Here is a 47,917-nt window from a genome sequence, read left to right as displayed (position 1 = left end):
CACGTTCGCGATGTCGACGCCCGTGTTGTCCGACTTCACGCGGACCTTCACGTTGTAATCGACCACTCTTTTCACTGCGACGATTATCTTCATGTATCTTCCGTTCAGTCTTTTCGTAGAATCCGACCAGCATTCAGTACGCCTGCCGGATCCAGCAGGTCCTTGATCGCCTGCATCAACGCAATCTCGTCAGCAGAACGGCTATGGTGCAGAAAGTCTCGCTTCACGACTCCGATGCCGTGCTCGGCAGAGATCGAGCCGCCCACGTCGGCGACTGCCCGGTAGACGAGATCTTCAACGCGATGCAGGTCGTCCGGGCTGTCGTGGGGACCCGAAAGCACGTGAAGATTTCCGTCGCCGATATGGCCGAAGAACAGGTGACGTTGGCGCGCAAACTGCTGCGTCAGCGCTTTGCGCGTCGAATCAACGAACCGCTCCATTGCTGCCATCGGAACGCCAACATCGAAAGCGGCATGCGGCTTGAGGTGCGCCAGCAGTTCGCCTATGGCTTCGCGATAGGCCCAAAGCCGCTGCGCGTCGTCGATCGATTGGGCTACGACGGCATCGGTCGCGAGACCGTGGTCGAACGCATTGGCCAGAAACTCCTCGAGTTGTCGCCGTTCGTCCGCTTCGTCGGTACCGAGCGTCTCCAGCAATGCGTACACCGGCGCGGGGGCATCGAAGGCTGGCCGCAACTCGTGGACTTCGCGAGCGGCGGCCATGAAGTCGTCCCACATGACCTCGAACGCGGAGAGGCCCGGCAGTGTGGCGCGAGCGTCGCGTATGAGCTGCGTTGCGGCGTCAAACGACGGAAGCGCACAGAGCGCAGTGCATGCGCTCGTTGGCAGCGGAGAAAGCTTGAGAACGAGTCTGGTAATCACGCCCAAAGTACCTTCGCTGCCGATGAACAGGTGCTTCAGATCTACGCCTGTTGTGTTTTTCGTGACGCGATTGAGCATGCTGAGCAGACGCCCGTCGGGCAACGCGACTTCGAGGCCAAGCACCATATCGCGCATTGTGCCGAACCGGATCACACGGTTACCACCAGCATTGACAGCGGCGTTGCCGCCGATCTGGCATGAACCGCGAGCGCCGAGATCGAGCGGAAAGTACCAGCCTTGTTCTTCGACGCGTTGCTGCAATTCTTCGAGAACGACGCCAGCCTGCACGGTGGCGGTGCCGCCTACGGTGTCGATTTCCTCGATTGCATCGAGCTTCGATAACGAAAGCGCGATTTCCCCTTCGCGCGGCGTCGCGCCACCGGCGAGACCCGTCAAGCCGCCTTGCACGACAGCACGGCGACGAAAGCGGCTGCAGATCTCAAGTGTCGCCGCCACCTGTTGCGGCGTGCGCGGGAACACGACGATGCCCGGCATGCAATGTGGTGCTTCACTCCAGTCGCCGGCGTGAGCCGATGCGACAGACGAGTCGAGCACGACCGAGCTGTCGCCGAGCGTGCTTTCGAGCGCTGCGACGAATAGGTCGACAGGCTGTTCGATGAACGGAGTCATTGAGTATGTCCGATGTTGAGTTGCCGATCCCGCCCGGCATTGCTCGGCATCGCAGCGACGATGCCGGCCGACAGCAGTAGAAACGCTGCGGTGACGTAAAGCGCGACGCTCGCGCTGCCCGTGCGGTCTACGATCCAACCGATCATGTAAGGGCTGACGAACCCGGCAAGGTTGCCGATCGAATTGACCAGTGCGATGCCAGCGGCCGCAGCAACCCCACCCAGCAACGAAGTTGGAATGCGCCAGAACACAGGCGCAAGGCACTGCAATCCCATGCAGGCAACCGTCAGCGCCACAAGCGAAACCACCTGCTGGCCGCTGTACAGCGCACTCGCGACGAGCCCGAGAGCCGCGGCAGCGCACGGTATGAGATAGTGCCAGCGATGCTCACCGCTTCGATCCGCGCTACGCCCGACCACCAGCATCGCGCCGATGCCGAACGCGTATGGAACTGCCGACAGCAGGCCCACATTCAGCGCAGACGCGACGCCCATGTGTTTGATGATCGACGGAAGCCAGAAACCGAAACCATACTGACCCATCGCGGCACCGAAGTACGCGAACGCCAGCAGCCATACTGCGGGCCGACGCAACGCTTCGGAAAGCGATACCGTTTGTTTGTTCTTCGACTCTGCTTCGATGTTTGCAATCAGCCGGACGCGCGCTTCGTCGTCCAGCCACTTCGCGTTGCGGATACTGTCGTCGAGATAGAACAATGCAGCGATGCCGACAATCAGCGACGGTACGCTCTCGAGCACAAACAGCCATTGCCACCCGGATAAACCAGCCGCGCCGTGAAACGTCGACAGAATCCATCCTGAGAGAATGCCGCCGCAGACGCCGGCGATCGGAATGGCGGTCATGAATGTTGCGATCACGCGGCTTCGGCGCTTCGCTGGATACCAATATGTCAGGTAGAGGATGATCCCAGGGAAGAAGCCCGCTTCGGCGGCGCCAATCAGGAAGCGGATCACATAGAAGGCCGTCGTCGTGTGCACGAATGCCATGAGGCCCGTCAGCACGGCCCAGGAAATCATGATTCGGGCGATCCAGCGGCGTGCGCCGACCCGATGCATGATCAGATTGCTCGGAACCTCGCATACGAAATACGCGAGAAAAAAGATTCCGGCGCCGAAACCGTAGATCTGTTCGCTCCAGCCCAGCTCCGACACCATCTGCAATTTCGCGAACGCGATGTTGACGCGATCGAGGAACGCGATGACGAAGCACAGACAGAGGAACGGCACAAGCCGCCAGGTAACGATCGAGTAAGCGCGTTCTTCGAGCTGTTCCTCCTGCTCGAGGTGCGCGGTGAATGATTGCGCCACAGTGTGTCTCCTGAGTTGGAATAGTCGGTCTTTGTGGCGAAAGTTTGCGTCGGGCTATTCAATAAGACAAACGATGATTTCTGACCTATTATCGAGAAAAACTGTTCAATGGAGGGGGCATGTCCGGGGCCAGATTCACGCCGAGGCAGCTTGCTGCTTTCCTTGCCGTGGCGGATGTTCGCAACTTTGCGCGAGCTGGCGAGCGCCTGAACTTGTCGCCGTCCGCCGTAAGTCTGCTGATTGCGGAACTCGAAAGCGGTGTGGGCTTTCGCCTGTTCGATCGCACCACGCGTAGCGTGGCACTGTCGCCGGCCGGCCGGGAGTTCGTCGTTCACGCGAAGAGCGTGATGAGGAATATCGAACTGGCTCAGGCCGCGGCGGACGATATACGGAATCGCGCCGCAGGGATCGTTCGGATTGCAGCTCCGCTTGTAATCGCGACGACGATGATGCCCACTGCGATTAAGAGATACGGGCAAACGCATCCCAAGGTGGTGATACGGATTCGGGATGCGGCAGTCGATAACCTTGTAGACATGGTTGCCAACGGAGACGTCGACCTCGGAGTCGGCCCCGATCAGACGGTCGGTGATGACGTGGCGCGTATCGAACTGTTCAAAAGCCCCTGGGTGCTCTGGTGCGCGCCGGACAATCCTCTCTCTAAACGTGGACGGATTACGTGGTCCGACCTGCGAAAGCAGCCGGTTGTCGCGGCGGGTCGAGACTATGAACGTAACGTTTCACTCATGCGCGCAGGCGTCGCTGACGACGAGCGTATCGCGCCTATGGACGTCGTCGACAACATCAGCACCGCTCTTGGGATGGCAGCGGTTGGACTTGCGTTGACGCTGGCGCCGGCGTATGTCGGCCTGCTGGCGCGACCGCTTGGTTTGGTTATGCGCCGGATTGTAGAGCCGGAAGTCATGCGCCAAGTATGTCTTTACCATTCGGCAAGCCGCGCGGTCTCGCCAGCCGCTGAGGGCTTCCGTCAATACCTTATAGACTCGTTGAGTGGTATGGAGTCGCTTGGAATAGCTCGGCGACGCGTCAAATGTTGATCCAGTGCTGTCGCACGGGTACGGCCGTCCAACGTGCCGATTCGAAATCGGAGCCACGATGTGAATTTGGGAAAATGTCGCGAGCTTCGGTTGTCCGGAATGTATCGATACAAGGTTGATCCGCGCTCGAATAGCCGCTCTTGGATATCACGCAGGCTGAGCTGAAACCTGTTGACCGAACGGCAACCCTCCATGCTGTCCCAAAGCAGGATCGGGAAACCGGGATAGGGCCGGCTGCTCATGAGGAGTCGCTGGTCGCGGAGTTCAGCCGCATTCAGGTTCTCCTGGCGATCAGCAAGGACGAAGGCTGTCGATTCGCGGTTGCATGCGCCCTACCTGAGAATCGAAGCTGCGGCCATCCAAGCGTTGCGTTCTCCGCCGTCGCATGTATCATTCGCCCTTCCTCAAGATATTCATCAGTCGCCTACCTCTAAGTGGCTGATAAATATGCATAATTCATAGCCTATGCAAAGTTCCTGAACAAACCGCGCCATGGAAACTTACGACATCGCCGTGATCGGCGCGGGCGCCGCCGGGATGATGAGCGCCGCGGTCGCCGGGCAACTCGGCCGCCGCGTGGTGCTGATCGACCATGCGCCGCGGCTCGCCGAGAAAATCCGCATCTCGGGCGGCGGCCGCTGCAACTTCACGAACCTCCATGCGGGCCCCGACAACTACCTGTCGTCGAATCCGCATTTCGCGCGCTCGGCGCTTGCGCGCTACACGCCGCGCGACTTCCTCGGGCTGCTCAAGCGCCACCACGTGACCTGGCACGAAAAGCACAAGGGGCAGCTCTTTTGCGATCACGGCAGCGACGCGGTCATCGACGTGCTGAAGCATGAATGCGACGCGGGCGGCATCGCCTGGCGCCGGCCGGTGGTGGTCGACGCGGTGCGCCACGCGCCGTCCGACGGCTTCACGCTCGACACGCAGCAGGCGGGGCCGATCCGCGCACGCGCGCTGATCGTCGCCACCGGCGGCCTGTCGATCCCGAAGATCGGTGCCACCGACTTCGGCTACCGGCTCGCGAAGCAGTTCGGCCACAAGCTCGTCGATACGCGGCCCGCGCTCGTGCCGCTCACCTTTGCGTCGCAGGACTGGGAGCCGTTCGCGGCGCTGTCCGGCGTGTCGCTCGAAGTGCGCGTGTCGACCGGCGACAAGAAGCGCGGCGGCGAATTCGTCGAGGACCTGCTGCTGACCCATCGCGGCCTGTCGGGCCCTGGCATCCTGCAGATCTCCAGCTACTGGCAGTCCGGCGACCCGATCCGTATCGACCTGCTGCCGCAGCGCGACGCGGTGGCCGACCTGCTCGACGCGAAGCGCACGTCGAAGCGGCAGATCGGCTCGCTGCTCGCGGACTGGGTGCCGTCGCGCCTCGCCCACGTCTGGCTCGACACGCACCGCGTCGCGGCCGACGCGCGGCTCGCGGACCTGCCCGACAAGACGCTGCGCCAGATCGGCGACGCGCTGTCCGGCTGGACGCTGACACCGAACGGCACCGAGGGCTACAAGAAGGCCGAGGTGACGAAAGGGGGCGTCGATACGCGCGAACTGTCGTCGGCGACGATGATGAGCGCGCGGGTGCCGGGGCTGTTCTTCATCGGCGAGGCGGTGGACGTGACGGGCTGGCTCGGCGGTTACAACTTCCAGTGGGCATGGGCGTCCGGCACGGCGGCCGGGCAGGCTGCGGCGGAGTTCTCGCGCGGCGCCTGACACGGCTGCGCGCCCTGCCGTTGACGGGACCCGGCCCTTATGTCTTTGCACGACCCTCTGCTATACTCGTAAGTCTTCCCTGCAAACCTTTATTCGTGTCGGATCATGACGATCATTCGCGTTAAAGAAAACGAGCCGTTCGAAGTCGCCATGCGTCGCTTCAAGCGCACGATCGAGAAGAACGGTCTGCTGACCGAGCTTCGTGCGCGGGAGTTCTACGAAAAGCCGACCGCCGAGCGCAAGCGCAAGAAGGCTGCTGCGGTGAAGCGTCATTACAAGCGGATTCGCAGCCAGACGCTGCCGAAGAAGCTGTACTGAACGATTGAGCGCCGCGCGGTTCGCTGAGCGGCGCACCGGCGACCTCCGCACGATCGGCCTCGTTCCGGGGCCGCGAGTCGCCGATGCCGGATTCGAGCAACCCGCTTGAGACTTAGTCCCAAGCGGGTTTTTGTGTTGACGCCCGTTCGCGGGCGTCGAAGTCACGTTTCCATCCCGGGTGCAAGATGAGTTTGAAAGAGCAGATCAGCGAAGACATGAAGGCCGCGATGCGCGCGAAGGAAAGCGAGCGTCTGGCGACGATTCGCCTGCTGATGGCCGCGATCAAGCAGCGCGAGGTCGATGATCGGGTGACCCTCGATGACGCGGGCATCACCGCGGTGATCGACAAGATGATCAAGCAGCGCAAGGACTCGATCAGCCAGTTCGAGGCCGCCGGCCGCGACGATCTCGTCGCGAAGGAGCAGGCCGAACTGACGGTGCTGGGCGCCTACATGCCCGCGCAGCTGTCGGACGCCGAAGTGGTCGCCGAAGTCCAGGCCGCGGTCGCGGCAACCGGCGCAGCCGGCCCGCAGGACATGGGCAAGGTGATGGGCGTGCTGAAGGGCAAGCTCGCCGGCCGCGCCGACATGACGGCCGTTTCCGCGCAGGTCAAGGCCGCGCTGTCGAAGTAAAACCCGCTTCCCGGCGCGTTGCATGCGCGTGCGCCGGGGCGTCGTATTGTCTTTTTTCGCTCGATCCCACGGTGATTCCGCATTCGTTCCTGCAGGATTTGCTGAACCGCGTCGATATCGTCGACGTGGTGGGCCGGTACGTGCAGCTCAAGAAGGGCGGCGCCAACTTCATGGGGTTGTGCCCGTTCCATAACGAGAAGAGCCCGTCGTTTACCGTCAGCCCGACCAAGCAGTTCTATCACTGCTTCGGCTGCGGCGCGCACGGCACGGCGATCGGCTTCCTGATGGAGCATGCGGGGCTCACGTTCCCGGAAGCCGTGCAGGAGCTCGCGCAGTCGGTCGGGCTGACCGTGCCGCACGAGCCGTCGATGCGCGGCGGCGGCGGCGGTGGAGGCGGCGGCGACTATCCGGCGCCCGTGTCGAAATCGGTCGCGACTGCGCTGTCCGACGTGATGTCCGCCGCGTGCGACTACTACCGCAAGCAACTGCGTGGCGCGACCGTCGCGATCCAGTACCTGAAGAACCGGGGCCTGACCGGCGAGATCGCCGCGCGCTTCGGGCTCGGCTATGCGCCGGACGGCTGGCAGAACCTCGAAACGGCGTTCCCGGACTATCGCGACGACTCGCTCGTCGAATCGGGGCTCGTGATCGTCAGCGAGAAAACCGACGCGCAGGGTGTGGCGCGACGCTACGACCGGTTCCGCGAGCGGATCATGTTCCCGATCCGCAACGTGAAGGGGCAGGTGATCGGGTTCGGCGGACGCGTGCTCGGCAGCGGCGAGCCGAAGTACCTGAATTCGCCGGAAACGCCGCTGTTCAACAAGGGCAGCGAACTGTACGGGCTGTTCGAGGCGCGCCTCGCGATCCGCGAGCGCAAGTACGTGCTGGTCGTCGAAGGCTACATGGACGTCGTCGCGCTCGCCCAGCTCGGCTTCCCGAACGCGGTCGCGACGCTCGGCACGGCATGCACGCCGATCCACGTACAGAAGTTGCTGCGCCAGACCGACACGGTCATTTTCAGCTTCGACGGCGACTCGGCCGGCCGGCGCGCGGCGCGCCGCGCGCTCGAAGCGTGCCTGCCGCATGCGGCGGACAATCGGACGATCCGATTCCTTTTCCTGCCGGCCGAGCACGATCCGGACAGCTATGTACGCGAATTCGGTGCGGACGCGTTCTCCGAGCAGGTCGAGCGCGCGATGCCGCTGTCGCAATTTCTGTTGAACGAAGCAATTGCGGGCAAGGCGCTCGATCAGCCGGAAGGTCGCGCGAAGGCGCTGTTCGACGCGAAGCCGCTGTTGCAGGCGCTGCCGGCGAACGCGTTGCGCGCGCAGATCATGCACATGTTCGCCGACCGTCTCGATATCCCGTTCGAGGAAGTCGCGGGATTGTCGGACGTCGATGCGCGCATCGCGGCGCCGCCGCGCCAGGCGCCCGCGCGCAGCGAGCGGCGGCGCGTGACGGACAGCGAAAAGCGCGCGTTGCGCACGCTCGTGATGCATCCGCGGGTCGCGTCGCAGCTCGACGACGAACAGCTTGCGACCCTGCGCGCGCTGCCGCGGATCGGCGAGCTGTTCGCCGAAGTCGTCGAGCATGCGCGTGCGCTGGGTGACGGCGCGGAGTTCCGGCTGCTGTCCGATGTCCTGCGGACCTCCTCGAACGGCGCGACTTACGAGGAAATCTTCCGCGAAATTCTGGACTATGATGAAAACGTCCGCGATTTGCTGTTACAGAATCCGGAAGACGAGACGGTGCCCGAGCGGCAGCGTGAACAGGAACGGATCGCGGGGGAGGAACTGCAGGCCGCGGTGCTCAAGATGCGCTATGACGCCTGCTGCGACCGGCTCGATCGGCTGGCGCGGCAATCGACCTTCACACCCGAGGAACTGGCCGAATTGACGGAATTGAACCAGCAGCGAACCGATATGAAACGTCGGCTCGGGCTGTAGGCGGCCGGGGCGCTGAGAGAGGGCGCCCCAGCGTGCTATAATATAAGGTTTCCAGCGGTTTGTTTTCTAAGCAGAGGCGAGATTCGCGATGGCAAAGACGACAGGCGGAAAGAAAGCAACAGGCAAGGGCTCGACGGAGCCGACCACCAAGGTCACAGCGGCCAAGTCTGCTTCTTCCACCAGGACAACGTCTTCAGCCACGTCAGCCCCTGCAGGAAAGAAAACCGCGGCCGGCACTGCTCAGGCTGCGCCGGCGCCGGCAGCCAGAACACGGGCTGCCGCCAGACCCGACTCCGGGCCGGCCCAGCCGGCGGCGAAGCGGGCAAGTGCGAAAAGCGCAAGGGACACGACTGCCGCCGCGGACGAAACGGCAGTACGTACTACTCATGCACCTACGGTTCAACCGGCTGTCGTCCAGCAGCCGCGAGTCGATATAGCCGGTACGGCGAACTCCATGACCAAAAAGCTGAACGAAGTATCCGTCGATGACGACGCAAATCAGAGCGACGAGCAGCCCGCAGCCGCGGCTGCCCCGGGCAAATCCAAGGTGCGCGATCGTCGCGCCAAGGAAAAGGCGCTGCTGAAGGAAGCGTTCGCGACGAGCACGCCCGGCACGGCCGAGGAGCTCGAAGAGCGCCGCGTGAAACTGCGCGCGCTGATCAAGCTCGGCAAGGAGCGCGGCTTCCTCACGTATGCCGAAATCAACGACCATCTGCCGGACAACTTCACCGAGACCGAAGCCCTCGAAGGCATCATCGGCACGTTCAACGACATGGGCGTGGCGGTTTACGAGCAGGCTCCGGACGCGGAAACGCTGCTCCTGAACGACAACGCGCCGGCCGCGTCGTCGGACGATGAAGTCGAGGAAGAAGCGGAAGTCGCGCTGTCGACCGTCGATTCGGAATTCGGCCGCACGACCGATCCGGTCCGGATGTACATGCGCGAGATGGGCACGGTCGAGCTGCTCACGCGCGAAGGCGAAATCGAGATCGCGAAGCGGATCGAGGACGGCCTGCGCCACATGGTGATGGCGATTTCCGCGTGCCCGACGACGATCGCCGACATCCTCGCGATGGCCGAGCGCGTCGCGAACGAAGAGATCCGCGTCGACGAGCTCGTCGACGGCCTGCTCGATCCGAATGCTTCGGACTCCGCCGATACGGACGGTTTCTCCGCGAAGGAAGCGGAAGCGATCGAGAACGAGGACGAGGAAGCCGAAGAGGAAGAGGAAGAAGAGGAAGAAGAGGAAGACGACGGTGCCGCTCAGGCGTCGGCCAATGCCGCCCAGCTCGAAGCCCTCAAGCGTGCCTCGCTCGACAAGTTCTCGCAGATCAGCGAGTGGTTCGACAAGATGCGCCGCGCGTTCGAGAAGGAAGGCTACAAGTCGAAGTCCTACCTGAAGGCGCAGGAAACGATTCAGACCGAACTGATGACGATCCGCTTCACCGCGCGTACCGTCGAGCGTCTGTGCGACACGCTGCGTGCGCAAGTGGACGAAGTGCGTCAGGTCGAGCGTCAGATCCTGCACATCGTCGTCGACAAGTGCGGCATGCCGCGTTCGGAATTCATCGCGCGCTTCCCCGGCAGCGAGACGGATCTCGACTGGGCCGAGAAGATCGCGGCCGAAGGCCATGCGTACAGCGCGGTCCTGTCGCGTAACGTTCCGGCGATCCGCGAGCAGCAGCAGCGTCTGATCGACCTGCAGGCGCGCGTCGTGCTGCCGCTGAAGGACCTGAAGGAAACCAACCGCCAGATGGCGGCCGGCGAACTGAAGGCGCGTCAGGCGAAGCGTGAAATGACCGAGGCGAACCTGCGTCTCGTGATCTCGATCGCGAAGAAGTATACGAACCGCGGCCTGCAGTTCCTCGACCTGATCCAGGAAGGTAACATCGGCCTGATGAAGGCGGTGGACAAGTTCGAATACCGTCGCGGCTACAAGTTCTCGACCTATGCGACGTGGTGGATCCGCCAGGCCATTACGCGTTCGATCGCGGACCAGGCGCGCACGATCCGTATTCCGGTTCACATGATCGAAACGATCAACAAGATGAACCGCATCTCGCGGCAGATCCTGCAGGAAACCGGTCTCGAGCCGGATCCGGCAACGCTCGCCGAGAAGATGGAGATGCCGGAAGACAAGATCCGCAAGATCATGAAGATCGCGAAGGAGCCGATCTCGATGGAAACGCCGATCGGTGACGACGACGATTCCCATCTCGGCGACTTCATCGAGGACAACAACACGGTCGCGCCGGCGGATGCCGCGCTGCATGCAAGCATGCGCGACGTCGTGAAGGACGTGCTCGATTCGCTGACGCCGCGTGAGGCGAAGGTGCTGCGGATGCGCTTCGGTATCGAGATGAGCACCGATCACACGCTCGAGGAAGTCGGCAAGCAGTTCGACGTTACCCGCGAGCGGATCCGTCAGATCGAGGCCAAGGCGCTGCGCAAGCTGCGTCACCCGAGCCGTTCCGACAAGCTGAAGTCGTTCCTCGAAGGGAACTGATTTCCAGCGTCTCACTTGCGAACGCCGCCGGTATCCGCGTGATGCCGGTGGCGTTTGTCCTCTTTAGCGGCTTTGTTGTTACAATGCCGGCCCGGCTTCGTTGCCGGGGTGGCGTGTAGCACAGGTTGCTTCCCGTCTGGGCCCCTAGCTCATGCTTGGTTAGAGCAGCGAACTCATAATTCGTTGGTGCCGGGTTCGACTCCCGGGGGGCCCACCAGATTCGCTTTGTTCGAGAGTTTCCACGCGGTGCAACCGACCGCGATTGGACGCGAAAAGCCGGCCCGGTGGGCCGGCTTTTTCGTTTCTGGGCTTCAACGCATCGGATCCGGGCAATCCATGGCTCCGGACTACCCGAACGGGTAGGGACCGTTCGTGTTCCCCATCCCTAAACTGCCTTCCCGAAGATTTCGCGGCGAGCGATCGCTTGTCTGCGTATTCGACGACAGACCGGTGCGCATCGAAGCCGACCATCGGCATACGCAGGCGAGCTCGACGCACTCGCTACCACCTATAATCCGAGCAAGCGCGCCTTCTTGTACGGCACGGTCGCTCACGTGGACAACAGCAAGAACGGTAAATTCCCGGTGTTTGCGACGGCTCGCGATTCCAGCTTCCAGCTCGCCGAGCCGTCCGAACATGGACGAAGGGCAAACCGGCGCGTACGTCGGGATGATGCACGTCTTCTAAAGCAACAGGCCGTTTCGCGGAGCGTTTTCCGCACAGCCGGCCACTGCGGGCACAGCGCAGTGGCTGGACGACTCGCCGGTGTTCGCGCGGGCGAGCTTCGCCACAGGCATCGCGTGACAAGCGATGCTGGCGCCGTCCTCAAAAGAAGGTTGAGATCATCATGACCAGATCAAGCGAATCATCATCGCCCGGGTTCATCGGCGTCGTAACGCTCCTGTTTATCGCGCTTACATCGCTCTTTCTGCTGATAGGCGGCGCGTACCTGCTCTCGCTCGGTGGCTCGGCGTATTACGTCGTGACCGGCGTCGTGCTGCTGGCAGTGACGTGGCTGCTGTATCGCCGCAGTCCCACTGCGCTCGTGCTCTACGCGCTCGTGCTCGGGGGCACTGCCATCTGGTCGCTGTGGGAGTCGGGTCCCGACTTCTGGGCGCTCGCGCCGCGCTCGGGGGTGCTCGTCGTGTTCGGCGTGTGGTTGCTGCTGCTCGTGAGCTGGCGTCTCGACGCGCCACGCAAGTTCGGCGTGCAGTCGCTCGTCGGCGCGCTCGTGATCTGGGCGGGCGTGCTCGTGTACGCCTGCTTCAACGATCCGCAGACGGTCAATGGCACGATGGCTTCGTCTGTCGGTTCGCCCGCCGCAAACGCCAACGGCATCGACGCCTCGGACTGGCCCGCGTACGGCCGCACTCAGGAAGGCACGCGCTACGCGCCGCTGCAGCAGATCACGCGGGACAACGTGAAGAACCTGCAGGTGGCCTGGACGTTCCGCACGAACGACATGAAAGGCCCGAACGATCCGGGTGAAATCACCGACGAAGTCACGCCAATCAAGATCGGCAATCTGCTCTACCTGTGCTCGCCGCACCAGAAGCTCTTCGCGCTCGACGCACAGAGCGGCGCGCTCAAGTGGACCTTCGATCCGAAGCTCAAGACCGATCCGTCGTTCCAGCACGTGACTTGCCGCGGCGTGTCGTATGTCGATCTGACGGCGAGCGCCGATGTATCGGCAACGGCTGTTCCGGCTAGCGACGCTGCTGCTTCGGCGCCGCAGGCCGCCGCACCGGCAAGCGACGCAGCCGTATCGGCTACGGGGGCGTGCTCGCGCCGTATCTACCTGCCGGTCAACGACGGCCACCTGTACGCGCTCGACGCACTGACAGGCGAGCGCTGCGCGGGCTTCGGCAGCAATGGCGACCTCGATCTCCAGCATGCCATGCCGGTCACCACGCCGGGTATGTACGAGCCCACTTCGCCGCCGGTCGTCACCAGCAAGGTGATCGTCGTAGCGGGCGCGGTGGAAGACAACTTCTCGAATCGGGAACCGTCGGGCGTGATCCGTGGTTACGACGTGCGCACGGGCCAGCTCATGTGGGCGTTCGATCCGGGCGCGAGTGATCCGAACCATATCCCGGGCCCGGACGAGCACTACACCTGGAACTCGCCGAACTCATGGGCGCCCGCCGCCTACGACGCGAAGCTCGACATCGTCTATCTGCCGATGGGCGTGCGTACGCCGGACATTTGGGGCGGCGACCGTACGCCGGAGATGGAGCGATACGCAAGCGGCCTGCTCGCGCTGCACGCGTCGACGGGCAAGCTGGCCTGGTTCTACCAGACCGCTCACCATGATCTGTGGGACATGGACATGCCGTCGCAGCCGACGCTCGCCGACATCACGACCAAGGACGGCAAGACCGTGCCGGTCGTGTACGGGCCGGCCAAGACCGGCAACCTGTTCGTGCTCGACCGCCGCACCGGCGAAACCGTCGTGCCGGCTCCGGAACTGCCGGTGCCGCAAGGCGCCGCGCCTGGCGACCGTACCTCGCCGACGCAACCGTTCTCCGAACTCACGTTCCGTCCGAAGAACCTGCTCACGGACAAGGACATGTGGGGCGCGACGATGTACGACCAATTGGTCTGCCGCGTGATGTTCCACAAGCTGCGGTATGAAGGCACCTTCACGCCGCCGTCGCTGCAAGGCACGCTGGTGTTCCCGGGCAACCTGGGCATGTTCGAGTGGGGCGGCATTGCGCTCGACACCGATCGTCAGATCGCCATCGCCAACCCGATTGCGCTGCCGTTCGTGTCGCGTCTGATCCCACGCGGTCCGGGCAACCCGATCGAACCGGCATCGGGTGCCAAGGGGAGCGGTACGGAATCGGGTATCCAGCCGCAGTACGGCGTGCCGTTTGGCGTGACGCTGAACCCGTTCCTCTCGCCGCTTGGCCTGCCCTGCAAGCAACCGGCATGGGGCTACATCGCCGGTATCGATCTGAAGACCAACGAGATCGTCTGGAAGAAGCGTATCGGCACGGTGCGTGACAGCTCGCCGATCCCGCTGCCGTTCAAGATGGGGATGCCGATGCTGGGCGGCCCGATGATCACGGCCGGTGGTGTGGCGTTCATCGGCGCAACGGCGGACAACTACATCCGCGCGTTCGACGTGAACAACGGCAAGCAACTCTGGGAAGCCCGCCTGCCGGCAGGCGGCCAGGCCACGCCGATGAGCTACTCGATCAACGGCAAGCAGTACGTCGTGATCGCCGCAGGCGGCCACGGCTCCTTCGGCACGAAGCTCGGCGATTACGTGATCGCTTACGCGCTGCCGAACTAACACGCGTTGCTGTTCGCACGGAGCGCCGGACAGAGGTATCGCTGCGCACGGTCCGATCCCCGAAACGGCATGCGTGGCATGCCGCTTTTTTTCCCGCTTTCTGGCGACTCTTTGGCCTTCGGCAAAATCTCGAAACCCGCGACGCCGCAAGGCCTCGCGGGTTTTTCTTTTGCGCGCCGCCTGAACCTGGCGAACGTGTCGAACGTGTTCACGTCCGCGTCGCATGTCGTATCGCCGCCACCGGGAAACACGGAGCGCGTGCCGTCCCGATGTCAATCGAAGTATGCTGTGGCGCGACCGGCGCGCGCGCTCGGGATTCGTCCAGCGCGCGGACCGGTGATCCGCGCCGCGCCCCGTCCGGCAGCCAGAACAAACACAAACAGACTTCGCCCGACCGTGGGGTGGCCATCATGATCATGTTGCGTTCGTGGAGTGCGATTCTTGCGTTGCTGATGCTTGCCGCGTGCGCCAGCCTGCCGCCGCAGGCTGATCGTGCGCCGACGCATGCGTTCTCCGATACCGAGAACACGCGCCTCGGCGCGGCGTTCCGCCAGCAGGCCGCCACCCATCCTGGGCAGGATGCGTTTCATCTGCTGCGCGACCCGGTCGATGCGCTCGACGCGCGCGTGCTGCTCGCCGATCGCGCGGACCGCTCGCTGGACCTTCAGTACTACATCTGGCACGACGACCTGACCGGACACGAGCTCGCGGATGCGATCATCCGCGCGGCCGATCGCGGGGTCCGCGTGCGCGCGCTGCTCGACGATCTCGGGACGAACGCGGACGACCGCAAGCTGCTCGAGATCAGCTCGCATCCGAACATCGAGATCCGGCTCTTCAATCCGGTCGCCACGCGCCACTTCAAGAAGATCGGCACGGTGCTCGAGTTCTCGCGGGTCAACCGGCGCATGCACAACAAGGCGATGATCGCGGACAACCAGGCGGCGATCGTCGGCGGCCGCAATATCGGCGACGAGTACTTCGGCGCGTCGTCGATGCTGGAGTTCGGCGATCTCGACGTGGTCGTGCACGGCCCGGTCGTGAACGACATCTCGACCGAATTCGATACGTTCTGGAATTCGCCGTACGCATATCCGGTCGATGTGCTGGTCGGGCACGACGCGGCGCCCGGCGGCCTCGACCGGGAGCGCGAACGGCTGCGCGATTACCTGCGCGCGATGGAGGACAATCCGTACGTGCTCGAAGCGCGGCAACGGCTCGACCAGATCGTGCACGGGCAGGGGACCGAGCTGTCGTGGGGGCAGGCGACGGTCCTGTATGACGATCCGGCGAAGATCGCACGCTCGCCGAAGGACAGCGACGGGCACCTGATGCCGCAACTGCGCGCACTCGCGCTGCGGCCCGAGCAGGAGCTGCTGATCGTGTCGCCGTACTTCGTGCCGGGCAAGGACATGGTCGAACGGCTGCGTGCGCTCACGGCGCGCGGCGTCCGAGTGACGATCCTGACAAACTCGCTCGCATCGACCGACGTCGCGGCCGTGCATGCCGGCTACCGGCGCTATCGGCGCGATCTCGTCGAAGCCGGCGTGCGGCTTTACGAGCGACGCCCGTTCGGCGACAAGAGCATCTCGAAGCAGGTCATCATCGGCTCGTCGCGCGCATCGCTGCATGCGAAGACGTATGTGTTCGATCGCAAGAGCATCTTCATCGGGTCGATGAATCTCGACCCGCGCTCGCTGAACCTCAATACCGAGATCGGCGTTTACTGCGAGAGCCCGGTGATTGCATCCGAAGTCGCGATGGATCTGGAGCCGCGGCTCGATCGAATCGCGTGGCGCGTCGAGTTGCGGACCGATCCGGCCGGGAAAGGGCGCCTCAAGTGGATTCAGACCGACGCGGACGGGAAGGTGACCGAACTCGATCACGAACCGGAAGTGTCGGCGGCGCGGCGCATGGAAGTGTGGTTTCTCGGCTTGTTTCCGATCGAATCGCAGCTGTGATTTCGTCTACGCGCGACAGCCGCGGGCGACGTGTGCCGACGGTCGTCGTCGATCGGGACGCGCCGCATGCACAGCCGCCGACACGGTTCCGGGCGCGCGCAACGACATGCACCCGGAACCGCACCTCATCGCACGATCAGCGCGCGAAATCCGCCGTGCTCTGGATGAACGCGTTCAGCTTCGAGATGTTCACGCTGCCGAAGCCCGTCGTCGCATCCCAGCCGGCCTTCGCCTTGTAGCCGTACGTGCCGCTGCCGTTGTTGCCGGACGTCACGTCGTGCAGCAGCGCCGCATTGCTCGGAAAGTACTTGTAGATGCTCGACGCCGGGAACCCGAGCGCGTTGTTGTTCGCCGATTGCAGCCGCGCCCAGATGCCGGTGAAGATCGGCGCGGCGAGGCTCGTGCCGCCTTCGTTGTTCAGGTAGCCCGAGCCCCACAGCGTGTCGGACGTCTGGCCGTTCACCACGAGGATCGCGCCGGTGCGCAGGTCGGCGTCGAAGCCGACGTCCGGTAGCGCGCGCTTGGTCGACCCGGTGAGGCTCGACGATTGCCACGCCGGCGCAGCTTCGTACTTGCTGTAGCCGCCGCCCGTCGACCACACGGTGCCCGGCTGCCAGCTCGGATCGTTCCAGACGATTTCGCTGTTGTACGCATTGGTCGACGTGTTGGTGAACAGCGTCGTGCCGCCCACCGCGATTACGTACGGCGACGTCGCGGGCTCGCTCACGGTGTAGGTCGAGCGCGACGGCGTGCCGCTCGCGCATTCGTACGCGCCGTGGTCACCGGCCGACACGGAGAAGGTTTGCCCCTGCGCGACGGCCTGCTTGAAGATCGTGTCGTCGGTCGCCTGCGAGCCGGTGCTGTACGAGGACGATTCGCACACGCCGAGCGACACGTTGATGACTTTCGCGACATTGTCGCTCACCGCCTTGTTGTACGCGGCGGTGATCGCCGTGAGCGTCATCGAGGGTGCCACGTAGAACACGACCTGCTTCACGCTGCCGCCGGCGGCGCCGACGATCGACTGGCTGTCGAGGTTCCATTCGACGGTGCCGGATGTATCGGTGTACGAACTGCCTGACGGACCCGTCGGCACGACGCTGCTGCTGATCGTGCCGAGACCGTTGTTCGCGGCGAACGTGTTGAGGTCGCTGACGGTCTGCGACAGGTCGCCTTCGGCGATGATGCCGACCGTGGTCTGCGAGGCCGTCGGCGTGCCGTCGCCGCCGTAGAGCGACGAGAATTCCGTCGGGTTGTGCGGCACCGCGGATGCGCCCGCGGGGATCGTCAGGTTGCTGGTGTTGCCTTGCGGCTTGCTGCCCGCGCCGGTGTGCATGAGTTCGACGTTCTGCAGGCCCAGCACCGCGCCGACGATGCCGCCGATCGCGTTCGGCACCTGCGCGGCATCGGTGTTCGCGTAGACGCTGCGGCCGTTGCGCGTGAAGCGCTTGAGCGTCGTGCGGAACGCCGACTTGATCGTTGCCGCGGTGCCGGAGGCGGACACGAGCAGGCGGTTCGGCGCAACCACGATGTTGACGAAGCCGGCCTGGCGCAGGTGCGCGACGACGGAGGCGACCTGCCGGTCGGTCGGCGCGTACTGCGCGGCGAACTGCGCCGGCGTGAGGAACTGCTTGTAGTGCGGCGAGCCGGGCGTATGCAGGTCGTGCAGGTACTGGTCGAGTTGCGCTTCGTTGCGCAGGTTCAGCCCGAGCACGATGTCGACCGATTCGCCGGGCGCCATCTCGGTGGCAGCCGCGGCAGCGGCGGCGGTGCTGGCCGCCGGCGCGCCGGCGGTACTGCTGCTTTCACCTTGCTGGACGAGCGGCAGGAAGCCCTTGGTGCGCGTTTCCGTCCAGCCGGCGGCCGGTGCGGCATGGACGCTCGCCATGCCGAACGAAGCGGCTGCCGCGGCGGCGAAGGCGAGCTTGACGATGCGGATGTGCTTTTGTTTCTTGTCTGCAACCTGATTCATGTTGAATTACCCCTCCGGTTGAACATCGAACGGCACGAACAACGACGGTCGACAGCGGCGCGGATCGTGCGCCGCCGATATCCGCCGCGCTCGCGCGGATGGCGCGGACGCGACGGGGCCTTTCGCCCGGTCCGCAAGGGTCGTGATCCTCGGGGGGCGAAATGCTGGAATGCTCGGCAGTGGAGGCGCTGCGCCGCGAAGCAGGCGGCCGCGCCAGCGGGTTTGATGCAGGCGGGATGACTAGAGCAACAGTTTCGGTGTCCTGCTCATTCGGTTCGGTCCTTCGGCCTGCTGCCGGACGGCAGCTGCCCAATCAATTGCATCGGGATGTTGCATGCGCCAACGGAAGAAGAGGCGGTCGGCGGCGAGAACGTCGGTGCGGCGCAAGCGCAATGCGTCGAGCGGAATCGATTGCGTGGTGGACAATTCGTCAGATTGCTTGAATCGGACGGTATCAAGAACGAAAGTTCGGTGTCAAACTTTTTCTGATTATATGAAACAAAATTAAATTGAATAAGCTGAAATGATTTTGAAAAGTTGTGGGGTATTTTGTAATTTTCAAGGACGCTGTCGGATGTAATGACGGATCGGCGCGCCGGATAATTGACGATTCCATTCGTAATGAGCGAATGGTTGTGGAGGAAACATTCGAGCCGTAGACACCGGCTGAGCCGGTCATGCGTCGCGCAGCGCGCTCGCCGGCGAATGCGTAACGCAATCCGGTCTGCCATCCGCACGGAAACTTCAACGGCGCTCCCGTCGCCGAAGCTCGAGCTTCGGCGTGTCGTGCCGCTCGACGGCCTGCAGGTCGTCGACGAGCCGGAACAGGCCGTCGATACAGTGCAGCAGGCGTTCGTCCGGCGCGTCGCCGCTTGCCGACGCAAGTGTCTTGATCTCGTCGAGCCGCGCTTCGAGTTCCGCAAGCGGCGCGCGCACGATGCGGTCCGCATCGGCGGGCGAGGTCGTTTCGAAGGCAGTTGCGTGCTTGAGGCGAACGGTCATGGCATTGAAGTCCTCGATGAATTGCGACATGGCGCTCGGGCAACCGTCGCGGTAAACCGCGCGCACCGAAAGATCGTCGGCGACGATCCGGCCGGCAGCGTGCGCGGCGGTGAGCGGGATGCCGGCGCGACGCCGGCCGCGCCGGCGAACGCAGCGAAGCGCGTTCGGCGCGCGAAGAAAACCGCCGCGCGTTGAGCGCGGCTATCCGTCGTTCGTTGGCGCGCGCACGGCGCGACCGGCGGTGGTCGCGCCAGCGGCATCCGTACGATCAGTCCGGCTTGCGCTCCGGCGCAACGGGCGGTGGCGGTTCGGCGTCCGGCGTGCCGGTGGCGTGGTCGCTGTTCTCATCGTTCTCGGGCGCGACGGGCCGCGAACCTTCGTCATACGCGACGAGGCTGCGCTGCGGATTCGCGATCCGGATTCCGCGTTCGCGGAACAGCACCGCGATGCGCCGATTGAATTCGCGCTGCACGCCCCAGCGCGCCGAGTCCTTGCACTGGATCTGTCCTGCCAGCGCGATCGCCGCGCCGTCGACCTGGTCGATGCCCCAGTAGCTGAAGTCCGACAGGATGCCGTCCTTGTAATCCGGATCGTCGCGCAACGCGGCGCCGATCTCCTTCAGTGTCGCGATCGCGCGATCGATGTCCTGGCCGTAGGCGATGCTGACCTTGACGGCCGCGTTGCCGAGCCCACGATTCGTATTGTTGACGGTCGTCACCGAGCTGAACGGGATCGTGTACAGCGATCCGTCGCCCGCGCGCAGCCGCACGGTGCGGATCGACAGATATTCGACCGTGCCGGATACGCCGGCGAGCGTGACCCAGTCGCCCACCTGCATCGCGTTCTCCATCAGCAGGAAGATCCCGGTGATGAAGTCCTGCACGAGCTTCTGCGAGCCGAAGCCGAGCGCGACGCCGAAGATGCTGGCGCCGGCGAGCAGCGGACCGATGTTCACGCCGATTTCGCTGAGGCCGGTCAGCACGACGACGAGCGCGATCATGATGAACAGCAGCGAACGCAGCATCGGCAGCAGCGTGCGCAAGCGCGCCGCGCGCACGAGGTTGCCTTCGCGTGTCCACTGCTGCAGGCGGCGCTCGATTGCGATGTTCGCGGCTTCCCAGACGATCAGCGCGACGACGGCTGCAATCGCGATCGTGATCAGCGCCGACGCGAGCCGATGGCCGATCGTGCCGGTCGCGAACGCGTGGAAGATCGGCACGCCCCAGGTCTGCAGCAGCAGCACGACGGTCACGACGGCGATCGCCGCCGACACGACCTGGCGCACCAGCGGGTAGTAGCGGTACGCGTGCAGGTGGACGAGCGTGCGGTCGTCGTCGCGGCGCTGGAACACCCGCGCGAGCGCGCCGAACACGACGATCGACACGATCCGCATGCCGATCATCACGGCGATCGAGCGGCCGCCGAGCGTGATCAGCACGCGGTAGCCGTTGTGGACGTCGAGCGCCCACACGAACCACAACGCCATCACGACGAACACGGACACGGGCGCCCACGCGTCGGCAAGCGCGTTGCCGACCATCGCGAAGGCCGGCCGATCCTCGCCGGCCGCGCGGATGCGCGCGGCGACCGGCTGGCGGCACCGGAGGATCAGCGCCGAGATCATCAAGTGGCCGACGAGCGCGACCGCCTTCAGCAGCGCGACGTGACCGGCGTCGCTGAGGCCGAAGCTCGCGGCGATCTCGACCGCGGCCGTGCTGGCGCCGACGACCATCACGATCCGCGCGATCGCGCGCTGCGCGAACGCGGCCCATGCGTCGCTGATGTGCAGCAGCCGCAGCTGCCGCGCGTCGGGCTGGAAGAACAGCCGGCTGACGATCGTCACGAGGCGGCAGATCACGTAGATGTCGATCAGCGATTCGAGTGCCGTTTGGGTCGGCGTGCCGGCGCCGTCGAGGACCGACATCGTCAGGCTCGCGATGCCGACGAATACCAGCAGTGGTATCACCCGCAGTGCGAGGCTGACCAGCGCGCGCGGCATCCGGCGCAGCAGCGTGGTGTGGCGCCGCGCATGGCCGCGACCTTGCGACGACGTATCGGGCGTGCCGGTGCCGTCGGCGCGGGCAGCGGTGGCGGCCGGTTCCGGCGTCGAAGCGCGGTCGCCGGGACCGGGCGGTTCGGGTTCGGGTGAATCGGCGTCGGCATCTGCATTTGCATCGGCCCGGCGCGACGATCCGGTGCGGCGCGCGCTCAGCGCGGCCAGCGCGCGCCGCAGCAGCCGCTTCGCGAACCATTCGACGGCGAGCGCGGGCACGAGCACGGCGAGGATGATCAAGATCGCGCGCGTGAGATCGGCACGTTGGTCGGCGCGTACGAGCCGCTCGTGCCACCAGTTGCCGACCGAGCCGACGTCGAGCAGCGAGCGCAGCGATTCGTTCAGCGCGCCGCCGATTTCACCGGCCCAGCGCGATCCCTGCCGCACGAGCATCGACGCGAGCCCGTTCGTCGTGAGTGCGGCCGGAGCGGTGCCAGCCGATGCCGCGCTGGCCGGCGCCGCGGCGCTCGCCGCGAGCGCGGGCGTGCTCAGCACGCCGACGGCCGCGATCGCGCGCAATGTCGTTTCGACCTGCTCGCGCTCGCGCGGGTTTTGCAGGACGGAGAGGGCCTGCTGCGCCTGCTGCGGCGTCAGCGCGGGCACGGCGCCGGAGGCGGCCGAGGCGGCGGCCGGGGCAGGGGCGGCCGCGTGGGCGGCCGATACGACGGCGGCGAGCAGCCAGCCGAGCAGGAAATATCGCATGGGTAGGCGTGCGGGCGCGCATCGGAACGTGACCCGCCGGTCTGGACGATGGACGGAAGTTAACATGATTGCCATCGGAACCGGATAGTTCCGTCGACGAATATTCGAATCGGGCATGCGGCAGGCGGTGCGGGCGTTTGCGCGCTGCCGTGCGGTTCCTTTCGCGTGGCGGTGTCTAGCGCCGGCCGTTCACGATCCGTGATGAGGGCGGGTCGTCGGGTGTTGGCGTGCGGTCCCGCCGCAAGCGAAAGCGCAGGATCGGGAACGAAACGTGCTCGCCGGTGATTCGATGGATGGCCAACCGTGGCTTCGACTATGGGCTATGGGTGGAGAATTCCGGATTCCTGATGAATCAACCCCCGATCGTCGTGAAAGACCGGCAATACATGCTCGGCGATTTCCTCGATGACCTCGCGCACGGGCCGGTCCGAGCCGGGATTCAGCGTCACGTGGTGCGTGCCGGCTGCCCGCATGTCCCGCAGGATGTCGATGAGCGCATTCCGACCGGTCGCATAGCCGAGCGGCAGCGCGGTGGGCGGTGCATCGCGATTCGCATCGAGATCGAGCCGCATCGATACGCCGAACGCGCGAAAGCCCGGCGGTGCAAGCCGGTCGACGGCCGCGCGCCACATTGAATAACGAGCGCGCTGCGTGTCCGGGTCGCGATGATAGGTCATCCAGCCGATCGCGTTCCGTGCGATCCAGTCGACGCTTTGCCCGCCGGAGCCGACAGCAAGCATCGGCACCGCGTCGTCGCCGCGCGGCATCAGCGTGAACTCGGGCGCGTCGGGTGGCGTTTCGTCGGGCAGCACACGGGACGGCACGCCGAGCGCGGCCGCGACGATGTCCCAATGCCGGCGATACCGGTCGCGCCGCGTTTGCGCGTCGACGCCGAACGCCGCATATTCGGGTGGCCGGTCGCCCGAGCCGAGGCCGAGGAGGAAGCGCCCGCCGGACAGCGTCGCGACCGACAGCGCGCCTTTCGCGATATGCAGCGGATGACGCAGCGGCAGCACGATCGCGCCGCTGGCAAGCACGATCCGGCGCGTGCGTGACGCGAGCGCGCCGAGCAGCACCCACGGATCGAGATGCCCGACCGGGTCGGGATAATCGGCGCTGTTGAGCGGCACGTCGCGAACCCACAGTGCGCGAAAGCCGAGCGAATCGGCCAGCGCCGCGAGTTCGAGCTGCTCGTTGAAATCCGCGACGGTACGGCCGCTGCGCAGCAGCGGCAGCGTCAGGCCGATCGACAGCCGCTCGGCCGAGAAGACGCGCCGCGCGACGTCGGCGCGGCCGGAGGCGGGCAGGGTCATGTCCATTCCTTGGAGACGGGGCGAAGCCGGTGCGCGCGCCGCACCGTGTCCGAATGCTAACGTGTTTGCGCGCCGCCTGCGGCGCGCGGCGGTATCGGCGATTCCGGCATGATCGGCACCGTCGGTCATCCGGCAATCAATCAGCATGAACGTACGTCGGCGCGTCGTAGCCGGTCTTGCGGCGAGCAGCGTGCTGTCCGTGGTTGCAGGCGGTGCTCGCGGGTTCGACGAGCGCGTTCGACCATGCATGCGCGGCCAGGGTCGCACGACTGACTGTAAGCGGATCGTCGGCATCGAACCGACGCAAACGCGCCGCCCGCGCACGCGTCACATGCGTGCAACACCGGCGTCGCATCCGGTGCGATCGATCGCGCGGGCCGTTTCCCCTCGTTTCACTTTCGAAACGTTCACGCCTGTCTGTCGCCGTGCGATTTGCATCGGGGTCGTTTCACGGCCCGCGCGGCCTTGCACGGCGAAGCATGGTGCGCTCCTTGCATGTCTGTATGCGCCGTGAGCGCGATCGCCGGGCGCAGCAGGGGCCCGGCCGTCGCTTCAGTAGGTCGGACGCATCGAAGACGGGGACAAGAGAATGAGAACAGACCGAATCGCAACGTGCCATGTTGCAAACATGAATCGCCGACCTGCCCGTGATTTCGCGTCGCCGTTGATTACGGCGACATGAGCGCGCGGCTTTTCGTTTCATCCGGACCCATCCGGTTCGTTCCGAACGACGACATGCAGGCGTGACGCACGAGGCCGACCCGTGCCGGTCGGCCGTCGGGGATGAACCGCCGGTGCGCGGATGGGCGACCATGACTTCCGGATCGTCATGCCGACGCGCGAAACGCACGCGCGCCGCACGCGAAGCATGCGTGCGTGTGCCGTGCGCCGTGCCGCGCGGCGATCCTCGCAAACATCAGGGCAATTTCAGGAATTCGAAGGTGTAGTCCCGGGGAAGGTCTGCCGGCGGCGTTGCGGCGGATCCGACGACATTGTGCTGTCAGTTGATCCACTACCCCGATGGATCAATTGTTGATGCGCCCATCGCCATGTGGTCGATGGGCGTCTTTTTTTGCGGCGCCGGTGTCGCGCGCGGACCGCCGGCCGGATCGCGCGGCGTTCTGTATCATGTGCTGGCGCGCCGGCCGCACGGCCGGCCACTGCGCCCGATCACGCGCCGCCAACATGAACGACATCGCCTTGCCCGACCCCTCATCCGCCGGCATCGAACCGGCCGCGCTCGATGCGCTGCACGCGTTCGTCGAGCGCCATCCGCGGCTGCTCGTGCTGACCGGTGCGGGCATCAGCACGGATTCCGGCATTCCCGGCTATCGCGACCGCAACGGTCAATGGATGCGCTCGCCGCCGATCCAGCTCCACGAATTCCTCGGTTCCGACGCTGCGCGCCGCCGCTACTGGGCGCGCAGCATGATCGGCTGGCCCGTGGTGGGCCGTGCGCAGCCGAACCGCTCGCATGTCGCGCTCGCGCGGCTCGGCGGCACCGGCCGGATCGAGCGCCTCGTCACGCAGAACGTCGACGGGCTGCACCAGCGCGCGGGCAGCGGCGACGTGATCGAATTGCATGGCGGCATCAACGGCGTCACGTGCCTCGACTGCGGCGCGCATCACGCGCGCGCGACGATCCAGGCCGTGCTCGAAACGGACAACCCCGAGCTGCTCGGCGCGCACGCGGAACCCGCCGCCGACGGCGACGCGCATCTCGAATGGGCCGCGCTCGACACGTTCCGCATTCCTGCCTGCCCGGCCTGCGGCGGGCTGCTGAAGCCGGCGGTGGTGTTCTTCGGCGAGAACGTGCCGCGCGAGCGCGTCGCGCTGGCGTCGCAGGCGCTCGATGCGGCCGATGCGCTGCTCGTCGTCGGCTCGTCGCTGATGGTGTATTCCGGCTACCGGTTCTGCGTGTGGGCCCAGGCGCAGAACAAGCCCGTCGCCGCGCTGAACCTTGGCCATACGCGCGCCGATCCGATGCTGACGCTGAAGGTCGAGGCGCGTTGCGCGCCCGCGCTCGACGCGCTGAACGCGCGGCTGGGCGTCGCCGGCAGCGCGCCGGAGCACGCATCGTGACCGGGCCGACGTCGTCGTCCGATCCGTCCGCGCGGCTGTCGGCGCCGGCGGCCGAGCGCAATCGCGGGCCGATCCTCGACGTGTTGCGCCGCGTGCTGCCGGCTACCGGCGACGTGCTCGAGATCGCGAGCGGCACCGGGCAGCATGCGGTCCATTTCGCGCAGGCGCTGCCGGGGCTGCGCTGGCAGCCGAGCGATCCCGACGCGCACGCGCGCCGCTCGATCGCCGCGTGGGTCGCGCACGCCGGCCTCGCGAACCTGGCCGAGCCGCTGGCATTCGACGTGCGCGACGCGTCGTGGCCGGCCGCGGCGTTCGACGCGATCGTCTGCATCAACATGATCCACATCTCGCCGTGGGCCTGCACCGATGCGCTGTTCGCCGGCGCGTCGCGCGTGCTGCGTCCGGGCGGCGTGTTGTTCCTGTACGGCCCGTATCGCCGCGCAGGCCGGCACACGGCGCCGTCCAACGAGGCATTCGACCAGCAGTTGCGCAGCCGCGATCCGTCGTGGGGCGTGCGCGATCTCGAGGCGGTCGTCGCGCTCGGCCTCGACCGCGGGCTCGACTGCATCGAGGTCGTCGACATGCCGGCGAACAACCTGAGCGTCGTGTTCCGGCGCCTGCCGCACGCGGAGCAATGACACGCAAGCGCGCATCGCGGCCGGGTTTCCACTATCCTTTCGCCTGTGCGCGCGGCCCGGCTCGGGTCGCGCCCCGTTTTTTCCGGAGAATTGACTAATGGGCAAACAAGCAATCGGTGTGATCGGGCTGGCGGTGATGGGCCGCAATCTCGCACTCAATATCGAGAGCCGCGGTTACGCGGTGTCGGTGTACAACCGCAGCCGCGAGAAAACCGACGAACTGATCGCCGAATTCCCCGGCCGCAATCTGGTGCCGACCTATACGCTCGAGGAGTTCGTCGCGTCGCTCGAGACGCCGCGCCGGATCCTGATGATGGTGAAGGCCGGCGAAGCGACCGATGCGACGATCGCATCGCTCAAGCCGCTGCTCGAGAAGGGCGACGTGCTGATCGACGGCGGCAATACGCACTTCACGGACACGATCCGCCGCAACCAGGAGCTCGCGCAATCGGGCCTGCATTTCATCGGCACCGGCGTGTCGGGCGGCGAAGAGGGCGCGCTGCGCGGCCCGTCGATCATGCCCGGCGGCCAGCGCGACGCGTACGACCTGGTCGAGCCGATCCTCAAGCAGATCGCCGCGAAGGCGCCGTCGGACGGCGAGCCGTGCGTGGCGTACATGGGGCCGGACGGTGCGGGCCACTACGTGAAGATGGTCCACAACGGCATCGAGTACGGCGACATGCAGCTGATCGCCGAGAGCTATGCGGTGCTGAAGGACGTCGCGGGCCTGACCAACGACGAACTCGGCGCGGTCTACACCGAGTGGAACCAGGGCGAGCTCGACAGCTACCTGATCGAGATCACGTCGAAGATCTTCGGCAAGAAGGACGAAGAGACCGGCAAGCACCTCGTCGACGTGATCCTCGATCGCGCCGCGCAGAAGGGCACCGGCAAGTGGACCAGCCAGAACGCGCTGGACCTGGGCGTGCCGCTGCCGCTGATCACCGAGTCGGTGTTCGCGCGCGTGCTGTCGTCGCTGAAGACCGAGCGCGTCGCGGCCAGCAAGATCCTGTCGGGCCCGGCCGCCGCGCCGTTCGACGGCGATCGTGCCGCGTTCGTCGAAGCCGTGCGCCGCGCGCTGTACCTGAGCAAGGTGATCTCGTACGCGCAGGGCTTCGCGCAACTGCGCACGGCATCCGAAGAGTACGGCTGGAACCTCGATCTCGGGACGATCGCGAAGATCTTCCGCGCGGGCTGCATCATCCGCGCGCGTTTCCTGCAGAAGATCACGGACGCGTACGCGAAGGATCCGGCGCTCGCGAACCTGCTGCTCGACCCGTACTTCAAGGACATCGCCGCGAATTACCAGGCGTCGCTGCGCGACGTGGTGGTGGCCGCGGTGAAGGCAGGCGTGCCGGTGCCGGCGTTCGCGTCGGCGGTCGCGTACTTCGACAGCTACCGTTCCGAGCGGCTGCCGGCGAACCTTGTGCAGGCGCAGCGCGACTTCTTCGGCGCCCACACGTTCGAGCGTACCGACAAGCCGGGCAGCTTCCACGCGAACTGGTCGTAACCGGCAGGCGAGGACGGTATTGTTGCGAAATTCTATTCCTTGAGTAGGGTTTTTCGTTCCCGGATCCCGCAATTGTTGGTTCCGAGGAAACAGTGTTTTCGCTCTTTCATGGTTTTCCCTAGGTGATCTCGGGGCTAAACTTTGTTCCATCGCTGCAGACATGGTGTGTGCGGCGGAGCAAAAAAATCCCGGAGGTAATCATGAAATCGCTGATCGCAACGTTCGCTGCAGCTGCCGTCCTCGCCGTTCCCGCCGTCTCGTTCGCCCAACAGAACGCCCCCGTCACCCGTGCGCAGGTGAAGGCCGAACTGGCCCAGCTGCAACAGGCCGGCTACAAGCTGGGCAGCGACCGTACCGACTACCCGGCAAGCATCCAGGCAGCTGAAGCCCGCGTAAACCCGCAACAGAACGTCGCCGCTGCCGATACGAGCGGCTACGGTGCGCAACCGGCCGCCCAGCAAGAATCGGGCGCCCCGGCCGCTGCCAAGACCGGCTGGCAGGTCAAGCGCGTGTCGGACGGTGCACCGGTCTACAAGGGTCGTTGAGCGTCATCGATCGCCGGCCGCATGGGCGGCCTGATCTGACCCCTGCGCAGTACACACAGCCCGTCGTTCCGAATCACGGAACGACGGGCTGTATTCATTGGCGGCGCCCGCCGCGTCAGTGCAGCGGCCGCGGGCCGCGGCCGATGTCCCGGAACAGCGCGTCGCCCGGTTCCAGCGCCTGCAGCCATGCTTCGTCGTAGCCGCTCAGCGTGTCGAGCGCATCGCGCAGCCGCTCGATTGCGAGTACCGGCAGCTCGACGCTGTGCCGGGTAGCGCCGCTCAGGTGCGCGACGCTCGCCAACTGGACGAGGGCGTCCGCGGCTTCGGCGACGTCCGTCGCGAACAGCAGGTGCCGGTTGAGCAGTTCGACGAGGCCGCTGGAACCGGCGAAATCCTCGGCGTTGAGCTGCACGGACAGAAACGTCGCATTGTTCATGGTTTTTCTCCTCGTTATCGCTGGAACGTGTGGTGCTCCTCCGAGTATAGGAGGCGGCCGGCAGCGGGGCGGCGCTCATGGGCGCGATACGGCTGCCCGCCGCGGGACGGCCGGCCCGAAGTCCGCGGGACACCCTGCGCGGCGCGGCCCGCAGCCCGCCGGTACCCGTTCGTGGCGCCGCAAGATTGTTGCCGGCTGGGGCGCCTGCCGCGGTCCTGACCGCGACAAATGGTATCTTTGCCGGTCGGGACGACGCAGAAATGGCGCGAAAAAGGGGCCGGTGAGCCCTTTCGCGTCGACGTCCCGCGGTGGAAACTGACGGCCGCGAGAGCGGTCGGATACTGGTTGGTCCGGCCGTTCGGCCGGACATCGTGCGTCGGACGCTGGAGGGCGGTGGGCGGCGCAACGACGCAAATCCGGGAGGACCCTTGAGAAAAACGATTCCGATCCACGATGCGCTCACGCGCTGGTTGCCGCAGGCGGCGTTCGTCGCCGCGGCCGCCGCGCTGACGGGCTGTACGATGACGCCGTGGACCGACAGCTGGCAGCCGGTGCGGCCGTCGACGCCTGCGTCGGTCGCCACGCCGGGCGTGATCGCCGGCTATTACCGCGTAAATCCGGGCGACACGCTCGCCGGCATCGCCGCCGCCTACGGGCAGCGCGTGCAGGACCTGGCCGGCTGGAACCACATGTCGCCGAATGACGCCGTGTATCCCGGCCAGGTGCTGCGCGTCGCGCCGCCGCCTGCGGCGACGTCGCTCGGGCAGCCGTCCGCGGCGGCCGCGCAGCCGGGCTCGCTGGCATGGCCGGCCATGGGTATCGTCGCGACGCCGTTCTCGGCCGGCAAGACGCGCGGCATCGTGATCGCCGCGTCGGGGCCCGACCGTTCGGTGCGGGCCGCGGCCAACGGGCGGGTGGTGTACGCCGGCTCCGGCGTCAAGGCGTATGGCCCGCTCGTGATCCTGAAGCACGACAACGGGCTCATCACGGCCTACGGGCACAACGGCAGGCTGCTCGTCAACGAAGGCGACGCGGTGCGCGCGGGCCAGCCGGTCGCCGAGATGGGCACCGACGCGAGCGGCCGCGCGACGTTCGAGTTCGAAGTCCGGCAGAACGGCAAGGTCGTCGACCCGATGAACTTCCTGCCGCGCAACGGCGGCTGACGCGCCGCTTCACGACGTGTGCGCCGTGCGGCGCACACGCTCCCGCTCCGGCCTTCACCCTTCCTCGAGCGCCGCGGCGTCGGACTGCCTCGCATGATTGCCGAGCCAGCGGATGCCTAGCGCGAGCCCTGCCGCGCCGAGCGCGATCAGCGAGCACTGGATCGCGACCGGCAGGTAGCCGTGCGGCCGCGGATCGACGAACGGATAGGGATACCAGTTCTCCAGCGCGCCGCGCACGAGCGTATAGGCGAGATAGATGACCGGAAAGCCGAGCCACGCGACCGCGCTGCGCCACGGGATCGGCGAGCGCGGCTCCACGTACAGCCAGTCGCACAGCACCACGAGCGGCACGATCCGGTGCAGGACCCAGTTGTTGAGGGCCGGCGTGACGTGGCGCAGCGCATCGAGCCGTGCGAGCAGCAGTTCGTAGACGATCGCGGTGATCAGCACGTAGAGCACGGCGGCGCCGCGCATCGATTCGTAGCGGGCCGAGCCGGGACGCGTGATGCGCGACAGCCCCGCGACCAGCATGGCCGCTGCATACAGGCTGCTCAGTTGGGTGAAGTAGCTGAGGTAGTTGCCGAGATGGAAGGCCGGCATGCCCCAGTTGCCGGCGACGCTGTGCAGCGTGGTGGACACCGCGAGCAACGCGGCGATCAGCCGGTAGGCCGCAACGAAGATCGCTTTGCTCATGATGCCCGCGCAACGTCGCACCAAAGCTTCATCGTGCCACAGCCGCGCACGCGCGCGATGCGGATTTTCCATACGGCGGCACCGTGGAACGGGCCGCGCGGATTCGTCGGATATTTGATCCGGTCGCACAACGCCGGCCACGCGCGAGGCTACAATCGGGGCAGCCGCCGGGCACCGGCCAGCCCGGCACGGGCCTCCCCCGCATACCACACGAGAAACACGAGACAACGCATGAAAAACATCCTCGCGAAACAGACGCGCTACAGCGCGCCCGCAATTTTCTTCCACTGGGTCATCTTCCTGTTGGTGGCACTCGCCTACCTGGCCATCGAGATTCGCGGACCGAAAGGCAGCGACAGCCGCGTGTTCTGGATGAACGTGCACTTGCTGGCAGGCACGTTCGTGCTCGTGCTGTCCGTGCTGCGCGTGCTGTGGCGGATGATCAGCCGCGTGCCGGACCCGATTCCGCAGGCGACGCTGCTCAAGTGGCTGTCGATGCTCGCCCATGTCGCGCTGTATGTCTTCATCATCGCGCAGCCGCTGCTCGGCATCATGCTCGTCAACATGGGCGGCAAGCCCGTGTCGCTCGACTGGATCGGCGTGTCGTTCACGCTGTTCGGCCCCGACAAGGCGCTGCGGCCGACGATCAAGGAAGCGCACGAACTGATCGGCAACGCGTTCTACTTCGTGATCGGCCTGCATGCGCTGGCCGCGCTTTACCACCACTTCATCCGGCGCGACGACGTGCTGCGACGCATGGCGCCGTGATCGCCGCGCGCTGAAGCCGCGCAGCATCCGGGGGCGCATGGTTGTTGACGCAACCATGCGCCCCCGATCCGTTTACCCCGATGCGCGGCTGGCCATCGCGGCGAACATTCTGTAACATCTCGGCTGTTTTTACGTTCCGCTTACGCATCGCCGCGCATGCTGCACCGACATCGTCACCTGACCGCCTGGCTCGGCGTGTTCGCGATCTGGCTCGCGATCGCGGCGCCGCTGGTGTCGCAGTGGCGCATCGCGCAGGCGACGACTCCCGATGCAATCGTCTGTAGTGCAGAGCATGGTGCGCACCGTGCGCCCGATGCAGGCCACGCGCACGATTATGCGCGGCATCTCGATGCGTGCGGCTACTGCGGCTTCTTCGCGCACAGTCCAGCGATCGGCGGCGCGGCCGCCGTATCGTTCGCCTTCGTCCCCGCTCATGCCGTTTCCGCCGCCGCGCCGCATGCCGTCGCGGCGCGCGCCGACCGCTACCCGCGCGCATATCCACGCGCACCGCCCGAGCGCGCCTGACGCGCTGCCTTCCGTTTCTTTCATCGCCGATATCCGTGCGGTCCGTCGAGGCCGCGTGGAGGGCGTCACTCGGGCTTTCGATCATGACCATTCTTTCCTTGCGCGCGCCGAGGGCGTCGCGCCATTCCCGTGTGCGGCGCGTGCCGCGCATGCTGAAACTCACCGTTCCCGCGCTCGCCGTCGGCGCGATGACCGCGGCGGCGGCCGCGACCGAATCCGCACGTGCGTCCGGGGCGCCGACGGACGACGCGGCCACGCTGCTGTCGCCCGTCGAAGTCGTTGCGTCGCCGCTGACGACGCCGCTCGTCGTCGTCACGGATCCGAAGACGCCGCGCCAGCCGCTGCCGGCGAGCGACGGCGCGGACTACCTGAAGACGATTCCCGGCTTCACGTCGATCCGCAGCGGCGGGACGAACGGCGACCCCGTGCTGCGCGGGATGTTCGGTTCGCGGCTGAACATTCTCGCGAACGGGATGCCGACGCTCGGCGCCTGCCCGAACCGGATGGACGCGCCGACCTCGTATATCGCGCCGGAAAGCTATGACAAGGTCACCGTCGTGAAGGGCCCGCAGACCGTGCTGTACGGCCCCGGCGCCTCGGCCGGCACCGTGCTGTTCGAACGCGTGACGCCGCGTTTCGAGCGTCCCGGCATGCGGTTCGACGGCAGCGTGGTCGGCGGCTCGTTCGGCCGCAACGACCAGAACGTCGACGTGACGGCCGGCACGCCGGACGTCTACGGCCGCGTGACCGCGAACCACGCGCATGCGCAGGACTACGACGACGGCAACGGCAATGCCGTGCCGTCGCAATGGGACAAGTGGAACGCCGACGCGGCGCTCGGCTGGACCCCCGACGATCACACACGCGTCGAGCTGACGGCGGGCACCGGCGACGGCTACGCGCGCTACGCCGGGCGTGGGATGGACGGCGCGCATTTCCGCCGCGAGACGTTCGGCCTGTCGTTCGACAAGCGGCATCTCGGCGACGTGCTCGACCGGATCGAGGCGCGCGTGTACTACAACGAAGCCGACCACGTGATGGACAACTATACGTTGCGGCAGCCCGACCCGACCAGCAGCATGCCGATGCGAATGGCATCCGAGGTGCGGCGCCGCACGCTCGGCGCGCGGGCGGCGGCGACCTTCCGTTTCGGTGACGACTTCAAGCTCGTGACCGGCGTCGACGCGCAGTCGAACCGGCTCGACGCGCGCTCGGCGATGGGGCGGCAGAACTACGGCGACCAGCCGTGGGATGCGCAGGCGACGATGTGGAACGCAGGTGCGTTCGGCGAGCTGACGTGGTATGCGAGCGATGCGTCGCGCGTGATCGGCGGCGCGCGGGTCGACTACGCGAGCGCGCGCGACAAGCGTGCGACGACAAGCGGGATGATGGCGAGCAAGCCGAATCCGACTTTCGACGACGATCGCGCGCGCGTGCTGCCGAGTGGATTCGTGCGCTACGAGCGCGATCTCGCGTCGCTGCCGGTCACATGGTATGCGGGGATCGGCCATGCGCAACGCTATCCCGACTACTGGGAGCTGTTCTCCGCGAAGCGCGGGCCCGCCGGCTCGATCAACGCGTTCTCGGCAGTGCAGCCGGAGAAGACCACGCAGCTCGACATCGGCGCGCAGTACAAGAGCGATCGGTTCGATGCATGGGTGTCGGCCTACGCGGGATATGTACAGGACTACATCCTGTTCAACTACGCGGCCGGGATGATGGGAACGACCACACAGGCAACCAACGTCAACGCGCAGATCATGGGCGGCGAAGCCGGCGTATCGTGGCGGCCGGTCGCGCCGCTGCGCGTCGAGACGTCGCTCGCGTATGCGTGGGGGCGCAACGCGACGAGTGGCGATCCGCTGCCGCAGATGCCGCCGCTCGAGGCGCGCTTCGGGCTCGAGTACACGCGCGGCGCATGGTCGGCCGGCGGGCTGTGGCGGGTCGTTGCGCCGCAGCATCGCTATGCGGTGAACGACGGCAACGTGGTCGGCAAGGACTTCGGCCCGAGCGCCGGCTTCGGCGTGCTGTCGCTGCATGCGCAGTACAACGTCAGCAAGAAGGTGCAGATCTCGATCGGCGTCGACAACGTGCTGGACAAGGCCTACACCGAGCACCTCAACCTCGCCGGCAACGCGGGCTTCGGCTATCCGGCGAACGCGCCGGTAATGGAGCCGGGGCGCACGGCATGGGTGCGCGTGAGCGCGAAACTGTGACGTGCGGCGCGCGTGTGCGATGCAGCATGCGGGCGCGTGAATGCAGCCCCCGCCCGAACGGGCGGGGCGCGTCAACCGATTAGAGAACCGTATCTAGTCAGGGCGCAAACGTTCGCGACTCGTGATTCACTCCCGCATTCGATGCACACGGTACCCGCGACCGTTCGCGACGTGCCGTGCGCGTCGATCCGATCTCATTCGCACCGGCAGCACAATAATCAGGAGAACATGCATGGCCAGATCGATGCGTTCCAGGATGGTGGCAGGGGCAGTGGCATGCGTGATGAGCGTCGCGCCATTCGCGGGGACGGCCGCGGTGATGACGCTCGCGACGACGCACGCGGCGATGGCGGCAACCGCGCCGGCGGACAATTACGCGGCGACGCGTTACCCGATCATCCTCGTGCACGGGCTCACCGGCACCGACAAGTACGCGGGCGTGCTCGAGTACTGGTACGGCATCCAGGAAGACCTGCAGCAGCACGGCGCGACCGTCTACGTCGCGAACCTGTCGGGGTTCCAGAGCGACGACGGGCCGAACGGGCGCGGCGAACAGCTGCTCGCTTACGTGAAGACGGTGCTTGCCGCGACCGGCGCGACCAAGGTGAACCTGGTCGGTCACAGCCAGGGCGGCCTCACGTCGCGTTATGTCGCTGCCGTCGCGCCCGATCTCGTCGCGTCGGTCACGACGATCGGCACGCCGCATCGCGGCTCGGAGTTCGCCGATTTCGTGCAGGGCGTGCTCGCCTACGATCCGACCGGATTGTCGTCGTCGGTGATCGCCGCGTTCGTCAATGTGTTCGGCATCCTGACGAGCAGCAGCAACAACACGAACCAGGACGCGCTCGCCGCACTGAAGACGCTGACGACCGCCCAGGCCGCCGCGTACAACCGGAATTACCCGAGTGCCGGCCTCGGCGCGCCGGGCAGTTGCCAGACGGGCGCGCCGACGGAGACCGTCGGCGGCAATACGCACCTGCTGTATTCGTGGGCCGGCACGGCGGTCCAGCCGACCGTTTCCGCATTCGGCGTCACCGGCGCGACGGATACCAGCACGATCCCGGTGATCGATCCGGCGAATGCGCTCGACCTGTCGACACTCGCATTGTTCGGCACGGGCACGGTGATGATCAATCGCGGCTCAGGCCAGAACGACGGGCTCGTGTCGAAGTGCAGCGCGCTGTACGGGAAGGTGCTGGGCACGAGCTACAAGTGGAACCATCTCGACGAGATCAACCAGTTGCTCGGCGTGCGCGGTGCGTATGCGGAAGATCCGGTCGCGGTGATCCGCACGCATGCGAACCGGCTGCAGCTCGCGGGCGTGTAATCGATGACGACACGTGAAGGACGCGCGCCGCTCGCGCGGCGCGTCGTGGTCTACGGCGCGGTGGGGCTGGCGGCGATCGCCGGCGTCGCGATCTGGACCGGTACGGCATCGCATCGCGGTGCCGACGCGACGCATGCGTCGGCGGATGCCGCAGCCCTCGGCGGCGTGAACGCCGCGCTGTCGCAGCCCGCATTGCCGGCGAGCGCTGGCCTGCCGCCGCCGCTCGCCGGTTCCAGTGCGCCGCGGCTGCCGCTCGACACCGGCGGCCACCTCGCGAAGTCGCGCGCGGTGCGCGATTTCTTCGATTACTGCCTGACCGCGCGGAGCGACTTGAGCGCGCCCGCGCTCGATGCGCTCGTCGTGCGCGAGATCGCCGCCCAGCTCGACGGCACGGTCGCGCAACCCGAGGCGCTCGACGTCTGGCATCGATACCGCGCGTATCTCGACGCGCTCGCGAAGCTGCCGGAGGCGGGTGCGGTCGACAAGTCCGATCTCGGCGCGCTGCAACTCGCGCTCGACCAGCGCGCGTCGATCGCGTATCGGACGCTCGGCGACTGGAGCCAGCCGTTCTTCGGCACCGAGCAGTGGCGGCAGCGCTACGATCTCGCGCGGCTGAAGATTACGCAGGACCCTGCGCTGACGGAGGCGCAAAAGGCGGAGCGGCTCGCGGCGCTCGCGCAGCAGATGCCGGCCGACGAACGCGCGGCACGGCAGAAGGCCGACCGGCAGCAAGCCGCGCTCGACCAGATCGCGCAATTACGGAAGAGCGGGGCGACGCCCGATGCGATGCGCGCGCAACTGACGCAGACACTCGGCCCGGAAGCCGCCGCGCGCGTCGCGCAGATGCAGCAGGAGGACGCGTCGTGGCAGAGCCGCTACGCCGACTATGCGGCGCAGCGTGCGCAGATCGGCGCGGCCGGATTGTCGCCGCAGGATCGCGACGCGCAGATCGCCGCGCTGCGTCAGCGCATGTTCACGAAGCCCGGCGAAGCGCTGCGCGCGGCGTCGCTCGACCGCGGCGCGGCTGCCGCGCAGTAATGCGCGCAATCGCGCACGCGCTCATGCCGCGCGCGTGAAGCGCCGCGGCAGATGCTGTTCGATGGTGGCCGCGAGCGTGTCGAACGCGGGGCCGATGCGTTCGTGCGCGACGCACGCGTAGCCGAGCAGCAGCCCGCGCCGCGCGGTGTCCAGGCTGCTGTAGTAGCTGGTCAGCGGGCGCACGATCACGCCCGCGTCGAATGCGCTTTGCGTGACCGCGCGATCGTCGCACGTGTCGGGCAGGCCGAGCACCAGATGGAGCCCCGCTTCGTCGCCCATCACGGGCAACGCGTCGCCGAAGCGCGCATGGATCGCATCGATCAGCAACTGCCGGCGCTCGCCGTACAGCGTGCGCATCCGCCTGACGTGCGAAGTCAGGTGCCCGTCCATGATGAACTCCGCGAGCACGGCCTGCTGCATCAGCTGGCCCTCGCGATACAGCTCCGACAGCCCGGTGCGGAACGTGTCGACCAGATGCTCCGGCACGACCATGTAGCCCATCCGCAGGCCCGGGAACAGCATCTTGCCGAGGCTGCCGACGTAGATCACGCGGCCGCCGTCGTCGAGCCCCTGCAGCGACGCGAGCGGGCGGCTGCCATAGCGGAATTCGCTGTCGTAGTCGTCCTCGATGATCCAGCAGCGGTGCTGGCGTGCGTACTCGAGCAGCATCCGGCGGCGCGCGAGGCTCATCACCATCCCGAGCGGATACTGATGCGACGGCGTGACGAGCACGAGCCGCGGCGGATGCTGCATGTCGCCCGCGCTCGGATCGAGGCCTTCCTGGTCGACCGGCACCGGCGTGAGCGCGAGGCCGGTCGCCTGCAGCACGCTGCGCACTCCCCAGTAGCACGGCTCCTCGACCCACGCGCGATCGCCGATATCGGACAGCAGCCGCACCGCGAGATCGATCGACTGGTGGATGCCGGTCGTGATGATCACCTGGTCCGGCGTGCATTTGACCGAGCGCGCGACGCGCAGGTAGTCGGCGAGCGCGCGGCGCAGCGGCCGGTAGCCGCCGCCCGGCGCATAGGTCAGCAATTCGGGATTCGCTTCCTTCCACAGGCGCGCCTGCAGGCGGCTCCAGGTGCGGCTCGGGAATTCCGACACGTCCGGCACGCCCGGCATGAACGCACCCCACTGGCGCCGCGACACGCCCGCGTGCTCGATCAGCTGCCGGCCGCGCATCGACAGGCCGCCTTGTGCGTCCTGCTGCAGCGCCGCATCGGCATCGGACGGCGGCGGTGCGGCGGCGCCCGGCACGCGGATCGCGGCCGCGTCCGGCCGCGTGTCGGCCACGTAGGTTCCGCTGCCGGTCGTCGTCAGCACATAGCCTTCGGCCGTCAGCTGGTCGTACACGTGCAGCACGGTATTGCGCGCGATCGACAGGTCTGCCGCGAGCGTGCGCGAACTCGGCAGCTTTGTGCCTGGCCCTAATTCCCCGGTGAGAATGGCCTGCTGCATCAGTTGCAGCAGTTGCCGGTACATCGGCTCGGACGAGCCGCGGTCGAGACGGGCCGAGAGCCAGTCGCCCAGGATCACGGTATCCAAAGTGGTCCTACTAGGAATATTGAAATGGTTCCCTAGTATAGAACCGTGCGCGCCTTATAGTGGCTCGCATCTCAAAAACGTTTGTCGCGCAGCAAGGGGACAGCCACGATGAAGTCCGATGATGTGATCGTCAGCTTTCGCGGCGTGCGGAAGACCTACGACGGCGAGACGCTGGTCGTCAAATCGCTCGACCTCGATATCCACCGAGGGGAATTCCTGACGCTGCTCGGGCCGTCCGGCTCGGGCAAGACCACCTGCCTGATGATGCTGGCGGGCTTCGAGTTCCCGACGGGCGGCGAGATCCGCCTCGACGGGGAACTGCTGAATACCGTGCCGCCGCACAAGCGCAACATCGGCATGGTGTTCCAGAACTACGCGCTGTTTCCGCACCTGACGGTCGAGCAGAACGTCGCGTATCCGCTGACGGTGCGCAAGCTCGCGGCCGCCGAGCGCGCGGAGCGCGTCGCGCATGCGCTGAAGATGGTGCAGATGGAGCGTTTCGCGAAGCGCTATCCGGCGCAGTTGTCGGGCGGCCAGCAGCAGCGCATCGCGCTCGCGCGTGCCCTCGTGTTCGAGCCGAAGCTGGTGCTGATGGACGAGCCGCTCGGCGCGCTCGACAAGCAGTTGCGCGAACACATGCAGTACGAACTGAAGGCGCTGCACGAGAAGCTCGGCGTGACCTTCGTGTACGTGACGCACGACCAGGGCGAGGCGCTGACGATGTCCGATCGCGTCGCCGTGTTCGACAAGGGCATCGTGCAGCAGCTCGATACCGTCGACCGCCTGTACGAATCGCCGTGCAACGAATTCGTCGCGAACTTCATCGGCGACAGCAACCGGCTGCGCGGCACCATCGCGCGCGTCGACGGCGAATTCTGCGAATTCCGGCTGGACGACGGCACGCAGCTCGTCGGGCGCCGCATCGGCGACGCGGCCGAAGGCGCGCCGGCCGTCGCGTGCATCCGCCCCGAACGCATGAGTCTCGCGAACGGGCACATGAACGGCAGCACCGCCAACCGCGTGACCGGCGAGGCGCGCAGCCTCATCTATTTCGGCGATCACGTGCGCATGCGCTGCGCGCTGCCGGGCCAGGACGAATGCTTCGTGAAGGTGCCGCTCGGCACGGGCGCGCTCGACGCGTTCTCGCCCGGCGCGCCGGTATCGCTCGCATTCGCGCCCGAGCACCTGCGCGTGTTCGCCTGACACAGGGTTTTCCCGCTTTATCGCTGCACGTCGTCAACAACAACTGCCCACTTCCACCACGAGAGGAGAGGAACCATCATGAACGGAGCAAGCACTACCGCGCGTCGCACCGCGCTCGCACTGGCGCTCGCCGTCGTCGGCGCATCGGCCACGGCGGCCGAACTCACGGTCGTCAACTTCGGCGGCGCGAACGGCGACGCACAGAAGGCCGCATTCAACCAGCCGTTCGAGAAGGCGACCGGCAACAAGGTCACGGCCGTCGAGTACAACGGCGAGCAGGCGAAAGTGAAGGCGATGGTCGAGGCGAAGCACGTCAACTGGGACGTGGTCGAAGTCGAGTCGGGCGACCTGAACCGCGGCTGCGACGAAGGGCTGTACGAGAAGCTCGACTGGTCGAAGATCGCGAAGAAGTCCGACCTGATTCCGGAATCGCCGCAGGTGTGCGGCGTCGGTTTCTTCGTGTGGTCGACCGCGCTGTCGTACAACGCCGACAAGCTGAAGACCGCGCCGACCGGCTGGGCCGATTTCTGGAACGTGAAGAAATTCCCCGGCAAACGCGGGATGCGCAAGGGCGCGCGCTACAACCTCGAGTTCGCGCTGATGGCCGACGGCGTTTCGACGAAGGACGTATACAAGGTGCTCGGCACGAAGGCCGGCCAGGATCGCGCGTTCAAGAAGCTCGACGAACTGAAGCCGTACATCCAGTGGTGGGAAGCGGGCGCGCAGCCGCCGCAGTTCCTCGTGGCCGGCGACGTCGTGATGTCGACCGCGTACAACGGCCGCATCGACGCCGCGCAGAAGGAAGGCAAGAACCTGAAGGTCGTGTGGAACGGCAGCATCTACGACCTCGACTACTGGGCGATTCCGAAGGGCTCCCCGAACAAGGCGCTGGCCGAACAGTACATCGCGTACACGCTGACGCCGAAGCCGCAGCAAGAGTATGCGCATCACATCGCGTACGGCCCCGCGAACGTCGCGGCGATCAAGTCGCTCGACGCGAAGACGCTCGCGAACCTGCCGAACTCGCCGGCCAACGGCAAGAACGCGGTGCTGGAGGACATCGGCTTCTGGACCGACCACAGCGACGAGCTCGAGCAGCGCTTCGCCGCGTGGGCGACGAAGTAACCGCTACTCAGGTGTCCTGATGCAACCTGCCGCGCGGCGCGTCGAACGCGTCGCGCGGCATTCCGCCGGATCGAGCCCGGCCGGAGAGAACCGTTGAACACGATGACGATCGCTCCTTCCTCGCCGTCGACAGCCGCGCTCAAGCGCGAGCTGAAGGCCGCCGAGGCCCGCAAGCGCACGATGGCGTTGCTGCTGATCGCGCCGCTCGCGATCTTCCTGCTGCTCATCTTCGTCGTGCCGATCGGCACGCTGCTCACGCGCGCGGTGCAGAACCCGGAGATCGCGACCGCGCTGCCGAACACGGTGGCCGCGCTGTCGGGCTGGGACCGCAAGACACCGCCGGCCGATGCCGCGTATGCCGCACTGGCGGCCGACATGACGAAGGTCGCCGACAGCGAGGCGATGGGCGCGCTCGCGCGGCGCCTGAACACCGAGATTCCCGGCTACCGCTCGCTCGTCGCGAAGACGGCGCGCGCGATGCCGCTGAAGGGCGAGGAGGGCGCGGGCACCGCGGCGCTGACACCCGCGCAGACCCGCGCGAAGCTGATCGACCTCGATTCGCGCTGGGGCGAACCCGCGTACTGGCAGGCGATCGCGAAGAACGGCAGCCAGGTGTCGCCGTTCTACCTGCTCGCCGCGCTCGACCACAAGCAGGACGGCTTCGGCCAGATCGTGCGGGCCGATCCCGACCAGTCGATCTATCTGGCGATCTTCGGCCGCACGTTCGTGATCGGCGTCGCGGTCACGCTGTTCGCGCTGTTGCTCGGTTATCCGCTCGCGTACTGGATCTCGACGCTGTCCGAGCGCCGCGCGAACCTCGTGATGATCCTCGTGCTGATTCCATTCTGGACCTCGGTGCTGGTGCGCGTCGCCGCATGGATCGTGCTGCTGCAGAGCGAGGGGCTGATCAACACCGCGCTGATCGGCGCCGGGCTGATCTCGCATCCGCTGACGCTGCTGTTCAATCGCGTCGGCGTGTACATCTCGATGACGCACATCCTGCTGCCGTTCATGATCCTGCCGCTGTACAGCGTGATGAAGTCGATCCCGCCGACCTACCAGCGCGCGGCCGTGTCGCTCGGCAGCCATCCGTTCGCCGCGTTCTGGCGCGTGTACGTGCCGCAGACCTATCCGGGCGTCGGCGCGGGCGCGCTGCTCGTGTTCATCCTCGCGATCGGCTACTACATCACGCCCGCGCTGCTCGGCGGGCCGAACGACCAGATGGTCAGCTACTACGTCGCGTACTTCACCAACGTGACGATCAACTGGGGCATGGCGTGCGCGCTCGGCGGGCTGCTGCTCGCGGCGACGCTGGTGCTGTATGCGGTGTACGGGCGCTTCACGCGCACCAACGTGAGCCTCGGCTGAGCGCCGGGGACAGGAAAACGGGAAGGGGAAGCCGACCATGAAACTCGCCAGGCCGCTGTTCGCGCCGCACATGTCGTTCGCCGAGCGCGCGTGGTACGTCGCATTGCGCGTGCTCGTCGTGCTGACGCTGCTGTACCTGATCCTGCCGGTGCTCGCGATCGTGCCGCTGTCGTTTTCGTCGAGCACGTTCCTCGTCTATCCGATTCCGGGCTTCTCGACGCGCTGGTACGAGAACCTGATCGCATCCGACGAGTGGCGGATGGCCGCGAAGAACAGCTTCATCGTCGCGCCGTCGGCGACCGTCGTCGCGACCGTGCTCGGCACGCTCGCCGCGATCGGCCTCACGAAGGCGGACTTCCGCGGCAAGGGGCTGCTGATGGCCGTGCTGCTGTCGCCGATGATCGTGCCGGTCGTCGTGGTCGGCGTCGGCATGTACCTGTTCTTCGCGCCGCTCGGGCTCGCGAACACCTACACCGGCCTGATCGCCGCGCACGCGGCGCTCGGCGTGCCGTTCGTCGTGACGACCGTGGCCGCGACGCTGCAGGGCTTCAACCAGAACCTGGTGCGCGCGAGCCTGTCGCTCGGCGCGAACCCCGTCACGACGTTCTTCCGCGTGACGCTGCCGGTGATCGCGCCGGGCGTGATGTCGGGCGCGCTGTTCGCGTTCGCGACGTCGTTCGACGAAGTCGTCGTCACGCTGTTCCTCGCGGGCGCGGACCAGACGACGCTGCCGCGCCAGATGTTCACCGGCATTCGCGAGAACATCAGCCCGACGATCGCCGCGCTCGCGACGATCCTGATCATCTTCTCGACGAGCCTGCTGCTCGCGCTTGAATGGATGCGCGGCCGCAACGCGCGGCGCGCGGTGTCGTAACGGCGGCCGGATGCGTGACGTTGAGCCGGCTGCCGGGTCGGCGATCGTTGCGTTCTCAACGAAGCCGCGCACCTGATCCGGCGCGGCGAAGCTTTCGTTTCGCTGACTGACGAAGCGGTTGCCTGCACGTTCGATGCGGCTCTGCAACAATACGGCTCGTGGTGCCGCGCGTTCTGTTGCCGTCGCACGCACGGAGCGCCCGTTGCCGCGCCGCTCAATCCGCGACGCCGCGCGTCGCTCGTCAGTCAGCCGAGCCTCATCTTGTCCGAATTCGCATCCCCCGCCGGCACCCGGGAGCCGGCCGTCAACTGGCGCGCGATGTCCGCCGTGCTGCTGGCCGTCGCGCTCGCGACGCTCGACACCGCGATCGCGAACACCGCGCTGCCTGCGATCGCCGCCGACCTGCACGCGTCGCCGGCCGCGTCGGTGTGGATCATCAACGCGTACCAGCTCGCGATGGTCGCGACGCTGCTGCCGTTCGCGTCGCTCGGCGACATCGTCGGCCACAAGCGCGTGTATGTCGGCGGCCTCGCGGTGTTCACGCTCGCATCGCTCGGCTGCTCGCTCGCGGCGACGCTGCCGCAGCTGACGGCGGCGCGGATCGTGCAGGGCTTCGGCGCGAGCGCGATCATGAGCGTGAACGTCGCGCTGATCCGCAACCTGTTTCCCGCGCACCGGCTCGGGCGCGGCGTCGGCTTCAACGCGCTCGTCGTCGGCGTGTCGTTCGCGGTGGGGCCGACGATCGCGTCGCTGATCCTGTCGCTGGCCGCATGGCCGTGGCTGTTCGCGGTGAACGTGCCGCTCGGCGTGCTCGCGCTTGCCGTGGCGATTCCGTCGCTGCCGCAGACGGCGCGTGGCAAGCACGCGTTCGATCCGCTCGCCGCGCTGTTCAACGTGATCACGTTCGCGTCGCTGATCTTCGCGCTCGGCGAATTCGCGCAGCGCGGGCCGCTGTCCGTCGTGTTCGCGGCCGCGGCGGTCGCGCTCGCGTTCGGCTGGCTGCTGATCCGCCGCCAAGCCGGGCACCCGGCGCCGATGCTCCCGGTCGACCTGTTTCGCCGACCCGTGTTCACGCTGTCCGCGCTGACGGCCGTGTGCGCGTTTGCCGCGCAGGGGCTCGCGTTCGTGTCGCTGCCGTTCTACTTCGAAACCGTCCTGCATCGCGACGCGGTCGAGACCGGGTTCCTGATGACGCCGTGGTCGGCGATCGTCGCGCTCGCCGCGCCGATCGCGGGCCGCTTGTCCGACCGTTATCCGCCCGGATTGCTCGGTGCGATCGGGCTCGCGCTGCTGAGCGCGGGGATGGTGTCGCTCGCCGCGTTGCCGGCAGCGCCGAGCGTCGTCGACATCGGCTGGCGGATGATGCTGTGCGGCGCGGGCTTCGGCTTCTTCCAGTCGCCGAACCTGAAGGCGCTGATGTCGAGCGCGCCGCCCGAGCGCAGCGGCGGTGCGAGCGGGATCATCGCGACCGCGCGGCTGATCGGGCAGGCGACCGGCGCGGCGCTCGTCGCGCTGTCGTTCGGGATCGCGGGGCGTCACGGGCCGACGCTCGCGCTGATGCTCGGGGCGGGTTTTGCCGGGGCGGCGAGCGTGGCGAGCGGGCTGCGGCTCTTCGCGCCATCGCACCGGGCCGGCGCGCCGGTCGCGTCGGTCGCGACGACAGCGACGACAGCGACGACAGCGACGACAGCGACGAACGAGCGGGCGACGGAGTAGGGCTCCGCGCCCGCCCGCTGCCCGTATCTTTCCCGGCCGGTGCGCGGCGAACGACCGCCGCGCGCCGGCCGTCGCGTCGGGCTCAGAAGCCGCCCGTCTGGATCAGCTTGTTGAGGTTCGCGATGTTCAGGCTGCCGAAGCCGGTCGTCAGGTCCCAGCCGGTGCCTGCTCTGTAGCCATACCCCTGATAGCCGTTGTTCCCTGACACGACGTCATAGCGCACGAGCGACGGATTCGACGGGATGTCCGCATAGAACTTCGCAGCCGGGAAACCGATACCCGTGCCGTTCGCCGCGAGCAGACGCGCCCAGAAGCCGGTGAAGATCGGCGCGGCGAGGCTCGTGCCGCCGATCTGCTGCAACTGGCCGTAGTTGTAGATGTACGCGCCCGTGCTTTGCGCGGCATCGAACGATACGTCGGGCAACTGACGATTGCTGCCCGATTGCCACGCCGGCGCCGGCAGCACCGTGCTGACGCCGCCGCCCGTCGCCCACAGCTTGCCGTTGCCGTCGAGGCCTTCGTTCCACACCGTTTCGTTCGAGAACGCACCCGCCGACGTGGTGTACAGCGTCGTGCCGCCGATCGCGAGCACGTGCGGCGACGCGGCCGGCCACGACACCGTGTAATTCGCGCCGTCCGGATAGCCGCGGTTGTTGCACTCGTACACGCCTTCGTCGCCCGACGACACCGAGAACGTCTGACCCTGCGCGGCAGCCGTCGTGAAGATCTGCTCTTCGGCGTCGATCGTGCCGTCGGCGTTCGCGTCGGTCTCGCACCAGCCGAGCGACACGTTGATCACCTTCGCGGTGTTGTCCGACACCGCGCGGTTGAACGCCTGCGTGAGCCCCGTGTTGCCGGCGGCGTTCAGGTCCGCCATGTAGAACACGAGCTTGCCGACCTGGCCGCCGGCCGAGCCGACGATCGACTGGCTGTCGAGATCCCATTCGCCCTGGCCGTCCTGGTCGTCGCTGTAGCTGCCGGTCGTGCCGGTGCCGTTGGTCTTCACGGTCTGGGTCGCGACCGTGCCGTAGCCGTTGCTCGACGTGAACTGCTTCAGGTCCTGCAGCGTCTGCGATACGCCGCCGATCGTGATGATGCCGACGCTCACGCCGGCCGCGGTCGGCACGCCGGTCGCGTTGTAGAGGCCCGGGAATTCCTTCGGATAGTGGCCGGTGGCCGTGCCGGCCGCGAGCGCCTGCGGCTTCGCGACGTTGCCGATGCGCAGCATCGGCCGTGCGCGCGCGACGTTCTGCAACCCGAGCACCGAGCCGACGACGTCGCCGAGCGCGCGCGGCACCTGCGCGGTCGACGCGTTCGCGAAGCCCGAGCGGCCCGCGTACTCGAAGTGCACGAGCGACGTGTTGAACGCGGTCTTCACCGTGCCGGCCGTGCCGCGCGCGGACACCAGCAGCCGGTTCGGCGCGACCTCGATGTTCACGAAGCCGCTCTTGCGCAGATAGTCGACGACCGATTTCACTTGCGCGTCGGTCGGCGCGTAGCTGGCGAGGAACTGTTCGTGCGTCAGGTACTGGCGGTAATGCGCGTTGCCGGGCCGGTTCACGTCGTGCGCGAGCTGCTTGAGCTGCGCCGCGTTGCGCAGCTTCAGGCTGACGACGATGTCGGCCGTTTCGCCGGCCGCGAGTTCGAGCGACGGTGCGGCGCTGCGCGCCATCAATTGCGGGCCGGTCAGAAAGGCCTTCGTGTGGGTGTCGACCCAATCCGTCGCCGCATGTGCCGCGCCGGCGGCGAGCACGAGCGGCCACGCGCACGCGAGGCGGCGCGGCGACGGAAGGGGAAGGGCAAACCAGGCGTTCCTTTTCATCGGGAGTCCTTTTTAGGAGAGACGACGTTGCTGGAAGCCCCGGCCCTTGTGGGGCCGCGAGCGGTGACGAGCGTAGGGCGTCGGTGCCGTTCAGGTAGCTGCCAGTTTCCATAGCTGTCAGTTCTGACATCGGCGTGCTCGCGTGCCGGCGATGCGTCGTTCATGCATGCGGCAGCGGCCCGCGGCAAAGGGAACCGGTTCGCCACGCGACCGCGCATCGGTCGCTGGCGTTTGCGCGCACGACTCGTTCGTTTCGGCAGCGGATTGCGCGCGATTGCAGAGCGAAGGACCGTGTGTGAGCGGCACTTTCGATCGCGCGTGAACGCATTGCGCGTTGCAATATGTGGTCAGGCGTTGCCGCGCGGCCGGCGCGACGACGTACGAATGCGCGAATGCATAAAAACGGAACCCGTCGATCGCGCGCGTTTCCCGAACTGTGGAACGACGTAGTGGCGAGTCTTGCAGCGTGCTTTCGGTTGGAGCGTCCGGCGAGCAGATTAGAAGAAACGCTCGAATCGGACGGTGGCGCTGCCTCGACGCGCGCGTGATGTTCTTCGCAAGCCGATTCGCCGCCATTCCGTCCGTTCCGGCGAACGGCCCCGCTGCAGGATCGCCTGATGCTTCCTGCGAAATCGCTCCTTGACGTGCGTCGATCCGGGGATATTCTTGAATCCATAACTATCGGGTTATGAATCATGCCATGCAAAACGTTCCCGACATGCTGTTCAGGACGCTCGCCGATCCGACCCGCCGCGCGCTCTTCGAGCGGCTGTGCGAGGAGGGCGAGCTGACGGTTGCCGCGCTGACGGCGCACGCAGGCGTGACGCAGCCGGCGGTATCGAAGCATCTGGGGGTACTGAAGCAGGCCGGGCTCGTGAGCGACCGTCACGAAGGCCGGCAGACGCACTACAGCGCACAGCCGCAAGCGCTGACTCCGTTGATCGACTGGACCAGCCAGATGGCAGGCTTCTGGCAGAACCGGTTCGACGCGCTCGAAGATCTGCTCAAGAGGATGGATCAGTAATGAACCAGGCCACCACTGAAACACGCACCGTCGTCGTCGAACGGGAACTGTCGCATCCGCCGGAGAAGGTCTGGCGTGCGCTCACGCAACCGCATCTGATCGAGGCATGGCTGATGCAGAGCGATTTCGAGCCCGTCGCGGGCCGCGCGTTCAGCTTCCGCGCGGACTGGGGTTCGGTCGACTGCACGTTGCTGACGATCGAGCCGCAGCGCGTGCTGTCCTACACGTGGGCCGCGTACGGCCTGGAAAGCGTCGTCACCTGGACGCTCACGCCGACGCCGGTCGGCACGCTGTTGCGGATGGAGCAGGCCGGTTTCCGCGCGGATCAGGAGCAGGCGTACCGCGGTGCGCAGCACGGGTGGGCGCGGTTCTTCGAGTCGCTCGAACAGGTGCTGGCCCGTCCTGACGAAGGCACGGAGGCCCGCTCATGAGCGCGGCATCGGACCCGAGCCCGTCGGAACGCATCGACGCGCTGATCGCCGGTATTGCCGACTGGCGCGGCAAGACGTTCGCCGATCTCCGCCAGACAATCCTCGACGCCGAAGCGGACATCGTCGAGGAATGGAAATGGATGGGCAGCCCCGTATGGTCGTGCGACGGGATGATCGCGGTCGCGAACGCGCACAAGGGCAAGGTGAAGCTCACGTTCATGCATGGCGCGCACCTGTCCGATCCCGACGGGCTGTTCAATGCGGGCCTTGAAGGCAATGCGCGCCGCGCGATCGATTTCCTCGAAGGCGACAAGCTCGACAAACGGGCGCTGAAGCGTCTCGTTCGCGCGGCCATCGACTACAACCGCGCGCACCTGAAGAAGAATGCGCGGCCAGCCGCAGGCGGCAGGACACGCGCCGACAAGGCCGCATGACGCGGCGGCGCGCCGGCACACCGCCGCGCAGGTAAAAAAAAGGTTCATCGCAGGAAACCGTGGAGGGTTTGGGAGCGATTGCGTAACCTGACGCCTGACTTTAAGGACGTCAGGAGAG

At 66.5% G+C, this 47,917-nt stretch carries 38 protein-coding genes, 1 tRNA gene and 1 pseudogene; 28 read left to right on the top strand and 12 right to left on the bottom strand.

What is annotated here, in order from left to right; genetic code table 11:
* The 3 genes and pseudogenes from DID99_RS32360 to DID99_RS32350 form a co-directional block, all read right to left on the bottom strand.
* A pseudogene (locus tag DID99_RS32360) lies at nt 1-93 on the bottom strand (electron transfer flavoprotein subunit beta/FixA family protein); the annotation flags it as partial.
* An 11-nt stretch (nt 94-104) separates the two neighbouring features.
* Nucleotides 105-1,511, bottom strand: a complete 1,407-nt coding sequence (locus DID99_RS32355; RefSeq protein ID WP_124646448.1) for an FAD-binding oxidoreductase — start codon at nt 1,509-1,511, stop codon at nt 105-107.
* On the bottom strand, nt 1,508-2,839 hold the full coding sequence (locus DID99_RS32350; protein ID WP_124646447.1) for an MFS transporter: 1,332 nt from the start codon (nt 2,837-2,839) through the stop codon (nt 1,508-1,510). Before DID99_RS32350 ends, DID99_RS32355 begins: the two co-directional genes overlap by 4 nt.
* 119 nt (nt 2,840-2,958) lie before the next feature.
* On the opposite strand from DID99_RS32350, the gene DID99_RS32345 reads away from it, so the two are divergent.
* The 9 genes from DID99_RS32345 (at nt 2,959) to DID99_RS32300 (ending at nt 16,271) form a co-directional block, all read left to right on the top strand.
* Complete coding sequence (locus DID99_RS32345) at nt 2,959-3,897, top strand: LysR family transcriptional regulator (RefSeq protein WP_124646446.1); 939 nt, start codon at nt 2,959-2,961, stop codon at nt 3,895-3,897.
* A 492-nt stretch (nt 3,898-4,389) separates the two neighbouring features.
* Nucleotides 4,390-5,610, top strand: a complete 1,221-nt coding sequence (locus DID99_RS32340) for an NAD(P)/FAD-dependent oxidoreductase (protein WP_124521304.1) — start codon at nt 4,390-4,392, stop codon at nt 5,608-5,610.
* Between the two features lie 105 nt (nt 5,611-5,715).
* Nucleotides 5,716-5,928 carry a 30S ribosomal protein S21 gene (gene rpsU / locus DID99_RS32335; RefSeq protein ID WP_006479415.1) on the top strand — a complete coding sequence of 71 codons (213 nt, stop codon included), beginning with the start codon at nt 5,716-5,718 and terminating at the stop codon, nt 5,926-5,928.
* 185 nt (nt 5,929-6,113) lie between these two features.
* Entirely contained in the window at nt 6,114-6,560 is a 447-nt protein-coding gene (locus tag DID99_RS32330) for a GatB/YqeY domain-containing protein (protein ID WP_124646445.1), read from the top strand.
* A gap of 71 nt (nt 6,561-6,631) precedes the next feature.
* On the top strand, nt 6,632-8,506 hold the full coding sequence (gene dnaG, locus DID99_RS32325; protein ID WP_124668340.1) for a DNA primase: 1,875 nt from the start codon (nt 6,632-6,634) through the stop codon (nt 8,504-8,506).
* Between the two features lie 88 nt (nt 8,507-8,594).
* Nucleotides 8,595-11,012, top strand: a complete 2,418-nt coding sequence (rpoD, locus tag DID99_RS32320) for an RNA polymerase sigma factor RpoD (protein WP_124486422.1) — start codon at nt 8,595-8,597, stop codon at nt 11,010-11,012.
* A gap of 138 nt (nt 11,013-11,150) precedes the next feature.
* Nucleotides 11,151-11,229, top strand: a tRNA-Ile gene (locus tag DID99_RS32315).
* A gap of 630 nt (nt 11,230-11,859) precedes the next feature.
* A complete protein-coding gene (locus DID99_RS32310; protein ID WP_124486421.1) occupies nt 11,860-14,310 on the top strand; it encodes a glucose/quinate/shikimate family membrane-bound PQQ-dependent dehydrogenase in 2,451 nt (816 codons plus the stop codon).
* Between the two features lie 410 nt (nt 14,311-14,720).
* Nucleotides 14,721-16,271 (top strand): phospholipase D family protein, encoded by a 1,551-nt coding sequence (locus DID99_RS32300; RefSeq protein WP_124646442.1) that lies wholly within the window; start codon nt 14,721-14,723, stop codon nt 16,269-16,271.
* A gap of 136 nt (nt 16,272-16,407) precedes the next feature.
* On the opposite strand, the gene DID99_RS32295 is transcribed toward DID99_RS32300, so the two are convergent.
* From DID99_RS32295 to DID99_RS32285, 3 genes are all read right to left on the bottom strand, one after another.
* On the bottom strand, nt 16,408-18,243 hold the full coding sequence (locus DID99_RS32295) for a protease pro-enzyme activation domain-containing protein (protein ID WP_124646441.1): 1,836 nt from the start codon (nt 18,241-18,243) through the stop codon (nt 16,408-16,410).
* Between the two features lie 240 nt (nt 18,244-18,483).
* The gene (locus DID99_RS32290) at nt 18,484-18,669 is read right to left on the bottom strand and encodes a hypothetical protein (RefSeq protein WP_124521312.1); all 186 of its coding nucleotides are present in this window, start codon (nt 18,667-18,669) and stop codon (nt 18,484-18,486) included.
* A 318-nt stretch (nt 18,670-18,987) separates the two neighbouring features.
* Complete coding sequence (locus tag DID99_RS32285; protein WP_124646440.1) at nt 18,988-19,245, bottom strand: hypothetical protein; 258 nt, start codon at nt 19,243-19,245, stop codon at nt 18,988-18,990.
* Between DID99_RS32285 and DID99_RS32280 the strand changes: the two genes are divergently transcribed.
* Nucleotides 19,225-19,440, top strand: coding sequence for a hypothetical protein (locus tag DID99_RS32280; protein WP_124646439.1), 216 nt, complete (start codon nt 19,225-19,227; stop codon nt 19,438-19,440). The two genes, DID99_RS32285 and DID99_RS32280, sit on opposite strands and share 21 nt — an antisense overlap.
* Nucleotides 19,441-19,513: 73 nt before the next feature.
* Here DID99_RS32280 and DID99_RS32275 read toward each other — a convergent pair whose 3' ends face one another.
* Together DID99_RS32275 and DID99_RS32270 are read right to left on the bottom strand one after the other, a co-directional pair.
* Entirely contained in the window at nt 19,514-22,000 is a 2,487-nt protein-coding gene (locus DID99_RS32275; RefSeq protein ID WP_124646450.1) for a mechanosensitive ion channel domain-containing protein, read from the bottom strand.
* A gap of 320 nt (nt 22,001-22,320) precedes the next feature.
* On the bottom strand, nt 22,321-23,313 hold the full coding sequence (locus DID99_RS32270) for an LLM class oxidoreductase (protein ID WP_185643557.1): 993 nt from the start codon (nt 23,311-23,313) through the stop codon (nt 22,321-22,323).
* Nucleotides 23,314-24,498: 1,185 nt separating this feature from the next.
* Here DID99_RS32270 and DID99_RS32260 point away from each other — a divergent pair.
* The 4 genes from DID99_RS32260 (at nt 24,499) to DID99_RS32245 (ending at nt 28,088) form a co-directional block, all read left to right on the top strand.
* Nucleotides 24,499-25,395: an NAD-dependent protein deacetylase gene (locus DID99_RS32260; protein ID WP_124486414.1), complete on the top strand. Its 897-nt coding sequence runs from the start codon at nt 24,499-24,501 to the stop codon at nt 25,393-25,395.
* Entirely contained in the window at nt 25,392-26,033 is a 642-nt protein-coding gene (locus DID99_RS32255) for a DUF938 domain-containing protein (RefSeq protein WP_124570558.1), read from the top strand. The genes DID99_RS32260 and DID99_RS32255 overlap by 4 nt, the downstream gene beginning before the upstream one ends.
* A 97-nt stretch (nt 26,034-26,130) precedes the next feature.
* Nucleotides 26,131-27,543, top strand: a complete 1,413-nt coding sequence (gndA, locus tag DID99_RS32250; protein WP_044845293.1) for an NADP-dependent phosphogluconate dehydrogenase — start codon at nt 26,131-26,133, stop codon at nt 27,541-27,543.
* 200 nt (nt 27,544-27,743) lie between these two features.
* Nucleotides 27,744-28,088 carry a DUF4148 domain-containing protein gene (locus DID99_RS32245; RefSeq protein ID WP_044845294.1) on the top strand — a complete coding sequence of 115 codons (345 nt, stop codon included), beginning with the start codon at nt 27,744-27,746 and terminating at the stop codon, nt 28,086-28,088.
* 115 nt (nt 28,089-28,203) lie between these two features.
* Here DID99_RS32245 and DID99_RS32240 read toward each other — a convergent pair whose 3' ends face one another.
* A complete protein-coding gene (locus DID99_RS32240; protein WP_044845295.1) occupies nt 28,204-28,524 on the bottom strand; it encodes a hypothetical protein in 321 nt (106 codons plus the stop codon).
* Between the two features lie 428 nt (nt 28,525-28,952).
* Here DID99_RS32240 and DID99_RS32235 point away from each other — a divergent pair, with 428 nt between their 5' ends.
* On the top strand, nt 28,953-29,687 hold the full coding sequence (locus tag DID99_RS32235) for a peptidoglycan DD-metalloendopeptidase family protein (protein ID WP_124521934.1): 735 nt from the start codon (nt 28,953-28,955) through the stop codon (nt 29,685-29,687).
* A 54-nt stretch (nt 29,688-29,741) separates the two neighbouring features.
* On the opposite strand, the gene DID99_RS32230 is transcribed toward DID99_RS32235, so the two are convergent.
* The gene (locus DID99_RS32230; RefSeq protein WP_124521933.1) at nt 29,742-30,380 is read right to left on the bottom strand and encodes a Pr6Pr family membrane protein; all 639 of its coding nucleotides are present in this window, start codon (nt 30,378-30,380) and stop codon (nt 29,742-29,744) included.
* 231 nt (nt 30,381-30,611) lie between these two features.
* Here DID99_RS32230 and DID99_RS32225 point away from each other — a divergent pair, with 231 nt between their 5' ends.
* From DID99_RS32225 to DID99_RS32200, 5 genes are all read left to right on the top strand, one after another.
* Nucleotides 30,612-31,148 carry a cytochrome b gene (locus DID99_RS32225; RefSeq protein ID WP_124486410.1) on the top strand — a complete coding sequence of 179 codons (537 nt, stop codon included), beginning with the start codon at nt 30,612-30,614 and terminating at the stop codon, nt 31,146-31,148.
* A gap of 156 nt (nt 31,149-31,304) precedes the next feature.
* Nucleotides 31,305-31,673, top strand: coding sequence for a DUF2946 domain-containing protein (locus tag DID99_RS32220; protein ID WP_044845298.1), 369 nt, complete (start codon nt 31,305-31,307; stop codon nt 31,671-31,673).
* A gap of 83 nt (nt 31,674-31,756) precedes the next feature.
* The gene (locus DID99_RS32210) at nt 31,757-33,889 is read left to right on the top strand and encodes a TonB-dependent copper receptor (RefSeq protein ID WP_124668339.1); all 2,133 of its coding nucleotides are present in this window, start codon (nt 31,757-31,759) and stop codon (nt 33,887-33,889) included.
* Nucleotides 33,890-34,121: 232 nt separating this feature from the next.
* Nucleotides 34,122-35,216, top strand: a complete 1,095-nt coding sequence (locus DID99_RS32205; RefSeq protein WP_124668338.1) for a triacylglycerol lipase — start codon at nt 34,122-34,124, stop codon at nt 35,214-35,216.
* A 3-nt stretch (nt 35,217-35,219) separates the two neighbouring features.
* On the top strand, nt 35,220-36,254 hold the full coding sequence (locus DID99_RS32200; protein WP_124668337.1) for a lipase secretion chaperone: 1,035 nt from the start codon (nt 35,220-35,222) through the stop codon (nt 36,252-36,254).
* A gap of 21 nt (nt 36,255-36,275) precedes the next feature.
* Here DID99_RS32200 and DID99_RS32195 read toward each other — a convergent pair whose 3' ends face one another.
* The gene (locus tag DID99_RS32195) at nt 36,276-37,802 is read right to left on the bottom strand and encodes a PLP-dependent aminotransferase family protein (protein ID WP_124521332.1); all 1,527 of its coding nucleotides are present in this window, start codon (nt 37,800-37,802) and stop codon (nt 36,276-36,278) included.
* A gap of 108 nt (nt 37,803-37,910) precedes the next feature.
* On the opposite strand from DID99_RS32195, the gene DID99_RS32190 reads away from it, so the two are divergent.
* The 5 genes from DID99_RS32190 (at nt 37,911) to DID99_RS32170 (ending at nt 44,088) form a co-directional block, all read left to right on the top strand.
* Nucleotides 37,911-39,005, top strand: a complete 1,095-nt coding sequence (locus DID99_RS32190) for an ABC transporter ATP-binding protein (protein WP_044845303.1) — start codon at nt 37,911-37,913, stop codon at nt 39,003-39,005.
* A gap of 78 nt (nt 39,006-39,083) precedes the next feature.
* Nucleotides 39,084-40,130 (top strand): ABC transporter substrate-binding protein, encoded by a 1,047-nt coding sequence (locus DID99_RS32185; RefSeq protein ID WP_044845304.1) that lies wholly within the window; start codon nt 39,084-39,086, stop codon nt 40,128-40,130.
* 93 nt (nt 40,131-40,223) lie between these two features.
* The gene (locus DID99_RS32180; protein WP_044845305.1) at nt 40,224-41,498 is read left to right on the top strand and encodes an ABC transporter permease; all 1,275 of its coding nucleotides are present in this window, start codon (nt 40,224-40,226) and stop codon (nt 41,496-41,498) included.
* A 37-nt stretch (nt 41,499-41,535) separates the two neighbouring features.
* Entirely contained in the window at nt 41,536-42,372 is an 837-nt protein-coding gene (locus DID99_RS32175; protein ID WP_124668336.1) for an ABC transporter permease, read from the top strand.
* A 261-nt stretch (nt 42,373-42,633) separates the two neighbouring features.
* Entirely contained in the window at nt 42,634-44,088 is a 1,455-nt protein-coding gene (locus DID99_RS32170; protein ID WP_124668335.1) for an MFS transporter, read from the top strand.
* 82 nt (nt 44,089-44,170) lie between these two features.
* On the opposite strand, the gene DID99_RS32165 is transcribed toward DID99_RS32170, so the two are convergent.
* Nucleotides 44,171-45,910, bottom strand: a complete 1,740-nt coding sequence (locus DID99_RS32165) for a protease pro-enzyme activation domain-containing protein (protein ID WP_124646433.1) — start codon at nt 45,908-45,910, stop codon at nt 44,171-44,173.
* 700 nt (nt 45,911-46,610) lie between these two features.
* Here DID99_RS32165 and DID99_RS32155 point away from each other — a divergent pair.
* Genes DID99_RS32155 through DID99_RS32145 form a run of 3 tightly spaced genes read left to right on the top strand, consistent with a single transcriptional unit; the run spans nt 46,611 to nt 47,799 of the window.
* Entirely contained in the window at nt 46,611-46,934 is a 324-nt protein-coding gene (locus DID99_RS32155; RefSeq protein ID WP_124646432.1) for a helix-turn-helix transcriptional regulator, read from the top strand.
* Entirely contained in the window at nt 46,934-47,365 is a 432-nt protein-coding gene (locus DID99_RS32150; RefSeq protein ID WP_124486404.1) for an SRPBCC domain-containing protein, read from the top strand. The genes DID99_RS32155 and DID99_RS32150 overlap by 1 nt, the downstream gene beginning before the upstream one ends.
* Nucleotides 47,362-47,799, top strand: a complete 438-nt coding sequence (locus DID99_RS32145) for a DUF1801 domain-containing protein (RefSeq protein WP_124486403.1) — start codon at nt 47,362-47,364, stop codon at nt 47,797-47,799. The genes DID99_RS32150 and DID99_RS32145 overlap by 4 nt, the downstream gene beginning before the upstream one ends.
* Nucleotides 47,800-47,917: the final 118 nt, after the last annotated feature.

The sequence above is a fragment of the Burkholderia sp. Bp8986 genome, from assembly GCF_003854225.1.
Classification (GTDB): domain Bacteria; phylum Pseudomonadota; class Gammaproteobacteria; order Burkholderiales; family Burkholderiaceae; genus Burkholderia.
The sequence above is the reverse complement of the archived record's forward strand: the minus strand, read 5'-3'. Positions and strand labels throughout refer to the sequence as shown.

Excerpts from the sequence above, each read along its gene's own strand:
- DID99_RS32245 (WP_044845294.1), top strand. The coding sequence starts at position 27,744 with ATGAAATCGCTGATCGCAACGTTCGCTGCAGCTGCCGTCCTCGCCGTT.
- DID99_RS32190 (WP_044845303.1), top strand. The coding sequence starts at position 37,911 with ATGAAGTCCGATGATGTGATCGTCAGCTTTCGCGGCGTGCGGAAGACC.
- DID99_RS32185 (WP_044845304.1), top strand. The coding sequence starts at position 39,084 with ATGAACGGAGCAAGCACTACCGCGCGTCGCACCGCGCTCGCACTGGCG.
- DID99_RS32275 (WP_124646450.1), bottom strand. The coding sequence starts at position 22,000 with ATGCGATATTTCCTGCTCGGCTGGCTGCTCGCCGCCGTCGTATCGGCC.
- DID99_RS32200 (WP_124668337.1), top strand. The coding sequence starts at position 35,220 with ATGACGACACGTGAAGGACGCGCGCCGCTCGCGCGGCGCGTCGTGGTC.
- DID99_RS32230 (WP_124521933.1), bottom strand. The coding sequence starts at position 30,380 with ATGAGCAAAGCGATCTTCGTTGCGGCCTACCGGCTGATCGCCGCGTTG.
- DID99_RS32345 (WP_124646446.1), top strand. The coding sequence starts at position 2,959 with ATGTCCGGGGCCAGATTCACGCCGAGGCAGCTTGCTGCTTTCCTTGCC.
- DID99_RS32340 (WP_124521304.1), top strand. The coding sequence starts at position 4,390 with ATGGAAACTTACGACATCGCCGTGATCGGCGCGGGCGCCGCCGGGATG.
- DID99_RS32205 (WP_124668338.1), top strand. The coding sequence starts at position 34,122 with ATGGCCAGATCGATGCGTTCCAGGATGGTGGCAGGGGCAGTGGCATGC.
- DID99_RS32285 (WP_124646440.1), bottom strand. The coding sequence starts at position 19,245 with ATGACCGTTCGCCTCAAGCACGCAACTGCCTTCGAAACGACCTCGCCC.
- rpoD (WP_124486422.1), top strand. The coding sequence starts at position 8,595 with ATGGCAAAGACGACAGGCGGAAAGAAAGCAACAGGCAAGGGCTCGACG.
- DID99_RS32210 (WP_124668339.1), top strand. The coding sequence starts at position 31,757 with ATGACCATTCTTTCCTTGCGCGCGCCGAGGGCGTCGCGCCATTCCCGT.
- DID99_RS32165 (WP_124646433.1), bottom strand. The coding sequence starts at position 45,910 with ATGAAAAGGAACGCCTGGTTTGCCCTTCCCCTTCCGTCGCCGCGCCGC.
- DID99_RS32295 (WP_124646441.1), bottom strand. The coding sequence starts at position 18,243 with ATGAATCAGGTTGCAGACAAGAAACAAAAGCACATCCGCATCGTCAAG.
- gndA (WP_044845293.1), top strand. The coding sequence starts at position 26,131 with ATGGGCAAACAAGCAATCGGTGTGATCGGGCTGGCGGTGATGGGCCGC.
- DID99_RS32225 (WP_124486410.1), top strand. The coding sequence starts at position 30,612 with ATGAAAAACATCCTCGCGAAACAGACGCGCTACAGCGCGCCCGCAATT.
- DID99_RS32260 (WP_124486414.1), top strand. The coding sequence starts at position 24,499 with ATGAACGACATCGCCTTGCCCGACCCCTCATCCGCCGGCATCGAACCG.
- rpsU (WP_006479415.1), top strand. The coding sequence starts at position 5,716 with ATGACGATCATTCGCGTTAAAGAAAACGAGCCGTTCGAAGTCGCCATG.
- DID99_RS32310 (WP_124486421.1), top strand. The coding sequence starts at position 11,860 with ATGACCAGATCAAGCGAATCATCATCGCCCGGGTTCATCGGCGTCGTA.
- DID99_RS32355 (WP_124646448.1), bottom strand. The coding sequence starts at position 1,511 with ATGACTCCGTTCATCGAACAGCCTGTCGACCTATTCGTCGCAGCGCTC.
- DID99_RS32270 (WP_185643557.1), bottom strand. The coding sequence starts at position 23,313 with ATGACCCTGCCCGCCTCCGGCCGCGCCGACGTCGCGCGGCGCGTCTTC.
- DID99_RS32155 (WP_124646432.1), top strand. The coding sequence starts at position 46,611 with ATGCAAAACGTTCCCGACATGCTGTTCAGGACGCTCGCCGATCCGACC.
- DID99_RS32300 (WP_124646442.1), top strand. The coding sequence starts at position 14,721 with ATGATCATGTTGCGTTCGTGGAGTGCGATTCTTGCGTTGCTGATGCTT.
- DID99_RS32150 (WP_124486404.1), top strand. The coding sequence starts at position 46,934 with ATGAACCAGGCCACCACTGAAACACGCACCGTCGTCGTCGAACGGGAA.
- DID99_RS32175 (WP_124668336.1), top strand. The coding sequence starts at position 41,536 with ATGAAACTCGCCAGGCCGCTGTTCGCGCCGCACATGTCGTTCGCCGAG.
- DID99_RS32330 (WP_124646445.1), top strand. The coding sequence starts at position 6,114 with ATGAGTTTGAAAGAGCAGATCAGCGAAGACATGAAGGCCGCGATGCGC.
- DID99_RS32145 (WP_124486403.1), top strand. The coding sequence starts at position 47,362 with ATGAGCGCGGCATCGGACCCGAGCCCGTCGGAACGCATCGACGCGCTG.
- DID99_RS32220 (WP_044845298.1), top strand. The coding sequence starts at position 31,305 with ATGCTGCACCGACATCGTCACCTGACCGCCTGGCTCGGCGTGTTCGCG.
- DID99_RS32240 (WP_044845295.1), bottom strand. The coding sequence starts at position 28,524 with ATGAACAATGCGACGTTTCTGTCCGTGCAGCTCAACGCCGAGGATTTC.